The organism is Streptomyces sp. NPDC043896 (assembly GCF_056435605.1).
On the sequence record NZ_JBWKEE010000024.1, the window covers coordinates 89410 to 138981 of the forward strand.

The 49572-nt window shown below is 72.6% G+C and carries 59 protein-coding genes (1 of these 59 only partly in view); 23 read left to right on the plus strand and 36 right to left on the minus strand.

What is annotated here, in order from left to right; all coding sequences use genetic code 11:
- The 18 genes from AC069X_RS29655 to AC069X_RS29740 form a co-directional block, all read right to left on the minus strand.
- A protein-coding gene (locus tag AC069X_RS29655) for a hypothetical protein (protein ID WP_478733263.1) crosses the window boundary here: on the minus strand, positions 1 to 41 show its start. It extends 589 nt beyond the left edge of the window; the window shows 41 of its 630 coding nt (coding positions 1-41); the start codon lies at positions 39 to 41; the stop codon falls past the left edge of the window.
- Positions 38 to 1300, minus strand: coding sequence for a DNA cytosine methyltransferase (locus AC069X_RS29660; RefSeq protein WP_478733265.1), 1263 nt, complete (start codon positions 1298 to 1300; stop codon positions 38 to 40). The genes AC069X_RS29655 and AC069X_RS29660 overlap by 4 nt, the downstream gene beginning before the upstream one ends.
- On the minus strand, positions 1297 to 1512 hold the full coding sequence (locus tag AC069X_RS29665) for a hypothetical protein (protein WP_478733266.1): 216 nt from the start codon (positions 1510 to 1512) through the stop codon (positions 1297 to 1299). The genes AC069X_RS29660 and AC069X_RS29665 overlap by 4 nt, the downstream gene beginning before the upstream one ends.
- On the minus strand, positions 1509 to 1880 hold the full coding sequence (locus AC069X_RS29670; RefSeq protein WP_478733268.1) for a hypothetical protein: 372 nt from the start codon (positions 1878 to 1880) through the stop codon (positions 1509 to 1511). The genes AC069X_RS29665 and AC069X_RS29670 overlap by 4 nt, the downstream gene beginning before the upstream one ends.
- Positions 1880 to 2593 carry an exonuclease domain-containing protein gene (locus AC069X_RS29675; RefSeq protein ID WP_478733270.1) on the minus strand — a complete coding sequence of 238 codons (714 nt, stop codon included), beginning with the start codon at positions 2591 to 2593 and terminating at the stop codon, positions 1880 to 1882. The genes AC069X_RS29670 and AC069X_RS29675 overlap by 1 nt, the downstream gene beginning before the upstream one ends.
- A complete protein-coding gene (locus AC069X_RS29680; RefSeq protein WP_478733272.1) occupies positions 2590 to 3633 on the minus strand; it encodes a recombination directionality factor in 1044 nt (347 codons plus the stop codon). The genes AC069X_RS29675 and AC069X_RS29680 overlap by 4 nt, the downstream gene beginning before the upstream one ends.
- Before the next feature lies 1 nt (position 3634).
- A complete protein-coding gene (locus AC069X_RS29685; protein WP_478733274.1) occupies positions 3635 to 4465 on the minus strand; it encodes a hypothetical protein in 831 nt (276 codons plus the stop codon).
- Positions 4462 to 4887 carry a hypothetical protein gene (locus tag AC069X_RS29690; protein WP_478733276.1) on the minus strand — a complete coding sequence of 142 codons (426 nt, stop codon included), beginning with the start codon at positions 4885 to 4887 and terminating at the stop codon, positions 4462 to 4464. The genes AC069X_RS29685 and AC069X_RS29690 overlap by 4 nt, the downstream gene beginning before the upstream one ends.
- Positions 4884 to 5111 carry a hypothetical protein gene (locus AC069X_RS29695; RefSeq protein WP_478733277.1) on the minus strand — a complete coding sequence of 76 codons (228 nt, stop codon included), beginning with the start codon at positions 5109 to 5111 and terminating at the stop codon, positions 4884 to 4886. Before AC069X_RS29695 ends, AC069X_RS29690 begins: the two co-directional genes overlap by 4 nt.
- Positions 5108 to 5380, minus strand: coding sequence for a hypothetical protein (locus AC069X_RS29700; protein ID WP_478733279.1), 273 nt, complete (start codon positions 5378 to 5380; stop codon positions 5108 to 5110). Before AC069X_RS29700 ends, AC069X_RS29695 begins: the two co-directional genes overlap by 4 nt.
- Positions 5377 to 5727, minus strand: coding sequence for a hypothetical protein (locus AC069X_RS29705; RefSeq protein WP_478733281.1), 351 nt, complete (start codon positions 5725 to 5727; stop codon positions 5377 to 5379). Before AC069X_RS29705 ends, AC069X_RS29700 begins: the two co-directional genes overlap by 4 nt.
- Positions 5724 to 6140, minus strand: a complete 417-nt coding sequence (locus AC069X_RS29710; protein ID WP_478733283.1) for a hypothetical protein — start codon at positions 6138 to 6140, stop codon at positions 5724 to 5726. Before AC069X_RS29710 ends, AC069X_RS29705 begins: the two co-directional genes overlap by 4 nt.
- Entirely contained in the window at positions 6133 to 6342 is a 210-nt protein-coding gene (locus AC069X_RS29715) for a hypothetical protein (RefSeq protein ID WP_478733285.1), read from the minus strand. Before AC069X_RS29715 ends, AC069X_RS29710 begins: the two co-directional genes overlap by 8 nt.
- The gene (locus AC069X_RS29720; protein WP_478733287.1) at positions 6335 to 6814 is read right to left on the minus strand and encodes a hypothetical protein; all 480 of its coding nucleotides are present in this window, start codon (positions 6812 to 6814) and stop codon (positions 6335 to 6337) included. Before AC069X_RS29720 ends, AC069X_RS29715 begins: the two co-directional genes overlap by 8 nt.
- The gene (locus AC069X_RS29725) at positions 6811 to 7026 is read right to left on the minus strand and encodes a hypothetical protein (RefSeq protein ID WP_478733289.1); all 216 of its coding nucleotides are present in this window, start codon (positions 7024 to 7026) and stop codon (positions 6811 to 6813) included. Before AC069X_RS29725 ends, AC069X_RS29720 begins: the two co-directional genes overlap by 4 nt.
- Complete coding sequence (locus tag AC069X_RS29730) at positions 7023 to 7292, minus strand: hypothetical protein (protein WP_478733291.1); 270 nt, start codon at positions 7290 to 7292, stop codon at positions 7023 to 7025. The genes AC069X_RS29725 and AC069X_RS29730 overlap by 4 nt, the downstream gene beginning before the upstream one ends.
- Before the next feature lie 82 nt (positions 7293 to 7374).
- Positions 7375 to 7596 carry a hypothetical protein gene (locus tag AC069X_RS29735; RefSeq protein ID WP_478733293.1) on the minus strand — a complete coding sequence of 74 codons (222 nt, stop codon included), beginning with the start codon at positions 7594 to 7596 and terminating at the stop codon, positions 7375 to 7377.
- Between the two features lie 8 nt (positions 7597 to 7604).
- Positions 7605 to 7883 (minus strand): XRE family transcriptional regulator, encoded by a 279-nt coding sequence (locus tag AC069X_RS29740; protein ID WP_478733295.1) that lies wholly within the window; start codon positions 7881 to 7883, stop codon positions 7605 to 7607.
- Positions 7884 to 8151: 268 nt separating this feature from the next.
- Between AC069X_RS29740 and AC069X_RS29745 the strand changes: the two genes are divergently transcribed.
- From AC069X_RS29745 to AC069X_RS29755, 3 genes are all read left to right on the plus strand, one after another.
- The gene (locus AC069X_RS29745) at positions 8152 to 8523 is read left to right on the plus strand and encodes a helix-turn-helix domain-containing protein (RefSeq protein WP_478733297.1); all 372 of its coding nucleotides are present in this window, start codon (positions 8152 to 8154) and stop codon (positions 8521 to 8523) included.
- A gap of 203 nt (positions 8524 to 8726) precedes the next feature.
- Positions 8727 to 8984, plus strand: a complete 258-nt coding sequence (locus AC069X_RS29750) for a hypothetical protein (protein ID WP_478733298.1) — start codon at positions 8727 to 8729, stop codon at positions 8982 to 8984.
- Between the two features lie 239 nt (positions 8985 to 9223).
- Positions 9224 to 10486 carry a tyrosine-type recombinase/integrase gene (locus AC069X_RS29755; RefSeq protein ID WP_478733300.1) on the plus strand — a complete coding sequence of 421 codons (1263 nt, stop codon included), beginning with the start codon at positions 9224 to 9226 and terminating at the stop codon, positions 10484 to 10486.
- A gap of 1568 nt (positions 10487 to 12054) precedes the next feature.
- Here the strand turns inward: AC069X_RS29755 and AC069X_RS29760 are convergent.
- Positions 12055 to 12129: a 50S ribosomal protein bL37 gene (locus AC069X_RS29760; protein WP_099895366.1), complete on the minus strand. Its 75-nt coding sequence runs from the start codon at positions 12127 to 12129 to the stop codon at positions 12055 to 12057.
- Between the two features lie 102 nt (positions 12130 to 12231).
- Between AC069X_RS29760 and AC069X_RS29765 the strand changes: the two genes are divergently transcribed.
- Positions 12232 to 12873 (plus strand): TRADD-N-associated membrane domain-containing protein, encoded by a 642-nt coding sequence (locus AC069X_RS29765; protein ID WP_478733301.1) that lies wholly within the window; start codon positions 12232 to 12234, stop codon positions 12871 to 12873.
- A gap of 7 nt (positions 12874 to 12880) precedes the next feature.
- Positions 12881 to 13114 (plus strand): DUF2277 domain-containing protein, encoded by a 234-nt coding sequence (locus AC069X_RS29770; protein ID WP_478733303.1) that lies wholly within the window; start codon positions 12881 to 12883, stop codon positions 13112 to 13114.
- Positions 13115 to 13118: 4 nt separating this feature from the next.
- On the opposite strand, the gene AC069X_RS29775 is transcribed toward AC069X_RS29770, so the two are convergent.
- From AC069X_RS29775 to AC069X_RS29790, 4 genes are all read right to left on the minus strand, one after another.
- Positions 13119 to 13613 carry a hypothetical protein gene (locus AC069X_RS29775; protein ID WP_478733305.1) on the minus strand — a complete coding sequence of 165 codons (495 nt, stop codon included), beginning with the start codon at positions 13611 to 13613 and terminating at the stop codon, positions 13119 to 13121.
- A 351-nt stretch (positions 13614 to 13964) separates the two neighbouring features.
- Complete coding sequence (locus AC069X_RS29780; protein ID WP_478733307.1) at positions 13965 to 14576, minus strand: DedA family protein; 612 nt, start codon at positions 14574 to 14576, stop codon at positions 13965 to 13967.
- Positions 14577 to 14679: 103 nt separating this feature from the next.
- Positions 14680 to 16335 (minus strand): alkaline phosphatase D family protein, encoded by a 1656-nt coding sequence (locus AC069X_RS29785; protein WP_478733309.1) that lies wholly within the window; start codon positions 16333 to 16335, stop codon positions 14680 to 14682.
- 197 nt (positions 16336 to 16532) lie between these two features.
- The gene (locus tag AC069X_RS29790) at positions 16533 to 17207 is read right to left on the minus strand and encodes an HNH endonuclease family protein (RefSeq protein WP_478733311.1); all 675 of its coding nucleotides are present in this window, start codon (positions 17205 to 17207) and stop codon (positions 16533 to 16535) included.
- A 527-nt stretch (positions 17208 to 17734) separates the two neighbouring features.
- Here AC069X_RS29790 and AC069X_RS29795 point away from each other — a divergent pair.
- Positions 17735 to 18316 (plus strand): TMEM165/GDT1 family protein, encoded by a 582-nt coding sequence (locus AC069X_RS29795; RefSeq protein ID WP_478733313.1) that lies wholly within the window; start codon positions 17735 to 17737, stop codon positions 18314 to 18316.
- Between the two features lie 107 nt (positions 18317 to 18423).
- On the opposite strand, the gene AC069X_RS29800 is transcribed toward AC069X_RS29795, so the two are convergent.
- Positions 18424 to 19113 carry an HAD-IA family hydrolase gene (locus AC069X_RS29800; RefSeq protein ID WP_478733315.1) on the minus strand — a complete coding sequence of 230 codons (690 nt, stop codon included), beginning with the start codon at positions 19111 to 19113 and terminating at the stop codon, positions 18424 to 18426.
- A gap of 132 nt (positions 19114 to 19245) precedes the next feature.
- Complete coding sequence (locus AC069X_RS29805) at positions 19246 to 20985, minus strand: peptidoglycan-binding domain-containing protein (RefSeq protein ID WP_478733317.1); 1740 nt, start codon at positions 20983 to 20985, stop codon at positions 19246 to 19248.
- A gap of 101 nt (positions 20986 to 21086) precedes the next feature.
- On the opposite strand from AC069X_RS29805, the gene AC069X_RS29810 reads away from it, so the two are divergent.
- The gene (locus tag AC069X_RS29810; RefSeq protein WP_478733373.1) at positions 21087 to 23162 is read left to right on the plus strand and encodes an MDR family MFS transporter; all 2076 of its coding nucleotides are present in this window, start codon (positions 21087 to 21089) and stop codon (positions 23160 to 23162) included.
- 7 nt (positions 23163 to 23169) lie between these two features.
- Here the strand turns inward: AC069X_RS29810 and AC069X_RS29815 are convergent, their stop codons facing one another.
- Positions 23170 to 23721 carry a GNAT family N-acetyltransferase gene (locus AC069X_RS29815; protein WP_478733319.1) on the minus strand — a complete coding sequence of 184 codons (552 nt, stop codon included), beginning with the start codon at positions 23719 to 23721 and terminating at the stop codon, positions 23170 to 23172.
- A gap of 106 nt (positions 23722 to 23827) precedes the next feature.
- Between AC069X_RS29815 and AC069X_RS29820 the strand changes: the two genes are divergently transcribed.
- A complete protein-coding gene (locus AC069X_RS29820; RefSeq protein ID WP_478733321.1) occupies positions 23828 to 24223 on the plus strand; it encodes a nuclear transport factor 2 family protein in 396 nt (131 codons plus the stop codon).
- A gap of 205 nt (positions 24224 to 24428) precedes the next feature.
- On the opposite strand, the gene AC069X_RS29825 is transcribed toward AC069X_RS29820, so the two are convergent.
- Entirely contained in the window at positions 24429 to 24794 is a 366-nt protein-coding gene (locus AC069X_RS29825) for an antibiotic biosynthesis monooxygenase family protein (RefSeq protein WP_478733323.1), read from the minus strand.
- Here AC069X_RS29825 and AC069X_RS29830 point away from each other — a divergent pair, their 5' ends adjacent.
- From AC069X_RS29830 to AC069X_RS29870, 9 genes are all read left to right on the plus strand, one after another.
- Positions 24795 to 26540, plus strand: coding sequence for a recombinase family protein (locus AC069X_RS29830; RefSeq protein ID WP_478733325.1), 1746 nt, complete (start codon positions 24795 to 24797; stop codon positions 26538 to 26540). It begins immediately after the preceding gene.
- Between the two features lie 209 nt (positions 26541 to 26749).
- Positions 26750 to 27328: a recombinase family protein gene (locus AC069X_RS29835; RefSeq protein ID WP_478733327.1), complete on the plus strand. Its 579-nt coding sequence runs from the start codon at positions 26750 to 26752 to the stop codon at positions 27326 to 27328.
- Positions 27329 to 27719: 391 nt separating this feature from the next.
- Positions 27720 to 27962: a hypothetical protein gene (locus AC069X_RS29840; RefSeq protein WP_478733329.1), complete on the plus strand. Its 243-nt coding sequence runs from the start codon at positions 27720 to 27722 to the stop codon at positions 27960 to 27962.
- A gap of 10 nt (positions 27963 to 27972) precedes the next feature.
- On the plus strand, positions 27973 to 28491 hold the full coding sequence (locus tag AC069X_RS29845) for a DUF6879 family protein (RefSeq protein ID WP_478733331.1): 519 nt from the start codon (positions 27973 to 27975) through the stop codon (positions 28489 to 28491).
- Positions 28492 to 28503: 12 nt separating this feature from the next.
- Positions 28504 to 29352 (plus strand): helix-turn-helix domain-containing protein, encoded by an 849-nt coding sequence (locus AC069X_RS29850; protein ID WP_478733333.1) that lies wholly within the window; start codon positions 28504 to 28506, stop codon positions 29350 to 29352.
- An 88-nt stretch (positions 29353 to 29440) separates the two neighbouring features.
- On the plus strand, positions 29441 to 29641 hold the full coding sequence (locus tag AC069X_RS29855) for a hypothetical protein (RefSeq protein ID WP_478733335.1): 201 nt from the start codon (positions 29441 to 29443) through the stop codon (positions 29639 to 29641).
- Complete coding sequence (locus AC069X_RS29860) at positions 29638 to 29886, plus strand: DUF7848 domain-containing protein (protein WP_478733337.1); 249 nt, start codon at positions 29638 to 29640, stop codon at positions 29884 to 29886. Before AC069X_RS29855 ends, AC069X_RS29860 begins: the two co-directional genes overlap by 4 nt.
- 29 nt (positions 29887 to 29915) lie before the next feature.
- Positions 29916 to 30110: a hypothetical protein gene (locus AC069X_RS29865; protein ID WP_478733339.1), complete on the plus strand. Its 195-nt coding sequence runs from the start codon at positions 29916 to 29918 to the stop codon at positions 30108 to 30110.
- Between the two features lie 211 nt (positions 30111 to 30321).
- A complete protein-coding gene (locus AC069X_RS29870) occupies positions 30322 to 32337 on the plus strand; it encodes a phosphatase PAP2 family protein (RefSeq protein ID WP_478733341.1) in 2016 nt (671 codons plus the stop codon).
- Positions 32338 to 32442: 105 nt separating this feature from the next.
- Here the strand turns inward: AC069X_RS29870 and AC069X_RS29875 are convergent, their stop codons facing one another.
- A complete protein-coding gene (locus tag AC069X_RS29875; RefSeq protein WP_478733343.1) occupies positions 32443 to 33378 on the minus strand; it encodes a GlxA family transcriptional regulator in 936 nt (311 codons plus the stop codon).
- A 110-nt stretch (positions 33379 to 33488) separates the two neighbouring features.
- Here AC069X_RS29875 and AC069X_RS29880 point away from each other — a divergent pair, with 110 nt between their 5' ends.
- Positions 33489 to 34010, plus strand: a complete 522-nt coding sequence (locus tag AC069X_RS29880) for a PaaI family thioesterase (protein WP_478733345.1) — start codon at positions 33489 to 33491, stop codon at positions 34008 to 34010.
- A gap of 322 nt (positions 34011 to 34332) precedes the next feature.
- Here the strand turns inward: AC069X_RS29880 and AC069X_RS29885 are convergent, their stop codons facing one another.
- A complete protein-coding gene (locus tag AC069X_RS29885; RefSeq protein WP_478733347.1) occupies positions 34333 to 35577 on the minus strand; it encodes a cytochrome P450 in 1245 nt (414 codons plus the stop codon).
- Positions 35578 to 35843: 266 nt separating this feature from the next.
- Here AC069X_RS29885 and AC069X_RS29890 point away from each other — a divergent pair, with 266 nt between their 5' ends.
- Positions 35844 to 37013 carry a steroid 3-ketoacyl-CoA thiolase gene (locus AC069X_RS29890; protein WP_401243621.1) on the plus strand — a complete coding sequence of 390 codons (1170 nt, stop codon included), beginning with the start codon at positions 35844 to 35846 and terminating at the stop codon, positions 37011 to 37013.
- A gap of 116 nt (positions 37014 to 37129) precedes the next feature.
- Here the strand turns inward: AC069X_RS29890 and AC069X_RS29895 are convergent, their stop codons facing one another.
- From AC069X_RS29895 to AC069X_RS29925, 7 genes are all read right to left on the minus strand, one after another.
- Positions 37130 to 37534 (minus strand): aggregation-promoting factor C-terminal-like domain-containing protein, encoded by a 405-nt coding sequence (locus AC069X_RS29895; RefSeq protein ID WP_478733350.1) that lies wholly within the window; start codon positions 37532 to 37534, stop codon positions 37130 to 37132.
- Positions 37535 to 37852: 318 nt separating this feature from the next.
- Entirely contained in the window at positions 37853 to 38728 is an 876-nt protein-coding gene (locus AC069X_RS29900) for an ECF transporter S component (RefSeq protein ID WP_478733352.1), read from the minus strand.
- Positions 38725 to 40698 carry an ABC transporter ATP-binding protein gene (locus AC069X_RS29905; protein WP_478733354.1) on the minus strand — a complete coding sequence of 658 codons (1974 nt, stop codon included), beginning with the start codon at positions 40696 to 40698 and terminating at the stop codon, positions 38725 to 38727. The genes AC069X_RS29900 and AC069X_RS29905 overlap by 4 nt, the downstream gene beginning before the upstream one ends.
- Positions 40695 to 41903, minus strand: coding sequence for an energy-coupling factor transporter transmembrane component T family protein (locus AC069X_RS29910; RefSeq protein WP_478733375.1), 1209 nt, complete (start codon positions 41901 to 41903; stop codon positions 40695 to 40697). The genes AC069X_RS29905 and AC069X_RS29910 overlap by 4 nt, the downstream gene beginning before the upstream one ends.
- Positions 41900 to 42607, minus strand: a complete 708-nt coding sequence (locus AC069X_RS29915) for an SCO2322 family protein (protein WP_478733377.1) — start codon at positions 42605 to 42607, stop codon at positions 41900 to 41902. The genes AC069X_RS29910 and AC069X_RS29915 overlap by 4 nt, the downstream gene beginning before the upstream one ends.
- Entirely contained in the window at positions 42607 to 43848 is a 1242-nt protein-coding gene (locus AC069X_RS29920; protein WP_478733356.1) for a prenyltransferase/squalene oxidase repeat-containing protein, read from the minus strand. Before AC069X_RS29920 ends, AC069X_RS29915 begins: the two co-directional genes overlap by 1 nt.
- 411 nt (positions 43849 to 44259) lie before the next feature.
- The gene (locus AC069X_RS29925) at positions 44260 to 45369 is read right to left on the minus strand and encodes an MBL fold metallo-hydrolase (RefSeq protein ID WP_478733358.1); all 1110 of its coding nucleotides are present in this window, start codon (positions 45367 to 45369) and stop codon (positions 44260 to 44262) included.
- Positions 45370 to 45582: 213 nt separating this feature from the next.
- Between AC069X_RS29925 and AC069X_RS29930 the strand changes: the two genes are divergently transcribed.
- From AC069X_RS29930 to AC069X_RS29945, 4 genes are all read left to right on the plus strand, one after another.
- Positions 45583 to 47034 (plus strand): aldehyde dehydrogenase, encoded by a 1452-nt coding sequence (locus AC069X_RS29930; protein WP_478733360.1) that lies wholly within the window; start codon positions 45583 to 45585, stop codon positions 47032 to 47034.
- Positions 47034 to 47276 (plus strand): ferredoxin, encoded by a 243-nt coding sequence (locus AC069X_RS29935; protein WP_478733362.1) that lies wholly within the window; start codon positions 47034 to 47036, stop codon positions 47274 to 47276. Before AC069X_RS29930 ends, AC069X_RS29935 begins: the two co-directional genes overlap by 1 nt.
- Before the next feature lie 695 nt (positions 47277 to 47971).
- Positions 47972 to 48493, plus strand: coding sequence for a GNAT family N-acetyltransferase (locus AC069X_RS29940; RefSeq protein WP_478733364.1), 522 nt, complete (start codon positions 47972 to 47974; stop codon positions 48491 to 48493).
- Positions 48493 to 49092, plus strand: a complete 600-nt coding sequence (locus AC069X_RS29945) for a DJ-1/PfpI family protein (RefSeq protein WP_478733366.1) — start codon at positions 48493 to 48495, stop codon at positions 49090 to 49092. The genes AC069X_RS29940 and AC069X_RS29945 overlap by 1 nt, the downstream gene beginning before the upstream one ends.
- The last annotated feature ends 480 nt before the right edge of the window (positions 49093 to 49572 follow it).

Sequence of the window (49572 nt, forward strand, 5' to 3'; positions counted from 1 at the left end):
GTGAGCGGCATCCCGGTCGCGGGGGTCACGGTGAGGCTCATGCGAGTACCGCCTTCACGCGCTCGCCGAGCCAGCGGGCAGCGTTCACGCTCACCGCGTTGCCGACGCCGAGGATCTGCTCCTCCTGGCTGGCATCCGGCAGAACGTAGTCCGCGGGGAACCGCTGAGCCGAGGCGAGTTCGCGCGGTGACAGCATCCGCAGCGTGCAGTCCTCGACCGTCGGAGCCGTACGGACCAGGCTGTGGTGAGGCTTGCACGCCACCGTCGTCAGCGGCTCGTCGGCCGTGCGCACCGCGCCCTTGCGCCCGTTGGGGACGATGAGGGCGTGGTGCTTGCCCTGTGCGGACACGGCAGGCACCGCGTCGGTTACGGCGACCGGCACCGTGTTCCGGCGCAGCACCGCCACGTGCGGGGCGTGCCCGAACTTCTCCAGACCGGTGGCGACCCGGGCCCGGGTGGACTCGGCGTACGGTGTGAACCGCTTCCGGTCGGGGCGGCCGTCACCGATCCGCTGGCCGGGCTTGCTCCAGTCGATGACCTCAGAGATCGGCCGGACGGTCGGGTCGAGGATGAGGTGCCCGCACGCCGAGTTCGGGCAGCGGTAGTCGTACTGGACACCCCACTTGCCGATCTTCCGGCGGCGCGGGTTGCGCCACACCTGCCGGGCCCGGACCGGGCCACAGGCCGGGCAGAGCGCCTCGGGGCGGACCTCCAGGTCCGGCAGCGGGATCCCCTTGCGGGTGAACACGATGTAGATCCGGTCCCGGTGCTGCGGCGCCAGGAGGTTGTCCGCGTCGCCGAGGTGCGCGGACGAGGCGCACACGATCTGGAAGTGGTAGCCGAGGATCGCCATCCCGCTCAGCCACCAGTCGAACAGTTCCCAGTCGGTAGCGAACTCGACGACGTTCTCGCACAGCACCGCGTCATACCGGTGGACCTCGGTGGCCGCGATGATGTCGAGCGCGGTCGCCCGCGTCCGCTCGAACGCCGCTGGCGCGTCGGCGCCCAGCATCAACTGGCCGCGGGTGCGGCGCCGTCCACCGGCGGGGCTGATCTCGGTGCAGATCGGTGAGCCCCACAGGATGCGGGTGCGCGGCAGGCTGCGCTTGTCGAAGGCGTTGATGTCCTCGACGAGGTGCTCGGCGTCCGGGTGGTTGGCGGCGTGCGCGGCGACTTGGACGCGACTGTGGTTCATCACGAGCCGGATCCAGAAGCCTGCCTCGGCGAGGCCGGTAGACGAGCCGCCGAGCCCGCAGAACAGGTCTGTGACGTCGGGGGCGTGGTCGTGGCGGAAGATCACTGAGCCACCCCCTTGCGGGCGGCGGCGCGGGCGCGCTGCCCGGCGGCCTCGGCGACGCGGCAGGGCTGGCACAGCGGCTCCTTGCGGTAGCGGTGCTGCTTCGCCCCGTTCACGGTGCCGTGCGCGATGGGCTTGCGCTGGCTTCCGCCAGCCGGGCGCTTGAGACCGATGGCCTTGATGAGCTGGTCGAGGTCGTTGTCGGTGAGGCTCATGCGGCCACCGCCGGGCGCTCCGAGATGCCGTCGTTGGCGGCCTGGAGCATCGCGAGCCGTTCCTCCAGCGCTCGCGCGGCCGCCCGAGCCTGGTGGAGGTCGCGGCGCAGCGCGGCGGACTGGGCGTCGTCGATGACGCCGGCGCGGAGCTGGTCGATCAGCCGGGCGCGCTGCTCCAGCTCCCGCCGGAGGAATGCGACCTGGTCGTCCGTCCCGCCGTGCCCGGACCGCATGAGCTTGACGACGGCGGCCTCGGCGGCCTCCAGCTTCACTTCCAGGTCGCGGATCTTCACGGCCTGGCCCGCGATCACACCGGAGGCCTTGGCCTGGTCGCCACGGAATCGGCGGATGAGGTCTTGTGCACGCATCACTGCTCTCCGTCCTGCTGGTGGGGGATGAGGGGCCACTCGCCGCGTACCACGGCCTGCGGGTCCTTCCGGCGGAAGTACTCCTGCAAGCCGGCCGCCTGCTCGGCAGCCCATCCGGCCTGCACCGCGTGCAGCTCCGGCAGCGCGTACCCGGCGATCTGCGGGTAGCGGGTTCCGATACGCCAGGCGACCCGGCACGCCGCGATCGCGTCCGCGTCAGCGGTGTGCGCGTCGCCGATCGGGACCTCGTAGTGCGCGGCGAGGTCGACGAGCTTGCGGGAGCCCTTGCGGTAGCGGTCGACGGCCTTGTCGATCACGTAGGGGTCCACGACCGCCAGCCCGCCGAGGCCGGCTGGGAGCGGGTCCAGGCCGTACCGTCGGGCCTCCCGGTCGAGGAGGGTCAGGTCGTAGCGGGCGTTCATCGCGACGATCGGGATCCCGGCGGTGATGGCTTGCCCGAGCGCGGCGAGCACGTCGGCGACGACCTCGGCGGCGGGCTTGCCCTCGGCGCGGGCCCGTGCGGTGCTGATGCCGTGGACCTGCTCCGCCTGTTCGGGGATGTCGATGCCGGGGTCGGCCAGCCACGTGGCGGACGCGGTGGGCTGGCCGCCGCCGCACTGCACCACGCAGGCGGTGACGATGCGGTCGGTCTCGACGTCGATTCCGGTGGTCTCCAGGTCGAAGCCAGCCAGGCGGCCCAGGTGCCAGTTCATCGGTGGGCCCCCGATCCAGGAGTGGCGACCGCCGGCCAGTCCGCGGGCTCGTCCTCGACGACCTCGACCGGGTAGACGCCGTCCTCGTCCGGACCAGCCGGCAGCGCCGCCCGGGCGGCCTCCTCGTCCTTCTCCGAGGCGATGGCCATCAGCTGCTTCGACAGGTCGTCGCTGCCCTTCGGGTCGACGTGCCCCGCCGTCCGGGCCTGCCGCCACACGTCTCGGACGTCGTCGGAGTTGAGCGCGGCAGCGGCCAGCGCCAGGTAGTCGGGGCGCGGCGCCTCGATCGCGGCGACCGCCCGGGACCCGGTCGGGTCCAGCGCGAGCGAGGTGGAGATCGGACCGGCAAGGGCCTGCCGCGGGGTGATCCCCCGGACCTCCACCACCACCACGGGGAAGTGCTTCGTCATTCCGCCAGCCACCCGGGTACGGGGCTCAATCCGCAGCGTCACGGGGACCAGGCCCTTCCCACCGGTCCCGGACAGAACCATGTCGACGGTGCCCGCCATCTCGTTGGCGGCGTAGAAGGAGTGCGTCTCCGCACGCCACACGCCCACGTCCGGCATGTCCGGGAGGACGACGTTCAGCCGCGAGGTCGCCGCGCAGACCTGGTCCTTGGTGCTGAGATTCTGGCGAAGCAGGTGCCAGTCCTCGCCGTGTTCGGCGAGGCAGAGGCACGGCCTGCGGGTGAGCTGTTCGGTCTGCCCGTCGCAGCGGCGCGCGCAACCGCCCTTGTTCCACATCTCGTTGTGCTGCGACAGCGGGTCGCCGGGCGGGAGGAGGGCGTCGATCTGCTCAGCATTGGTGATGACGCGGAACTGCGGGGCCCCGTTGCCCTGGGGCTGCCAGCGCTCGACGGTGCCGCCCCAGGCGTCGGCTGCGGCCTGGACGTAGTGCTCGGCGTGCGAGGTGATGACCCAGGTCTTGGACTTCTTGGGGATGGGTCGCCGCTTGGGGTTCTCGTTCGGGACGGACCAGCCGGTGCGCAGGCGGCCGAGTTCACGCGCTTGCCGCTGGAGGGTGGAGATGCGACCGCCCATATCAGGCCGCCTTTCGAGGAGTGGGCACCACGGCCGGGGCCGGGAGCGCGGGGTACGAGGAGGGCGCGGCATGCAGCCAGCGGGCGGCTTCGAGGGCGCCGCGGAACGCGCGGTGCGCGGCCCGATCGGCGGGCATCTCGACGAGGGCGTGCGAGCGAGCACGGAGGTTGAGGACGCCGGCCCGCTCGATGGCAGGCATCGGGGCGTCGGTGTCGTCGGGGAGGAGGACGGTCTCCGCGAACCGGAGCGCGGCGAGTTGGAGCGTGTTCTCCGGGTAGACGCTCTTGGCGGGGCGGGTGGCGGACGTCTTGAAGTCGATGAGCCACAGCTCCAGCCGGCCGCCGGGGCCGGTCGGCAGCCAGATCATCAGGTCCGCCGTCCCGGCGTAGCCGAGGCGCCGGTGGAACACCGTGATCTCGGTGGCCTCGATGTGCTGGTCGAGGTCGACACCCCACCTGGTTAGCCACAGCTTCAGCTGAGCCAGGTACGGGGCGACCTCGGGGTCGGCGGGGACGGGGGCGCCGAGGATGTGCAGCTCGGCGGCCTTGTGGATGCGGTCGCCGAGGTCGGCGGCGCGCTCCTTGGCCTCGCGGTGGAGCGCCTTCAGCTCCTTGGTGAGGCCCGGTCGGTCCGTGAGGACCCGGTGCACAACGGCCTTCCAGTTGTCGAGGACGTACTCGACGGTGACCTTGACGCCCCAGGGGACGAGCGCGAACGACTTGTTGACGGCGGTGTCGATGACGTTGGTGACGGAGACGAGGGCCGGGCCCCCGGCGGGGTCGCTGTAGTAGCGACCCCGCTCGGTGTCCCGCGCCAGGCGCGGATTCGTCATCGGCTGGCCTCCAGCGCGTAGATCGGCGTGTAGGAGACGCGGCCCGGCTCGCGCCGCTCGCGCAGGTAGCCGTGTACGGCCAGGGCCTGGAGCGCGTGCCGGGTGAAGTGGATCGGCGGCTTCGGGCTGATCACCTGGGTCACCCACTGGTGGGCCTTCCCGGTGGTCCACTCGCCGCCGGTGTTGATGATGTGGTCGGCGAGCTGGAGTGCCCGCTCGTCGAGGCCGGGCGTCCGGCCGCCGAGGAGGCCGGCGAGCTTGGCCCGCGCCTCGTCGTCGAGGAGCAATGCCACCGGGCGACCGTCCTCGCTCATGGCGCACACGACCATCTCGGTCTCGCCGCACTCGCGGTCCGGCTCGATCGAGCAGTCGAAACGCCGGACGACCAGCGGCTCCGACGGGATCTGCGGGGTTGTGGTCATGCGGCGGCCCTCCCCGTGGCCGGGGTGGGCAGGTAGGCGCGACGGCCGTCCGTGTCGACCACGACCAGCGCCCCGCGTACCGCGAGCCCACGAAGGTCCTTCCGCGCCGTGTTCCGGCCCGACGACGGCCACGGCGAGCCCGCGAGGAGCACCTCCGCGTCGTGCGTCGTCACCGGCCCCGGCGCGGACTGGAGCGCGGCGAGCAGCCACTCCCGGCGCGTCATCGGGTCCCTCCCAAATCGGCATTCAGCAGCGCGGCGAGGTAGTCGGCGAGCGCCGTCGACCGCACCTCGACAACCGGGTCCGGGCAGCAGTCGTAGACGCTGCCGTCGTCCGGGTTGTGGTCCTCGTCGGGGCAGAACGGGGCGATGCCGGTCGGGCCGTCGGTGCCGGCCGTGCTGAAGCAGGTCCGCCAGACGGGGTTCGGGCCTCCGCTGGTCGGACAGGCCAGCCAGGCGCGGGCGGCCGCACGGGCCTTGTCGAGGGCGCTCACGCCGCCTCCCCGCGATGCTGCGGCACCGACGTCGGGGCCACCGCCAGCAGCCGGCGGGCGAGCCGCCCGGCTGCCGGGCCGTACAGCGGCACCTTCGACGAGGCGCGCTCGACGAGCAGCCGCTCCAGCTCCTCCCGGTCGAGGCACTCCGGGGCGCCCTCCGGCCGGGCCGCCGGGTCGGCGACCTCGTGGAGGAGGTCCCACAGGGCGCCGTCCGGGTCGAGGAGGGCGTCGATGACGTCGCCGACGACGAGCGAGGTGAACGCGCCGAGGTCGAGGCGAGCGCCGGCGGGGATGCGCTCGACGCCGATGAGGATGGGCCCGGTCACGGGCGGCTGCTGGGTCACTGGTCCTCCAACACGCGGGAGATGAGGGTCAAGGGGCCGGAGGAGCGGACGACCGAGCGGGCGTCCTCGAACCAGGGCTGAAGCGGCGGGGCGTCCGGGTGCCGACGGGCGGCCTCGGTCTCGTACGTCCGGCCGTCGACCCAGGCGATGTGGCGGAACTCGGTGGCCTCGGCCACAGAGCGCCAGGTGTCGCCGTACCGGTCCCGGTACTCGCGGCCGTCGATGAACGGGGCCCCGGCGGCGTCGAGGAGCTGGAGCCGGAACGCCCGCCGCATGCGCATGCGGGCGATGATCTGGCGGTCGGTCGGCGCGGCCCAGCGGTGCCAGCCGGCGGGCTGCTTCCACCGCTGGAAGTGCTCGCGCTCGGGGATCCCGCAGTGCCGGCAGCCGGACGGGGTGATCTCGTCAGCCACGGGACCCGCCCCTCGTGTGGATGCAGTCGGACGGGCGCAGCGCGCAGCGACGGCACCGGGTGTGCGGGGTGCTCGTCCACGACGGGACGACGCGGACCGGGTCGGCCTGGTGCGGCGTCTCCTGCTCGGCGTCGCAGCCGGGGCAGGAGTCCTGCATGAGCACGTACTCGTGAGCGCAGAGCACCCGGACGCGGTCAGCCACGGGGCACCTCCGGCCGGTCGAACTGCGAGGCGCAGTCCCCGTTGTGCCCGGCGGGGCCGGAACAGGCGGTCACCCAGCCGTACGGGTGCCCGACCTCGCGGTTGCACGTCTGGTAGTCCGGCAGGTCCCGGCCGAGGCGGTACGCGTGCGGCTCGGGTCCCTCCCGACGGACCGCCATAGCGGCGGCCATCTCGGCCTGGAAGGCGCAGTTCGAGCACGACCGCCCGTACCGGTACGCGGCGCTGCACGTGCGGCACGTCTGGTACTCGGCGGGCGTGAGGGCCTCCAGCTCGGCCACCCGGGCCCGCAGGCGGACCAGCTCGGCCGCCGACTCCGGCGACTGAAGCAGCTGCGCCGACCCGAGGGCGAAAACGATCGTCGCCGCGAAGTCGTACGCGGAGTCCGCCGTCAGCAGCGCCGCGTTCGCGACCTTCAGCGCCGCTAGCTCCTCCGGCGTGGGCGAGGACGTCATGCCGCACCACCGAGCGGCGACACCGTGAAGATTGCGACGAGTCGGTCTCCCTCGAAGACCGAGCCGCAGCCGACGCCGACCTCCACAGCGGTAGCGTCCAGTTCGGTGCGCCGCAGGTAGCGGATGATCTGCTCGCTCAGGGCCGTCGGGGTGACCGTCAGGGGCTCCAGCGGAATCGGGAAGCCGAAGTCGACTCGGAGGAGGTTGCTCATGCGGCACGCTCCACTCGGGTCAGCGGGCCGACGAACTCGGTCAGTTCGTCCTCGCGGGCCCACACCATCCGGGGGCACGACGCCGGGTTGACCTGCTCCGGCACGAAGAGCCGGCCGTCCTGGCCGTCCTCGACGAGCTTCCAGACGAAGCCGCGCGGGTCCGTGTACAGCTCGACCGACGGGGCCGGGAGCGGTACGGGGATGCGGGAGGTGATGCCGGACTGGCCCGGGAGGCCGGTCGGCGTAGGGGTACCGTGGTGGTTCATGGTGTTCCTCGATTCGATGTGGTTGAGGAATGCCGGGGTCGTTCCGGATGGCCGTCCGGGCGGCCCCGCTTTTCTCGTTGGGTCAGGCGGCGTTCGGCGTCTCGGTCGCGATCCACATCTGGACCCGCTTCAGGTCGAAGCGCCGACCCCGGAACGGGACGGGCTCCACGGGGCAGCCGCGCTGCACCCACTGGTTGACCGTCCAGTTCGAGACGCCGTAGAAGGCCATGAGCTGCTCGGTGTTCAGCAGCGGCACCAGCCCGGCCGGCCGGAGAGTCTCGGTACGAGAGGCGAGGTTCGCCATCAGGGGCTTTACCTTTCTACTGTGTCAGTTGAAACTGAGGGCATGAGGAAGAGCTGCTGGAGCGGTTCATTCAGGGCGGTCGCGATGAGCCACGCGGTCCGCAGTCGGCACTCTTCGGCCGCCGATGCGCCGCGCCCTGTGATCTTGGCGACGGTGGCGGCGCTGATGCCGCGCCCCGCGAGGTCGATCGCCCTGGTGGCCTCCGCTAGTCGCTGGCCGGACATCCGGCGACGCTTCATCGCGTCGCGGATTGGCTGGCCGCCGGCCTTGCGGAGCAGGTGGGTCATGGGTGCCTCTGTGCCGTAGGTGGGCGATGAAGCGTTGCGCTTCGCCGTTGACACATTTCTACAGTGTCAGTTGAACCGGTGTCAATGAGTTTCGGTGAGCGTCGGTGAGGTTTCCGCGCGCCGGAAATGGGTATCGCAAGGGCGTTCGAATCTGATTGCATATGCCAGTGCGCCGGAGCGTGATGGGGAGGTCGCGCGCCGCGCTCAATCGCGCCAATGCTTCTACTTTCACTTGCAAAAGTAGAAGAGCAGAGGGCACCCTTACCTCGTGGAGCACGAGGGGCAAACCAGTGGCGAGGATCTCGCGCAGCTGATTCAGCGGCTGAAGGACACCTATGGCGTGTCCGACTCCGAGATCGCGCGCGCCATCAACGCCGCCCCTGCGACCGTCAACGCCTGGGTGCACCGTAAGCGTGGCGGCACGAAGGGTCCACGTCGAGCCCTCCTGGAGAAGCTTGCCGAGGCCTACCCGAAGTTCAGCCGCGAAGAGATTTTCGCGGCCGCCGGCCGCCGCGCCCCGGGTGCCCTCTCCGGTGACGTTGAGGAAGAGCTGCGCAACACCTTTGCCGAACTCACTCCGGAGCAGCAGAAGTTGGCGCTCATCCAGATGCGCGCCTGGGCGGCCTCCAACTCGGGCTGAAGGTCGAACCCCGCGCCGGTACAACCGTTTGGAGCCTTCACGGGTCTAACGCAAACGGGCTCGATCACTCCATGTGAAGATCCGTGTGTTTTTCGTACGCAGAGTGGTCGCATATTCACCTATCGGCGAGTACATTTCTGTCACACGGCCGACGCCCTCCCCCGCGGCTGACAACCCGTCCGCCTGCCCACGGGGAAATCAGCATGTGCATCCGCATCCGTTTCACCAGCGCGCCCGCCAGCACCTACCGCCACTACGACGCGGTCACGAACACCATCACCATCCCCACGACCGTTCCGGCCCAACTGCGGCTGTGGGCGCTGCGGCTGATCCTCTCGAAGATGGCCGTCAAGCAGCCTCCCAGTGGTGCAATCTGCCACTGCGGGGCACCGATCCATCTCCTGCCCCGCGTACCCGTCCAGCGGAAGAGCGAGGAGAAGGTGATGCGTCGTGGCGCATGAAATCCAGCAGATGGCGAGCCGTACGTGCGGCTGTTGTGACTGCCTGATCGACCTACCCGAAGAGCGGTACGGGAGTCGGCCCCCACGGGAAGGCTGCTCTGGCAGCTGGCGGGTTCGATACCGGGCCGGCGGACGTCAGCGGTGGCGGAGCTTCTCGACCCGAGCCGAAGCGCAGCAGTTTGGCGCCGACCAGGGGGTGCACGGTGGCGTCTAAGAAGCAGGCAACCAACCCCAGGCAGATGCGCAGCAAGACGTGCGGCTGCGAGCTGTGCCTGAAGGAGTTCCCCCCGGGGAAGTACAAGGAGCGCGCCCCCCGCCGCGACTGCCAGGGCAACTGGCAGGCCCGGTACCGGGACCCGAACGGTAAGCAGTGCGGGCCCCTGTTCCCGACTCAGAAGGAAGCTGCCGCGCACCTCGACAAGGTGCGCACCCAGGTACGCGAAGGCACGTACCAGGACCCGAAGCGCGGTGCTGTCACCATCGACGAGTGGTACGCGATCTGGTGGCCCACGGTCAAGAAGAAGTCCATCACGACGGAGAACCGGAAGCTGTCCGCGTGGACGGTCCACGTACAGCCGAAGTGGGGCCGGCGCAAGCTCAACTCGATCACCTGGGTGCAGGTGCAGGACTGGATCACCAACGACGTCAAGGGCCACGCCACCCAGAAGAAGACGCTGGAGCTGCTGCGCCACATGATGGTGGCCGCGCTCCGGGACCGGCGGATCAGCGTGAACCCCTGCCTCGACATCGAGGTGTCCCCGGCCCCGGCCAAGCACCCGGACGACCTCATCCCGCCGACAGCCGCGCAGTGCGATCTGATCCGCGAGCACCTCACGGCGTACTACCATCCCCTCATGGTGTTCGCCCAGGAGACCGGAATGCGTTGGGGCGAGTACACCGGCCTGCGAGCCTGCAACGTCGACCTCAACCGCTGCACGGTGAAGGTGAAGGAAGTTCTCATCGACGACAAGGGCGTGATCCGGCGCAAGATGGCGCCCAAGTCGAAGGCCGGGTTCCGGACCGTTCCCCTCACGCCAGCCGCGGTTGAGGCGGTGAAGACGATGATGGAGAAGCACCAGCCGGCGACGACCGAGTCCTCCATCGAGGACGGCATGCACCCGGAGGAGCTGATCTTCCGGGGCCCGCTGGCGGGGCGGACGAGGAAGAGGAAGGACGGCACTCCGGCCGACCTGGACTCGGTGCTGACCCGGCCCAACTTCCGTCGCCACTGGTTGCCGGCCATCAAGGCCGCGGGCCTGGCCCGGATCGTGAAGAACCCAGAGACCGGCCGGAACGAGTACTGGCCCCGAGTCCACGACCTTCGGCACACCTTCGCCACCCGCCTGAAGGACGCTGGCGTTCCCGAGAAGGACGTGCAGGTCATCATGGGCCACGAGCGGGGTGGCCGCGTGACGTGGCTGTACCAGCACGCCGGGCCCGAGCTGGTGGAGGAAGTGCGAGCCGCGCTGGTCAGCGGCCGGACGCTTCGGGCGGTGTCCTGATGGCTCGACGCCACACGACGCCACATCGACGCCACAACACCCCCTCACTGAGCCTCACTGAGACTCACGGAAACCGCGAGATGGGGGTTGTGGAGCCGTGAAAACCCGCTCACTGAGCCTCATCGAGGCTCACTCAGGCTCACGCAGCGTTTACGGGTTCTTACAAAGCAGATGTCGGCGGTTCGAAACCGTCCGCGCCCACCAGCACGAAGGCCCCCAACCGATCACGGTTGGGGGCCTTCGGCATTCCCGTCTGACTAGACGTGGTCGGTCAGAGCGGGCCGCGGCACCGCCTGACCAGCCGGGTCCATGTGCCCGATGGTCTCGCGCTGGGTGTTCTGGACGACGTGGGTGTACACGTCTGCGAGTGCCCGAGGATCTCCACGGGGGGCCGCAGCTCGCGGGTACCAGCCGAATGCGGCCGAGGAGCACACGCCTCGTCCGGTCAAACCCTGGGCTCGGCACTGTTGTCTGACCGCCGACACTGACGCGGCACAGCAAGCTTCAAGGGGGCCCATGGTCGTTCAGGAGCAAGCTTCCACACCGACGAGAGTGAGTCGGCGCCGCGTCATCGGAGGTCTCGCTGTTGGCGCCCTCCTGGCAGGCCAATCCGCTGCGCTCGTCGTTCTGCATCGGCAGATATCCGAGCTCCAGTCGCGGGCGGCTATCGGCGGGCCGCCGGGCCCCGCAGGTCCGCAAGGCAGCCCACGCCCATTGCACCCAACTCGCACAGAGGGCATGGCCTGACGGTCCGAATGGGGATCCATTCATGAATGAGCTGACGGGTTCGTACACGCTGGTCCAGCGCGAGCGCTCCGCCCAGGGAATGGCCCTGCGCCGCACGGGCCTCCGATCCGTGTGCCCCGCTGTGCTTCCGTGTGCGCCTTCCCGGCCTGTATGGCTGGCGAGACGCTGCCACTGTCCCTGTGACGGCGTGGGAAGGAGTGCGAGGGAGTGACCCAGCCGAAGTGTGGAGCTGCCAAGAAGGGCGGTGGTCGGTGTACGAGACCAGCCATCGTGGGAAGCGGCCAGTGCTACCAGCATCAGGGCGAGTGGACAGCCCGCGGGGTGGCAGACCGCAAGGCGGGGGAAGCAAAGGCGAAGAAGCAGGCGCTTCGGAAGAAGAAGTGGTCCTGGTGGTAACCGACCGCTGACATCCGTAGCCGACATCAACGTGGGTGGACCATGGCACTCGCGAGTAGCCGATGACAGGTTCCGAATCCTGCACTCAGCCCGTGACAGGTTGCCCTGGGCGAGCCTGCACAGCAGACGTCGGCGGTTCGGAACCGTTCGTGCCCATCGGTGCGAAGGCCTCCAACCGGTCACGGTTGAGGGCCTTTCGTCTGTCCGGTGGGAAGGGGGGTGGTGTTGGAGCTGCACGAGGTCGCGGGGTTTGTGGGACCGGCGCACTCTTCTGAGCCACCCCCCCCGTGGCCGCGTCGTACCGTGATGCGGTGCCAGGCCGGCCCAACGGGACGACGCTAGCCCGGGGCACTGACAGTGCCGTGGCCGGCATGGGACCCCCCGCCGGGTCGGCGGGGGGTCCCATGCGTGTCCAGGGGTGCGGTTCAGGCGTTGGGGCGCTTTCCGTGGTTGGCCTTCTTCTTCTTGCGGGCGCGCTTCTTGTTTCCTCGCTTGGCCATGGTGCGACTCCCTCGGGGGTCCCTGGTGCCGGACAAATCGGGCGTTCGTCAGTCTAGGGTCCGGGCTGGTTTCCCGCGCGGCGGGGCGGGGATCTGGAGGGTGTGGCAGGGGGAGCGGAGTGGGTCTGGGTCCTCGGGCTCGGGGTGGCGGGGCTCGGGCTGCTCGTGGTCGGGCTGCTGGGCCAGGCGCGGTTCGAGCGGGAGCGGGACGCCGAGCGGGAGCGGCTGCTCGCACGGATGGGGGAGCGTTCGCGGGGGGCGGGGGACCCGCGGCTGGTGGACGCCGGGGCGCACCAGGGGGCTTCGGCCGAGCTGGGTGACCGGCACGACGACTTCACGCCGATCCTCGTCGAGTACTACGCGTACGGGCTGACGCAGGCGCGCAGCAGCTTCGCGACCAGCCAGCGGTTCGCCGGGGTCGGCGCGGCGGTGCTGCTCTTCGGGGTCGGGCTCGCGGTGTGGAAGGCCGAGAGCGCGGGGGACGCGTATCTCGGGGTCGTCACCAGTTCCGTCGGCTTGGTCGTCACCCTCGTCGGGCAGCTCTTCCACCGGCGCGCGGACCTCGCCCTGCGGCACATGGCCGCCCAGACCGCTTCCCTGCGCGAGGACCGGCGGGCCGCCGAGAGCACCCAGCAGGCCATAGGGCTCCTGGAGGACGTCGCCGACCCGGAGCTGAGGGGCAGGCTCCAGGCCGGGCTCATCATGAAGCTTTCCGGGTCCGAGCTGCCGCCGGCCGCGCCATAGTGGAGGTATGTGCCGCTCCATTAAGACCCTGCGCCCGCCCGCCATCCCCGAGAAGGCCACCGAGGAGGAGATCCGCGCGGCCGCGCTCCAGTACGTACGGAAGGTGTCCGGCTTCCGCGTGCCGGCCGCGCACAACCAGGAGGTGTTCGAGGCCGCCGTGGACGCCGTCGCGGAGGCGACCGCCGCTCTGCTCGACGGGGTGCAGGTGCGGGGGCGGACCGCCGCCTCCGCCTCCGTCTGACCCGTCAGCCGGTGTGGGCCCAGCGGCGGCGCAGCAGCCAGATGCCGGTGCCGAGCGCGCCGGCCGCGAGGGTGCCGCCCAGGGCGATCTGGGTCCGGCTCATCGAGTCGACGCTGCCGCCGATGCCGCCGCGGGCGGCGCCCGGGCTGACCTGGAAGGTGACCGTGACGCGGCGGCCGCTGCCGCCGCACTCGAAGGAGACGGGGTAGGAGCCGGCGGTGGCGTCCCGGTAGACGGTGGCGGAGCCGGAGAAGCTGTACGCGCGGCTGCCGGGGGAGAGGTAGACGTCGCCGAAGGCGCGGGAGGTCGCCCTGGCGGAGGAGCTGTCGCAGCCGTCCACGGTGAGGCTGACCCGGCCGCCGGGGGCGACGGTGCCGGGAGAGACGGTGGCGGAGGGGGCGGCGGAGGCGAGTGTGGCGGGTGCGACGGCCGCGACGACGAGTGTCGCGGCCGCGATCCCGGTCAGCCGGCGCCGGTTGCGCGTGCGCGTGGGGGACATGAGGGAACTCCTCGGGCTCGTCGAAACGGCGCGGCCAGGGGCAGGTGCGGGGAATGACGCGGGTGTGGTTGCGCCGTGTTCTGGACGCTAGAAGCCCGGGCGGTCCGTGGCGATCGCTGCCGGGTGAACGGGTGACCGGCGTGCTCCCTCCGGGGGGTGCGGGGGGAGCGGGGAGTACGGGCGAGGCCGCCGCGCGGCGCCCCGCCTCGGGGACGGGCTCGGCCGCCGGGCACAGCGGCGTGACGCCCCCGGGCGCGCCGAGGCCTCCGGCGGTGCGGTGGCCCTCCGGCCCCGGCCCGCGTGCGGGGCGCGGGTGGCGGGTGGCCGGTTGCGGGGTGGGCCGGGGGCGGGTCAGGCCGGGGTGGGGTCGGGGGTGGGGCGGCGGATGAAGTAGGCCGCCAGGGAGCCCGCCGCGAAGAGGGCGACCAGGGAGACCGCGGTGCCGAGCCAGGCCGTGCCCAGCCACTGGGTGCCGAACCAGCCCAGCGACACGCTGTAGCTCGCCCAGCTCAGGCCCGCCAGTACCGACCACGGCAGGAACTCCGTCGGCTTGCGCCGCGTCCGCCCCGCGCCCAGCGAGACCACCGAACGGCCGGCCGGGGCGAAGCGGGCGAGGACGATCAGCGCGCCGCCGCCCCGCGCCAGGGCGGTGCCCAGGCGGTCCTGCGCGCGGGTCAGACGGCGCGAGCGGGCCACGGCCCGGTCCAGGCGGGCGCCGCCGCGCCGGGCCAGCCGGTACGCCGTCATGTCACCCAGTACCGAGGAGGTGGCGGCGACCACCAGCAGCAGCCGGATGTCCGGGACCTGCGCGGGCGAACCCGCTGCCGCCGCCGCGGCCGCCGCGGCGCTGATCACCAGCACGCCGCTCGGCAGCACCGGCAGGAACACGTCGAGCAGCACCGACACCGCCACGGCGGCGTAGATCCACGGGCTCGCCGTCAACGACCCCAGAGCCTCAAGCACAGCGGGACTCCCCAGTCCGGAGCGCCGCGTCGTCGCGGGGAGCGGCAGGGGCGGCTGACAGCCATACAGCGTACGCCCGGCGCCCGTCCGGCGGCGGCCCGGCCTACTGCGCCGCGGTGAGTTCCCGGTCCAGCACCGTCACCAGCCGGGCCCCCGGCCGGCCCGACCGGGCCTGGTCCAGCCGCAGCCGGGCGCTCCGGCCCGCCAGGGCCAGCGTCATGAGCTGGTTGCCGAACCACGGGCCGCCCGTACGCCGCCAGCTCACCGGCGGCCGGCCCGTCCGGCCGTGCCGGGAGAAGCCGCGCCCCAGCCACCGGCCCAGCCGCGACCAGCCCAGCCGGAACCCCCACTTCACCACCATGTGGATGGAGTTGTGCACCGGGGAACAGGTCAGCTGGAACACCCGGGCCGTGCTCGGTATTCGGGGCTCGGCCACGTACGCGTGGTGCACGTCCCCGGAGAGGACGCAGACCGTCGCCGGAGCCTTCGGGCCCGTCCCCACCTCCTCGATCAGGTCGCTCAGCGCGGCGAACGACGCCGGGAACGCGGCCCAGTGCTCCAGGTCGCTGCGCCGCCGCAGGTCCTCCCCGATCCGCGCCCACCGCGGCCCGCGCTCACCCCGGCACAGCGCGGCGTTCCACACCTCCGCGTCGTGGATCAGCGGCGGCATCAGCCACGGCAGGGAGGACCCGATCAGCAGGTGGTCGTACCCCCCGTGCCCCTCCAGCGCGTTCTCCCGGAGCCAGTGCTGCTCCGCCGGATCGAGCATGGCCCGGCCGTCCTCGGCGAGGACCCGGGCCGCCCGGGTGTCCACCATCAGCAGCCGGGACCGGCCGAAGTCCCGCCGGTAGCTCCAGCGCGCCGAGGCGGGGTCGGCGTCCGCCGCGGCCGCGAAGGCGCGCAGCGCGTCGGTGCCGTCGGGGGTGGCCCGTACGGCCGCGTAGAGCTCGTCCGCCGCGAGTTCGGCGGGGGAGAGGTTCCCCAGGTGCTGGTGGACCCAGTACGACATCAGCCCGCTGAGCACTCGCTCCGGCCACCACGGGGTCGCCCGCATCTCCGCCAGCCAGGCGGCGCTGGTGTTCCAGTCGTCTATGACGTCGTGGTCGTCGAACATGTGCAGGCTGGGGACGGTGGAGAGGAGCCAGCGGATCTCGGGGTCGAGCCAGGACTCGTAGTACAGCCGGGTGTACTCCTCGTAGTCTCCGACCTGTGCGCCCGGGGGTTCCCGGAGGTCGCGGCGGGCCGCGAGCCATGCCCGGGTCTCGGCCGAGAGGTGGTCGGCGTAGACCTGGTCGCCGAGCAGCAGCAGGACGTCCGGCCGGACCTCCCCCGGGTCGTGGGCCAGCCGCGCCGCGAGGGTGTCGAGGGCGTCGGCCCCGTGCGGCCCGCGCCGGCCTGCGGGCGGGGCCGCCTGCCGGCACGAGCCGAAGGTGACGCGGAGGCCGGGCGCGGGCCGGCCGCCGCCGACCGGCGGGGTGGTGATCGTGCTCGGCGGGAAGCCGTCACCGCCCGCCGGCCAGACGAGGACGCCGTCGAGCCGTACCTCGTAGGCCGTGGTCGTGCCCGGCGTCAGGCCGGTGACCGGCACCAGTGCGTAGTGGTGGCCGGCGATCTGGAAGGTGCGGACGCTGCCGCCGGACCCGTCGGCGCATCGCACCTCGGCCGTGCACGGACGGTCCGCCTCGACCCATATCGTGGCGGTGTCACCCGTGTCCCAGTCGACGTAGCGCAGCAGTGGTCCAAGACGCAGCCCGGCCATCCAACTCCCCCTCCTCGGCAGCCTTTCGATCACGGTACGGGGCGGGGCCGGGGTCGGCCTCCCCCTGGCGGGGGATAGCGGGGGTGAAAACCCCCGGCAGTTCCCGCAGGAGTGCCGGGAGGCGTGCCGGGGGAGGGGCGGATGAGGGGCGGACGAGGCCGGTGGGGGGCCGTCGGCGGGCCGGTAGGAGGTGTCCGTCAGCAGCCGTTCAGGACGTTCACGAGGGCGGTCTTCTCCCCGGAGTCCATGCTCAGGCCCCAGTACTGCTTCACCTGGACCCACATGCGCGCGTACGTGCAGCGGTACGCGGTGCGCGGCGGCAGCCACTTGCCGGGGTCGAGGTCGCCCTTGGCCTGGTTGACGTTGTCGGTGACGGCGATGAGCTGCGGGCGCGTCAGGTCGTTGGCGAACTGCTGGCGCTTGGTGGTGGTCCAGGTGCTGGCACCCGAGCGCCAGGCCTCGGCGAGCGGGACCATGTGGTCGATGTCGATGTCGGAGGCCGCCGTCCAGGTGGCGCCGTCGTACTCCGAGTACCAGCTGCCGCTCACGGAGGCGCAGGCGGAGTCGGTCACGACGTTCACGCCGTCCCGCTTGAGGACCGTCTCGCGGGTGTTGCAGGTGCCGGAGACCGTGCTCCAGTGCGGGAACTGGGAGCGGCTGTAGCCGGTGAGGGTGCCCTCGGCGGCCGGGGTGACCGTGGCCAGGTAGGAGCGGGCCTCGGCGGCGGTGATGGGGGTGGGCGGGGAGGCCAGGGCGGCCGGGGCGTTCACGAGCGCCGTGAGGGAGGCGAGGGCGACGGCGGAGGCGAGGACGCCTGCGCGTCCGGCGCGACGCGCGTAGAAGGAGGGCGTGCGGGTGGATATGAGGGCCATGGGGGCTCCCTGGTGCGGGGGGTGGTGGCCGTGCGAACCCCGGCGGGGCGCGGCCATGGTGGCGGCGCCAGGTGTCTCGGGGACGGGCACCAGGTGACAGATTGCCGACATGGGCACGTCACATCAAGACAATCAATGGCCTGTAATCAAGGGGAAGTTGAGATTCCGGCCGCCGGGGTCGGGTGGAGTGGGTCCAACCTCACATACCGGACGCGCACGGCCCGCCGGTGCCGTCGCGTACCCTGGACGGAGCAGAAGGGGAGTAGCTCTTCGCCGGACCGTCGACATACTGCTGGGTCACCCAGCCGGCGCCCGGAGGCAGGCCGCGTCAGCGGCCGGCCAGCGAGACCTTCGGCCGCAGTGCCCTGTCCATGTGACGCGGCACGCGTGACGCATGTCGACGACATGCCGTGACGTGTGACGTTTCACGCTCTCAGGGCGCCGCCGAGCCGAAGCGACCCCTGAAACACCCCAGGTCTCTCGGTACGACGGCGCCCTGCCCGACGACCGATCGAGGTTCCCACCCCGTGTTCAGCTTCACCGTCCTCGCGATCGCCTTCGGCGTCGTCTTCCTCGCCGAACTCCCCGACAAGACGGCCCTCGCGGGCCTGATGCTCGGCACCCGCTACCGCGCCTCCTACGTCTTCGCGGGCGTGGCCGCCGCCTTCGCCGTGCACGTCGCGCTCGCCATCGCCGCCGGCAGCGTGCTCACGCTGCTCCCGCACCGGCTCGTCCAGGCCGTCGTCGGCCTCCTCTTCCTCGCGGGCGCGGCCATGCTCCTCCTGAAGAAGCACGATGACGACGAAGAGGTCAAGCCGCCCGCCGACCAGTCCTTCTGGAAGGTCTCGGGAGCCGGCTTCATGCTGATCCTGGTCGCCGAGTTCGGTGACCTGACGCAGATCATGACGGCCAACCTCGCGGCGCGGTACGACGACCCGCTCTCCGTCGGCCTCGGCGCGGTGCTGGCGCTCTGGGCGGTCGCGGGCATCGGCATCCTGGGCGGGCGCACGCTCATGAAGTACGTGCCGCTGCGGCTGATCACCAAGATCGCGGCGGGCGTCATGGTGGCGCTGGCCGGCTTCTCCCTGTACGAGGCGATCGCGGGCTGAGCGCCGGTCCCCCTGCGCGGGGGCGGGCGCGGACGGGCGGCCCCCGCGGGCCCGGGAGGCCTGCCCGGCCGGTGCTCCGGCCCGGCCGCCCGCCCGGGTGCGGTGGCTCAGGCGGGCGGGGTGAGGGTGAGGGTGAGGGTGCCGTCGGCGGCGGCTTCCACGCGGACCGAGGTCAGGTCGGGGACGTGGGCCGTCGGGCCGTGGGCGGCGGCGCGGGGGCCTATGCCGATCACGCGCATGCCGGCCGCGAGGCCCGCCGCGATGCCGGCCCCGGAGTCCTCGAAGACCACGCAGTCGGCCGGATCCACACCCAGCTCGGCGGCGCCCTTGAGGAAGCCCTCGGGGTCCGGCTTGCTGGCCCCGACGGACTCGGCGGTGACCCGAACCCGCGGCATCGGGAGCGCGGCGGCCGTGATGCGGGCCTCGGCCAGGGCGGCGTCCGCCGAGGTGACCAGGGCGTGCGGCAGCCCGGCGAGCGAGGCCATGAACCCGGGCGCCCCCGCGACGGGCACCACGCCGTCCGTGTCGGCGGTCTCGCGGGCCAGCATCACCGCGTTCTCGGCGTGGTTGAGCTCCATGGGGCGGTCGGGAAGCAGGATCGCCATCGTGGCGTAGCCCTGCCGGCCGTGGACCACCTTGAGGGCCTCATGCGGGTCCAGCCCGTGCGACACCGCCCACTCGCGCCAGCAGCGTTCGACCACCGCGTCGGAGTTGACGATGGTCCCGTCCATGTCCAGGAGCAGTGCCCTGGCGGTGAGGACGGCGGGGGCGGTGGTCGTGGTGGTGCTGGCCGGCATCGGCGGGGCTCCAGACGGGCGGTTAAAGAGAACAAGCGGTTCCGTCCACCGGTCAGGGAGTGCGGACGGAACCACTTTGTTCCTTCACGATACAAAACCCGGCGGGGTGCGCGCCACCGCCGGCCGCGTGACCTATCCCTCCAGGGCGCGGCGCGTCGCCGGGCCGTAGACGCCGAAGTCGTCGTCGTACACCCCGTACTCGATCTGGAAGTCCGCCACCGCCCGCTCCACGCCGCGGCCGTACCGGCCGTCGAAGCGGCCCCGGTACAGCCCCTGGTCCGACAGCAGCCGCTGGAGCTTCTCCACCTCGGGTCCCGAATCGCCGGGACGCAGCGTCGTGGGCTTCACCGCCGGCCGGGGCGGAGTGGGGCTCGGGCTCCGGCTCGCGCTCGCGGACGGGGTCGGGGACGCCGAGGCCGAGCGCGAGGGGCTCGGGGAGGCGGACGGGGACGCGGAACGGGAGGCACCGGCCGACGGGGACGACGAGGCCGCGGCGGAAGGGCTCGCCGTCGGGCCGGTCGGCGCCTCCGACGGCCCGACCGGGGCCAGCTCGGTGACGGGCGTCGACGGCTTGGGGTCGCCCAGCGCGGCGTCGTCCTCGTCGGAGCCCGTGAACAGGACCAGGGCCAGCGCCACCGCCCCTACGGCCACCGCCGCGCCCACCCCGGCCAGCAGCGGCAGCCGCCGGGGCCGCGGCCGCCCGGCGGGGCCCGCGTCGGGCCACTGCGGGGGGACGGCCCGCAGCTGCACCGTCTGCTCCGCCGGTGCCGGTACGGGTATCCCGTACGCGGGAGTGTGCGGGCCCTCGGCCGGGTCCGGCCCGGCCGGGACGGGCGGCAGCACCGTGGTCGGGGCGTCGCCGCCGTGCGGGCCGGCGGGCCACGGAGCCCCGGACGCCGGCCCGGGCTGCGCCGCGAGGGCGTCCGCGGGGACGTCCGGCTGAGCGGGGTCCGGGCCGGGGCCGGGCGGCGCCGCGGCCTCCTGCGGAACACCGGCCGGGACCGTCGCCGGGTCCCCGCACGGCGGGGTCACCAGAGCTCCGCCGGGCGCCGCCGGGAGGCCCGGCCCGGGCTCCCCCGCCTCCGCGGTGCCGGGCATCCCGGGCTGCGCCGGACCCGCGTCCCCGCCCGGCGGACCCGCCGGAACGCCTGCCGCGTCCACCGGAAGGCCGGGCTGGGGCTCCCACGTCGCCGGCTGCGCGGCCCAGGCTTCCGGCTGGGCCGGTGCGCCGGGCTGGAGCGGGGCCGCCGGGGCTTCGGCGGGGGATCCCGGGAGGCCCGGCTGCGCCGTCCAAGGGCCCGGCTGTGCGGGCGTGCCGGGGTGGGGCGGGGCCGCCGCCGTGTCCGGTCGGGCCGTCGGAGCGCCGGACGGCGTGGTCGACGCGTCCGGCTGCGCGGCCCAGGCTTCCGGCTGGGCCGGTGCGCCGGGCCGGAGCGGGGGCGCCGGGGCTTCGGCGGGGGGCGTCGGGAGGCCCGGCTGGGGCCCCCACGCCGCCGGCTGCGCCGTCCAGGGGTCCGGCTGGGCGGGCGCCCCGGGGTGGAGCGGGGCCGCGGCCGCGTCCGGCGTCGCCGGAGTGCCGGGCGCAGCCGTCGAGGGCTCCGGGTGTGCCGCCCAGGCGGCGCCCGGCTGGGCGGGCTGCGGCGCTTCCGCCCCCGCGTCCGGGCCCGGTGGCGGGTCCGAGGGGAAGGGGGTGCCGGGGGTGGGGCCCGGGTGGGCCAGGGCGCCCAGGACCGGCTGGGGTGCCGGCGGGGTCTGCTCGGTCTCCGGCATGGCCACGTACGGGCGAATCCGCAGCGGGTTGAAACCCACCCCCCGCGCGCATTCGCAGCCGACGCCCACGGCGCCGCATTCCGGACAGCGCTCTGCGCTCACTGGTACCCCTCCCCTGGACACTGCCAGCGATTATGCAGACCCCACAAGCCCCACCCAACCCTTCCGGGAGGCCATAACCGGACACACCACTCAGGATGGAGATGTTGATCCGGCCTGAGGAGGAGCCGATGGCTCAGGATGTGACCGCGTCGGCCGTTGACCCGAAGCCCGGTGCCGAGCACGCCTCGCGCGAGGTGCTCGTCTCCATCGGGGCCCTGCTGCTGGGCCTGCTGATCGCAGCACTCGACCAGACCATCGTCTCCACCGCCCTCCCCACGATCGTCAGCGATCTCGGCGGCATGGAGCACCTGTCCTGGGTGGTCACCGCCTACATGCTGGCCTCGACCGCCGCCACGCCCCTGTGGGGCAAGCTCGGCGACCAGTACGGCCGCAAGAAGCTCTTCCAGGCCGCCATCGTCATCTTCCTGATCGGGTCCGCGCTCTGCGGCCTCGCCCAGGACATGTCCCAGCTCATCGGCTACCGCGCCCTGCAGGGCCTCGGCGGCGGCGGGCTGATGGTGCTGTCGATGGCGATCGTCGGGGACATCGTGCCGCCCCGCGAGCGCGGCAGGTACCAGGGCCTCTTCGGCGCCGTCTTCGGCGCGACCAGCGTCCTCGGGCCCCTGCTGGGCGGCCTGTTCGTGGACCACCTCTCCTGGCGCTGGGTCTTCTACATCAACCTCCCCATCGGTCTCGTCGCGCTCGTCGTCATCGCGGCCGCCCTGCACATCCCGGCCCGCTCCTCCCGCCACACCATCGACTACCTCGGAACCTTCCTCATCGCCTCCGTGGCTACCTGCCTCGTCCTCGTCGCCTCCCTCGGCGGCACCTGGGGCTGGGGCTCGGCCCGGATCATCGGGCTGGCCGTCCTCGGCGCCGTCCTCCTCGTGGCCTTCCTCTTCGTCGAGCGGCGGGCCGCCGAGCCGGTCCTGCCGCTGGGCCTGTTCCGCATCCGCACCTTCACCCTCTGCTCGGTGATCAGCTTCGTCGTCGGCTTCGCGATGTTCGGCGCGATGGTCTACCTGCCGACCTTCCTCCAGGTCGTACGCGGAGTCTCGCCGACGATGTCGGGCGTCCACATGCTGCCGATGGTGTTCGGCCTGCTGATCGCCTCCACCGTTTCGGGGCAGATCGTCAGCCGCACCGGCCGCTGGAAGGTCTTCCCGATCGTCGGCACCGCCGTCACCGCCCTGGGCCTGCTGCTCCTGCACCAGCTGGAGCGCACCAGCTCCGACTGGGAGACGAGCGTCTACTTCTTCGTCTTCGGCACCGGCCTCGGCCTGGTCATGCAGGTGCTCGTCCTCGTCGTGCAGAACGCCGTCAGCTACGCCGACCTCGGGGTCGCCACCTCCGGCGCCACCTTCTTCCGCTCCATCGGCGCCTCCTTCGGCGTCGCCATCTTCGGCACGGTCTTCACCAACCGGCTCGGCGACAAGCTGTCCGCCACCCTCGCCGGAATCCCGCTGCCGCCCGCCGCGACCCCCGCGCAGCTGGAGGCCGACCCCCGGGCCATCGGCGCGCTCCCGCCCGAGGTGCGCCCCCGGGTGCTGGACGCCTACTCCTCCGCCATCACCGACGTCTTCCTCTACGCGGTGCCCGTGGTCCTGGTCGCCTTCCTCATCTCCTGGTTCCTGAAGGAGGACAAGCTCCGCGGCTCCGTCACCGCGCCCGACGTGTCGGAGACCCTCGCTTCCAACCCCGTCCACCGCTCCTCGCACGAGGAGGTCGCCCGCGCGCTGTCCGTGCTGGGCAGCCGCGAGGGCCGCCGCCACGTCTACGAGAAGATCACCGCGAAGGCGGGCTACGACCTGCTGCCCGCCGCCAGCTGGCTGCTGCTGCGGATCAACAAGTACGGCTGGGTCGAACCGGCCGTGCTCGCGGAACGCACCGCCGTCCCGATCAAGGCCATCACAGACGCCGCCCGCCAGACCGAGGAACGCGGGCTCGCCACCCGCGAGGGACTCCAGCTCACCCTCACCGGCAAGGGCCGGGAGGTGGCCGCCCGGCTGGCGCAGGCGCGGCAGGAGTCCCTGGCCGAGCTGCTCGGCGACTGGTGGGGCCCCGACCGCCCCACCGACCTCATCAAGCTGGTCGAGGAACTCAACCGGGAGCTCTGCGGATCCGACGCCGAGGAGCCCTACGACGCCCCGCCGCGCCGGGACCACTCCGCCACCTAAAGGACGGCTAGGAGACGGCCTGGGAGACGGCCGGGGGCAGGGGCTTCTCGAACCAGTGCTGGGCGTACGGCCCGGAGTTGTACGCCGGTATCTCCCGGTACCCCTGCCGCGCGTACAGGGCGCGCGCCTCGACCAGGTCCGTACGGGTGTCCAGGCGCATCCGCGTGGCGCCGAGTCCGCGGGCGGCCTCCTCCAGGGCGGTGAGCAGCGCGGCCCCGCCGCCCGTGCCGCGGGCGCGCGGGTCCACGTACACCCTGGTGAGCTCGGTGGTCTCCGGGTCGAGCAGGAGTATGCCGCCGCACGCCAGGGGCCGCCCGTCGAGGCGGCCGACCACGAACAGGCCGGTCGGCGCTTCGAGTCCGTCGGCCGGGAAGTCCAGCATCCCCTGGTCGATCTCGGCCTCGGTGACGGACCGCTCCCAGTACCGGCCGGCGACCTCCGCGTAGTAGGCCCGGCGCAGTGCCGTGGAGGCCGGTGTGTCGAAGGGCTCCGCGACCACCTCCCACCTGCTGCTCAGGGAGGTCGCGGACGGTGTCGTGATGATCGGTTTCCTGTTCATGGCGCCATTGTGGAGCCCCTCCCCGAGCTCCCGCGTGGAATATCCACAGGGGCGGGCCGATGATGAGGAAAGGCGTAAATCGCACAAACGGAGGGTGTGAACCGTCATGTCGGAGCATCCGGACTGTGCCCTGATCCGCCGCGGCTACGAGGCCTTCGGCAAGGGCGACATGGACACCCTGGGCACGCTGATGACGGCCGACGTCATCCACCACGTGCCCGGCAACAGCGTGCTCTCGGGGCACCACAAGGGAAGGGAAGCCGTCCTCGACCTCTACCGCCGCCTCGGGGAGGAGACCAACGGCACCTACCGCGTCCGCCTGGAGAACGTCATGGTGGACGGCCGGGGCCACGCGATGTCCGTGCACGTCGCCATGGGCGACCGCGGCGACCGGGGCATCGAGATCCACGAAGGCCTCTTCTTCACCATCGTCGGCGGGAAGATCACCGACATCGACCAGTGCACCCAGGACATCGACGAGAGCGACGCCTTCTGGGCCTGACCCGCCCGTCCCGATGCCCGTGGGTGCCCGGCCTGGCCTGACCTGCCCCGACACCGGCCTGGCCTGACCTGCCCCGACACCGTCCGGGCCTGACCCGTCCCGATCCGAGGCGGCCCGGCCGAGGCCGGACAGACAGAGGGACCCGGGGCGCCGCGCGCCCCGGGTCCCTCCGCACACCTCGCGCCGTCAGGCGTCGTCGAAGGCCTCAGGCCTTCTTCGGCGCCGCCTGCTGCACGACCTCGAACGACCACACCTGCGACCCGGAAGCCGCCGGCTTCGGCCGCTCCCCACCGGCCCCACCGGCCCCACCGGCCCCGCCGGCCCCGCCCGCGCCGCCACCCTGGTGCGCCGCCTTCATCGGACCCTCCATCCACGCCTGGAAGTCCTCCTCCGACCGCCAGCGGGTGTAGACGAGGTACTGGTCCGTGCCCTCGATCGGCCGCAGCAGCTCGAACCACTCGAACCCGTCCGAACCCTCCACGGCGCCCGCCCGCGAGGCGAACCGCTGCTCCAGCAGCTCCCGCTGCTCGTCCGGAACCGTCAGCGCGTTGATCTTTACGATGCTAGGCACATGGCACCTCTCAGGAAATACAGGCCGGGCACTGCACCTAGCCTTGATCGCGTGCGTGCAGTCTCCTATATCCGCCAGTCAAAGCGTCGTGAGGACGACTCCCAGGCCTCACCGATGGCGCAGCGCGACCGGTGCGCCTCGCTCATCAGCTCGAAGGGGTGGACCGACGAGGGCCACTTCGAGGACGTCGGCAAGTCCGGATGGGACCCGAGCATCCACCGCCCGGGGTTCGAGGAGATGATGACAGCCGTGCGCGGCGGGCACGTGGACGCCGTGGTCGTCTTCTCGCTGTCCCGCCTGACCCGCCGTGGCGCACTGGAAGCGATGCGGATCATCGAGGAACTGGAATCGCACGGCGTCCGGCTCGTCAGCGTGGAAGAGCCGTACCTCGACACGTCCACTCCCGTCGGTGTCGGCATCCTCGCCATCATCGCGGGTCTGGCACAGCAGGAATCCGACATGAAGTCGGCCTACGTCTCCGCGACCAAGGACACGCTCCGCCGGGCCGGCAGCCACGTCTCCGGCCTCGCCCCGTACGGCTTCACGACCGAGCGCGGGACCAGCGGCAAACTGTCCGTCATCCGGCTCGTACCGGATCCCGTGGAAGCCCCGTACGTCCGGGACATGGCCAAGTGGGCGGCAGACGGACTGTCCGCCTCGCAGATAGCCAAGCGCCTCAATGAAGACGGCGTGCCCACCAAAGTCGAGACCCTGGGGGAAGCCGGGGCGAAGCGGCTCGCTGCGCGGCGTGCTCGAGCGGTTTCCGAAGCCGTGGACCGGCCCGCCTGGGTGTCCTCGACCGTGCTGCGCATCCTCCGGGACCCCCGCCTCGCCGGGTACGCCATCGAATGGCAGGGCCGTGTCCTGCCGACCAAGGACGCCGACGGCAACCCGGTCCCGGGGAAGGCGGGCAAGCGCGTCATGCTCCGTGACGAAGACGGGCAGCCCGTCCGGACTCATGAGCCGCTGATCTCCGCCGATGAGTGGTGGCGGCTCCAGGACGTTCTGGACGGCCGTACGCAGACCGTGGTGCGCGCCGGTCGACGGGTCGCCACGCTCCTCGCAGGCCACGGGATGTTGTTCTGCGACGTGTGCGGGTCCGTCATGGTCTCCGACCGGCGGGACGGGAAGCTCTACTACAAGTGCAACCGGGCCGGGGGAGTCGTGGCCGGACACGGCGGTCTCGTCATCGGCCAGGACGCGACGGACGACGCGGTCGCCGGGCGGGTGTGGGCCCGACTCACCACGATGGATCCGGAGGACCCGGACGACCTCGCGTGGCTGGCCGAGGCCTCACGCCGCTTCGCCCGCCAGCGCAATACATCGCAGCGGGATGCGGAACGGGCGGCCGTGCGGGCCGAGCTGGAGCACGTACGGGAGTCCCGGCGCATCCTGCACGCCGACCGTCTTGCCGGCGTGTACGGGGACAGGACCGGCACTCAGATGTTCACGGAGTCCATGGCACGGCTGTCGGCCCATGAAGAGCGGACGGCCGAACGCCTCGCGGAGCTGGACGCGATGGAAGGCCAGACGATCCGTATCCCCGGCGAATGGACCGGTGTGGACGGAGACCCGATCGGGGAGGGCTCCGCCTGGGCGCGCTGGGACCTGAAGAGGAAGAGGGAGTTCCTCACGCTGTTCATCGACTCCGTGAGGATCGCCAAGTCGGTGGGCAGGGGGCGCAACGCGAACACCCCGGCTCGGGTGATCGTGCGCTGGGCCGAGTTGTCGCAGGTGAACGGATGACTCCCGCGCCGGAGTGATGTGACCCGCCCGCATGCCGCGTAGGCGGGTGGGTGTCGCAGAGGGTGACCAACTGCGGCCGTCTCGGAAACGATGGTTTGTGAGACGGTCCGGAGAGGGTGCTCCGGGCCGTTGGATCGTGTTCCAAAACCCGTCTCACAACTTCCTGAGATCTCTTGATGTTTTGAGACGGGTTCTGCGACGATCGGTGTATGACGACGACCGCAGGGCATCTGATCGGGTACGCCCGAGTGTCGACCGACGACCAGGAAGCGCGGTCTCAGCACGACGCGCTGACGGTGGCCGGCTGCGCCCGGATCTTCACGGACAAGGCGAGTGGCAAGAACACCGACCGCCCGGAGTTGACGGCCGCGCTGGACTACCTGCGCCCCGGCGACACCCTGTGCGTCTGGAAGCTGGACCGGTTCGCCCGGTCGCTGATCGATCTCGTGACCCTCGTGGACTTGCTGGCTGCCCGGGGTGTCGGCTTCAAGGTACTGACGGGAGCGTTGGCGAGCATTGACCCGAACACCCCGGACGGGCGGCTCATGCTTCAGGTCGTGGGCGCCATGGCGGAGTTCGAGCGCAGCCTGATCAAGGACCGCACCCGGGCCGGACTGGACGCTGCCAGGGCGCAGGGGCGTACGGGTGGACGTCCGGCCGTCATGGACGCGGACAAGCTTGCTGTGGCCAAGGCCCGTCGGGCCGAGGGGGAGAGCGTCACGGCCGTCGCCAAGGCCCTCGGGGTGTCGCGCGCCACCCTTTACCGGGCTCTGGGTGGCGCAACCTGAGAGGGTCGGCCCGACAGGTGCGGTGTTGCGGTGGTTCTTTGTATTTTTCCTAATGCATATAGAAACTCTTAAGGGAAACGAGATCCTTCAAAGATCCACCGGAACACCGCAGGAGGGGCGGGGCGGCGTCAAAGTTCAGGCGGCGTCGCCCGCAGCGATCCCGGCCCTAGATCCGCGTACGCGAGCTGGGTGTGGTCCCGTTTTTTGGCGGATCTACTTCCTGACCTGCGAGTGCACGTTCCCGCAGGTGCGAGAACGGCATGTGTGGCGTCCCTCCGAGGGCGCTGAAACCCCACTGAAATCACCTTGTCCGATTGCCCTCTTGCGCGCTCGGGGCGGGAGCGCAACGCTCGTGCACGTTGGTGCAACCCACTCGACGGCGGGAGCGACCATGACCTTAAAGTTCCTCGGCATCATCCCCAACTCGCCGACTGACGAGTCTCCGACGATCTGGCTCCACGAGGAGACCGGCGACCTTCTGATCCAGTCGTACAAGGCGACCGAGGACGAAGTGAAGGAGTGCCAGGAGATCGGTTCGATTCCGGGCCACTCCACGGAGGTTCCGGCCCACGAGGCGATCGTCAGGCTTCCGGCGGTCATGCTGAAGTACATCCCGCGCCCCGAAGACGACTGAGAGGCACGCAGTGCAGCCACCCGCACGTCAAGCCCTGGCGCGAGCGCAGCACTCGGCGGTGCACCTCGAACTGCGCGACAGCTACACGCTGGACGACCCCGGGTTCATCGCGTGGCAGCGGGGCGAGCGCCTCGACCCTGCCGACCGGACCTCGTGGTGGGGTGGCTGGCACGACGCGGTGAGGGAGGCGACCGGCCGAGGGGTCGTCGTTCGGCGGCTCCGGATCGTGTCGGAACCCGTCAGCGCCTATGTGCGGTACGAGTACGACTGCACGTTCACCAACATCGCGGCGGGCGAGTCGGTCCGGTGGCTGCCGCGCCGGCGGACCACGGACCTGGCCCTGCCGGGTACCGATTTCTGGCTGTTCGACGGAGCCCAGGCGCTGTTCCACCACTTCACCGGGGACGGGCAGCTCGACCAGGACGGACGGGAGTACGCGGACGACCCCGAGCGCGTGAAGCTGTGCGCCGCCGCCTTCGAAACCGCCTGGCAGCGCGCCGCCCCCCACGACGAGTACCGGCCGCGCTGAGGGGTCGTCGCCATGGCCGTATCCCCCTCATCCAGCGCCCAGCAGGCCCGGCAGGCCCTCGCGAAACGTCTCACGGACCTCTGCCGGGATGCGGGGCTGACCGGCATCGACTTGGCGCAGCGTTGCGGGTGGAGCCGGTCCAAGTCGTCCCGGATCATGAACGCCAAGACGCCCCCTTCGGCCGATGACATCCGGGCGTGGTGCCGTGCGTGTGGCGCCGAGGAGCAGACAGAGGACCTGATCGCCTCTCTGCGGTCCGCCGAGGGCATGTGGGTCAACTGGCGGCGCATGGAGCGTGCCGGGCTCAGGCAGGCCCAGGAGGCCCGTCTCCCGCTCTTCGAGCGCACCCGACGCTTCCGCGCCTATTCCTCGTGGTTCGTCCCCGGCCTGATCCAGACGGCCGGCTACACGGAAGCCGTCCTGCGTGCCGTCCAACGACGCCGGGTCGACGTGGACGACGTCGCCGACGCCGTAGCCGCCCGTATGGAGCGTCAGCGCGTGCTCCACGAGGGCGCCCGGCAGTTCGCGTTCCTCGTGGAGGAGTCGGTCCTGCGGAACGGACTCGGCGGGCCGGAGGTGCAGGAGGAACAGCTCCGCCATCTCCTCACGGTCGGCGCGCTGCCCAGCGTCAGTCTGGGTGTGGTCCCCACACGTACCGAGCGCTCCCGCATGCCCGTGGAAGGGTTCTGGATCTTCGACACGGCGCAGGTGAACGTGGAGCTGGTCTCCGGGTACCTCACGCTGACCCAACCCAGCGAAGTCGCCGCGTACGGGGACGCGTTCACCGAACTGGCGGGCATGGCCGTCCACGGGGCGAGGGCTCGGGCGCTGATCATGAGCGCCATCCAGACGCTCCGATGACAGCCGTGCAACCTCGTGCAATCGGCTGGGGGATGCCGCTCCGTCGTTCCTAGCGTGGTCCTGCACGGACGACAGGAGGAGCGGCCCCGTGAAGGCGATCACTTACGCGCGACCCCCGGTGGAACTACCGCTGCGCACGGCCCCGGAGCCCGCGCCGGCGGCCGGATGCGTGGTCTGCGCCGCCCTGGCCGCGCAGCGCCGGGAGGCCCGGCTCCTGAACGACCACTCCACGGCCAGCGACTGCAACGTGGAACTGCGCAACCACCCGCACTCCGAGGGGGCGGCATGACCGTCCGGGCGGTGCTCCGGTACGTCTCGTACGTGATGCACCGCCACCCCTCGGCGGAGACGACGGCCACCGCGCGCTGTCTCAACCCCGACTGCCGGTGGACGGCCGCCCCGACCGGGAACGCGGACGTGTGCACCGACCTGTGCATCCAGCACACCGGCCGCACCGGGCACATGACGTTCCTGCGGGAGTTCTCCGAAGTTGCCGTGGTGGAGCCCGTCGCCCGTCCGGTGACCGGCGCGTGAGGGGGCGCTCCCGCCTCACCGTGCGGGTGGTGAGGGGCGGCTCCGCCGGCCCGGTGCGGGTCTTCCGGGCGGGCGAGCCCGTACGGACGCTGGTGCGCGACCCGGTCGAGGTGGCCCGCTTCCGGCGTGAGGGCTACTGGGACGGCTTCGGGGACGTCTTCCCGCCCTGTGCCTGCCTGCGCTGCCTGCGGGCCGTGTGGAGCCTGGACGCACAGCGGCCGTGACGGCTCGTAAGGTGGAGCGGCCACGGCGGATCGCTCCAGGCCAGGCCCCTATGTGAGTCCGTTGACAGATTTGTTGATCTTCACGATGCTCATGCCCGCCATCCTAAAGATCCCGACCGGGATATCGTCGTCCAGATGATGAACCGGGGCACGACGCGCGGCAGCCGGACGGAGCAGCGGTTGCGGTCGGCAGGGCGGGAGGCGGCGGGGCGTGGCTGACGCGGCGGAGCACGGTGGTGCCGACGGACACGTCGGGGTCATAGGCGGTGGCGGCAGGCTCGCGGCGGTACGGCTGCTGCTGTGGGCGCTCGCGGCCGTGCTCGGCGTCCGGCAGGCGGCCGCCGTGCTGCGGGTGCCGCCCGGCGACTGGCTCAGCGGCGTCCACCTCCCCGGCGGCCTGCCCGGCTCCCTCTACGGCACCGGCCAGTTCACCGGAACCCCCTTCGCCGGGCTCGTCCTCAAACCGCTGACCGCCCTCGCCGCCCCCTCCCTGGAGGTGGCCTGGACCTGCGTGACGCTGCTCCTCGTCGGCGGCGTCGGACTCGTCGCCGCCCGGGCGCTCCCCGACCCCGTGCCCCGCCGCACCGCGCTGCTCGCCGCGCCCGTGCTGGTCGCGCTGATGACGGTCTCCCTGCCCGTCCGCGAAGCCGCCTCCCCCGGGCAGACCGCCGTCCTGCCCGTGCTGCTGGTGCTCCTCGCCCTCTTCCGGGCCCCCGGCGGACGCCCCGCCGGCTTCCTCGTCGGCCTCGCCGCCGCCCTCCAGCCCGCCCTGCTGCTCTTCGCCCCGCTGCTGTGGTTCACCGGCCGCCGCCCGGCAGCCAAGGCCGCCGCCGTGACCTTCGCCGCCGCCACCGCGCTGTCCTGGGCCGCGCTGCCGCGCGACTCGTGGACGTACTGGGCCGGGCACCTCGCCGGCACCGGCCTCGGCGGCGCCCCCGACGGCCTCGCCAACCAGTCCCTGCACGGCGCCCTGCTCCGTCTCGGCCTCGACGGCCCCGCCGAGATCGCGCTGTTCGCGGCCCTCGCCGCCGCCGTCGCCTGGACCGGCCTGCGCCGCGCCGTCCGCTACGCCCGCGACGGACAGCTCCTGCTCGCCGCCGCCGTCACCGGCTGCGTCGCGGTGGCCGTGTCCCCGGCCGGCTGGCGCCACCAGCTGCTGTGGGTGCTGCTCGCCGTGGCCGGCAAGGTGGGCGAGCGCGCCGCCGACCGCCGGGTGTGGCCCGTCGCCGTGGTGCTGGCCATGACCCTGCCGAGTGCCGTGCTGCTGCCCAACCTGGCCGTCCTGGCCCCCGTACGCGACAACGTGCCGCTGCTCGCGGCCCTGGCGGCGGCCTGCGCCGTGCCGTTCCTGCCGCGCACCTCCCCGTACTGGCGCGAGCCCGTGCCCACCGTCCACGCGGAGCCCGCGCCCTCCCGCCGGCGCCGGGTCCCGCTGCTGCCGTTCTGGCGGCGGGTCACCTCGCGCCCCAACCTCCTGCTGGAACTGCTGCTGATACGGGTCGGCTACTCGATCTACTCGCACATTCGCGCCGCGGCCCCCACGAGCCGTTCCCTCGCCGAGGGCAACGGCAGCCAGATCCTGGGCATCGAGCGGGTGCTCGGCATCGACATCGAACACGCCGTCAACCAGGCCGTGGTGAACACGCCCTGGCTGGAGGCCTTCTTCAACTTCTACTACACCTCCTTCCACTTCGTCGTCCCGCTCGGCATACTCGCCGTCCTCTACTGGCGCCGCCCCGGCGACTACCGCTGGGCCCGCGCCTCCCTCGGGCTGGCCACCGTCCTGGCGCTGGCCGGGTTCTGGCTGTACCCGCTCGCGCCGCCGCGCCTCATGCCCGGACTCGGCTTCGTCGACACCGTGCACGGGGTCCAGGACCTGGCGAACCCCTCGTACGGGGCGATGACCGCGATCTCCAACCAGTACGCCGCGATGCCCTCGCTGCACTTCGGCTGGTCCCTGTGGTGCGGGACCGTGATCGTGCTCCTCGCGCCCAAGGGCTGGCAGAAGCTGCTCGGCGTCCTCCACCCGCTGATCACGGTGTGCGCGATCGTGGCCACCGCCAACCACTGGGTGCTCGACGCGGTCGGCGGCGCGGCCGTCGTCGCGGCCGGCTTCGCCCTGGTCCACGTACTGTCCGGGCCGCGCGCGCTCAAGTCCGCCCTCCCCGTGCAGCGCCGGGCCGCCGGCGACCCGGTACGCGCCCCCGCCCGCTCGGGGCGGCCGTAGGGGGTGTCCGCCGGACAGCACCCGGCGCGGGTCCACGTCCGCACGCGGCGCGCGGGCCTACGTCCGCACCCGGCGCGGGGGCCTACGTCCGCACCCGGCGCGGGCCTACGTCCGCACGCGGCGCAGCAGCGCGCGCAGCGGGCCGGGGCTCTCGTACCCGACCCGCCGGGCGACCGCGGCGAGCGGCAGGCCCGTGGTGCGCAGCAGGTGCTCGGCCTGCTCGACCCGCAGGTCCTGCACCAGGCGGATGGGGGAGCAGCCGAGGGCGCGGGCCATGGTGCGCTGGAGGGTGCGCTCGCTGACGCCCAGGTCGCGGGCCGCGTCGGCGATCGACAGGGGCTCTTCGATGCGGGCGCGCACCCACCGCTCGAAGGCGGCGACGAGCGGCTCGTGCCGGGCCGTGGCGCCGGGGATCACGTACGCGGCCTGCGAGGCCCGGTCGTCGACCACCAGGTAGCGCCGGACCAGGTCGGCGAGGGCCGGGCTGCGCGTGCCGACGACGGCCAGCGCCAGGTCGAGATGGCTGAACGCGGCGCCCGCCGTGGTGACCCCGTCCGAGGTCGTCACCATCCGGCTCTCCTCCAGCGTCACCCGGGGGTAGCGCTCGCGGAACACCGGCGCCAGCCACCAGCTGGTCGTCGCCCGCAGCCCGTCGAGCACCCCGGACTCGGCCAGCAGGAAGGTGCCGGTGCAGGAGGAGGCGAGCGGGGTGCCCCGTTCGCGCGCCTCGGCCAGGATCCGGCGGGCCGGGCGCTGCCCGGGCGCGGCGACGGCCTCCAGCAGCGCGGAGGGGCGGCGTTCCATCAGGGCGGGCAGGACGAGCAGCCCGGCGTCCTCCGCCTCGCGGGCCGGCTCGGTGTCGATGCGGTGGCCCAGCCCGCTGCGGACGCGCCGGCGGACGCCGATCGTGTGGATGCCGAAGGCGGGCGGCGTGGCGCCGGGGAGCTCCCGGCGCAGGGCGTTGGCGGTGTGCAGCACGTCCAGGACGGCCGAGATCCCGGAGTCGAAGACCCCGTCGAGGGCCAGTACGGCGACTTTCACGGGCCCACCGTAGCCGGTCGCGGGGCCCGCCCGGATGGTGTCGGATTCGGTGCGGAAGACGCCGGATCCGACACTCCCGGAGGGAAGGCGCGCTGCCTAGGGTCGATGGCATGACCACGTACCGCACCACCGCCCCCGAGGCCCTGCGCAGCCGCACCCACACCTGGCAGCCGCGGCCCGCGACCACCCCGGAGATCCTGGGCATGAGCGGCCTGGAGATCCTCCGGGCCGCGCTGGACGGGACTTTGCCGGCCGCCTCGATGATGAGCACCCTGGGCTTCCGGCTCACCGAGGTCGGGGAGGGCTCCGTCGTGTTCGAGGGGGACCCCGGCGACCACCTGCTCAACCCCATGGGCACGGTCCACGGAGGCTTCCTGGCGACCCTGCTGGACTCGGCGCTCGGTTCGGCGGTGATGACGCGGCTCCCGGCGGGCACCGCCTACACCACCGTGCAGCTGGGGGTCCACATGATCCGCCCGGTGTCGGCGGACACCCCCGCCCTGCGCTGTGAGGGCACCGCCCTGCACGTCGGCCGCACCACGGCCACCGCCGAGGCGCGGGTCGTCGGCACGCACGACGGCAAGCTCTACGCCCACGGGACGACCACCTGCGCGGTCCTGCGGCCCGCCTGACGGACCGGCGCGCACGGCCGGGACGGCCGTACGCCGGCCCCGGAACGGCCCGAGCGGCAGCCGGTACGGCCCGAGCGGCAGCCGGTATGGCCCGAGCGGCAGCCGGTACGGCCGTACCGGACGCGGAATGGCCGAAGGAACGCCGGGGCTTGGTGTCCCCGGCGCCCCTTCGGTGGATCGTCGCGTCCTGTCAGGATCGGCCAGGTCCCGCGATCCCGCCACTCGGGCGATCACCGCTCCGACGGACGGCAGGGGCCGGGGCGTGGGTGTGCGGCCCCTGCCGTCCTGGTTCACGGGCCGGCTCGCGCCGGCCCGGAGTCCGTCAACCCACGCTGACCCGCAGCTCCTTGATGCCGTTCAGCCAGGCCGCGCGCAGCCGGCGCGGGCCGTCCGAGGCGGCCCGCAGGTCGGGCAGGGCGTCGGCCAGGGCGTTGAAGATCAGGTCGATCTCCAGGATGGCCAGGGACTTGCCGAGGCAGAAGTGCGGGCCTCCGCCGCCGAAGCCGAGGTGCGGGTTGGGGTCGCGGGTGATGTCGAAGACGTCCGGGTCCTCGAAGACCTCGGGGTCGTGGTTGGCGGAGGAGTAGAAGAGCCCCACCCGGTCGCCGGCCTTGATCTTCTGGCCGCCCAGCTCGGTGTCGCGGGTGGCGGTCCGCTGGAAGGACACGACGGGCGTGGCCCAGCGCACGATCTCCTCCGCGGCGGTGGCCGGCCGGGTCGCCTTGTACAGCTCCCACTGGTCGGGGTGGGTGAGGAAGGCGTGCATGCCGTGGCTGATGGCGTTGCGCGTGGTCTCGTTGCCCGCGACGGCCAGCAGCAGCACGAAGAGGCCGAACTCGTCGGAGCGCAGGTTGCCCTCGCCCTCCGCCGCCACCAGTTGCGTGACGATGTCCTTGGCCGGGCACTCCTTGCGCTCGGCGGCCAGGTTCATGGCGTAGCCGATGAGTTCGACGGCGGCGTTGGAACCGACCTCCTCGGTGATCGCGTACTCCGGGTCGTCGTAGGCGATCATCTTGTTCGACCAGTCGAAGATCCGGGAGCGGTCCTCCTGCGGTACGCCGATCAGCTCGGCGATGGCCTGGAGCGGGAGTTCGCAGGCCACTTGGGTGACGAAGTCGAAGGAGCCGTCCGCCGAGGCCTCCCGGGCCTCCTCCACGATCTTCCGGGCCCGGTCGCGCAGGGCCCGTTCCAGGGTGCGGATGGCGCGGGGGGTGAAGCCGCGCTGCACGATCTGGCGTACGCGGGTGTGCTCGGGCGGATCCATGTTCAGCATGATCAGGCGCTGGGCATCTATCTGTTCGCGCTGGATGTGCTCGTTGAAGCGGATGATCGCCGTATTGGTGGTGGAGGAGAAGAGCTCCGGGTGCGTGGAGACGTACTTGACGTCCGCGTGCCGGGTGACGGCCCAGTAGCCCTCGTCGTCGAATCCGGTGACGCCCCGCCGCTGCGGGCACCACCACACGGGCGCGGTCTGCCGCAGCCGAGCGAACTCCGGGAAGGGGACCCGGTCCTGGAGGAGGTCGGGGTCGGTGGCGTCGAAGCCTTCGGGCAGCGCGGGACAGGGCATCGGGCGACTCCAAGGTCTGACGAGGGTCTGACGGCCCATCAGAAGTTGGCTTGAAGGTAGTAACGAGTTCTAGAACTCACAAGGGCCCGCGCGCCAACTGTTGCGTGTGGAATCCGTGTAAGCCGCGTGCAAGACCCTTGCGTGCCGGGCGTCGAGGTCATAAGACTGCGGGGGAGAACTAGAACGCGTACTAGTTCGCGCGGGGCAGCCGCCGGGACGGCCCGCCACGCCGGCGCTGTGCAGATTGTGCAGGAGAGGACGAGCTCATGGCCGCGGAACCCGTCATCGTCGAAGCCGTACGCACCCCCATCGGGAAACGCGGGGGATCCCTGGCCAACCTCCATCCCGCCTACCTGCTCGGCGAGACCTACCGCGAGCTCCTGGCCCGAACCGGAATCCAGCCCGACTGCGTCGAACAGATCGTCGGCGGCACCGTCACCCACGCGGGCGAGCAGTCCATGAACCCCGCCCGCAACGCCTGGCTCGCCATGGGCCTCCCGTACGAGACCGCCGCGACCACCGTCGACTGCCAGTGCGGCAGCTCCCAGCAGGCCAATCACATGGTCGCCAACATGATCTCCGGCGGGGTCGTCGACATCGGCATCGCCTGCGGCGTCGAGGCCATGAGCCGCGTCCCGCTCGGCTCCGGCTCCAAGCACGGGCCCGGCAAGCCCTTCCCGGACGAGTGGAACGTCGACCTCCCGAACCAGTTCGAGGCCGCCGAGCGGATCGCCCGCCACCGGGGCCTGACCCGCGAGGACGTCGACCGGCTCGGCGTGCTCTCGCAGGAGCGGGCCGCCACCGCCTGGGCCGAGGAGCGCTTCAAGCGCGAGACCTTCGCCGTCCAGGTGCCCACCACCGAGGAGGAGCAGGCGGCGGGCCAGGGCATGTGGCGGCTGGTCGACCGGGACGAGGGACTGCGCGACACCAGCATGGAGGGCCTGGCCCGGCTCAAGCCGGTCATGCCGACGGCCGTCCACACCGCCGGCAACTCCTCCCAGATATCCGACGGCGCCGCCGCCGTGATGTGGGCCTCGCGCAAGATGGCCCGCGCGCTCAAGCTCAAGCCGCGCGCCCGGATCGTCGCCCAGGCGCTGGTCGGCTCCGACCCGCACTTCCACCTGGACGGCCCGATCGACGCGACCCGGGCCGTACTGGGCAAGGCCGGGATGTCCCTCAAGGACATCGACCTCGTCGAGATCAACGAGGCCTTCGCCTCCGTCGTCCTCAGCTGGGCCCAGGTCTTCGGCCAGGACCTGGAGAAGGTCAACGTCAACGGCGGCGGCATCGCCCTCGGCCACCCCGTCGGCGCCACCGGCGCCCGGCTGATCACCACCGCGCTGCACGAGCTGGAGCGGCGCGACAAGGAGTTCGCGCTGATCACCATGTGCGCCGGTGGCGCGCTGGCGACCGGCACCATCATCCAGCGCCTGTGACGAGGGCTCCGGGCGCCCGCTGAACCCCGTGGGACGGGATGCGGAAGGCCCCGGTGGCCGGACCTGGGGAGGCCGGCCACCGGGGCCTTCGTACGCCGTGCTGCCGCACTGGTGGCTTAGTACCAGTGGTTGGCCTGCCAGAAGTTCCAGGCCTCGACGGGGCTGCCGTAGCGCTCGTTCATGTAGTCCAGGCCCCACTTGATCTGGGTGGCCGGGTTGGTCTTCCAGTCGGAGCCCGCGGAGGACATCTTCGACGCGGGCAGGGCCTGGACCAAACCGTAGGCGCCGGAGGAGGAGTTGACCGCGGTGTAGTCCCAGCCGCTCTCACGGGTGACGATCTTGTCGAAGGCGGCGAACTGGGCCGGGTCCTTGATCATCTGCTGGGCGATCGCCTTCGCGCCCGCCGGAGCGGCCTGCGCGGGAACCGCGGCGAGCAGGGAACCCGCGACACCCAGAGCGAGGACGGAACCGGCGAGGGCCTTCTTCGAAGCGGCGATGCGGCGGATGACGGCGTTGGACACGGAGGAACCTTCCGACGGGGACAAGGACGGTCGCGGCATGCCGAAGACATGCGTGAGCCACTCACGCGAAGGAGAGGGGATCGTCCGGCGGGGGGCGGTGCGCCCCGGCCGCCTCGGCGACAACACCAGTTAGCCAGCCCGGCGCCGCCCTGGCAACGCCCCCCGCCTACGAACCACCCCCGCACACCGGGACCTTGGACCCGGCCCCCAGCCCGTGCGGCAACAGGCCGGCGGGTCTACTAACCCGGACCGGATGTGACCTGGGTCCTGTGGGCCGCCTCACCGCCCCACACCCCCGAAGTCACCCCCCGTAACCACTCACACCCTCTGAGGTGGGTGTCCCCCGTCACTCCCGACCCCCGAATCGAAGGAAACCGGGGCATCGAACGCGGCTTTCCGAGTCGCCCGGCGCAGCGCCTTCAGCAGCGTGCCGCCGAGCGCGAGCGTCAGTACGACCGTCAGCGCGGCCCGCCCCAGGTCCCAGCCCACCGAGGTCGCCAGGCAGTACGCGACGAAGCGCGCGAGGTTCTGCGGCACCGGGTCGCCGGGGTGGAAGGAGATGCCCTGGCCCATGCCCTGCAGGATCACCCAGCCCTGGAGGTTCATGACCGTGCCGTACGCGAAGGAGCCCAGGAACCCGTACGCCGCGAGCATCGCCAGCTCGGCCCGCCCCCGGATCAGCTGCGGCCCCGGCAGCAGCCCCGCGCCCAGCGAGAACCAGCCCAGCGCCAGCATCTGGAACGGCATCCACGGCCCGACCCCGCCCGTGAGCAGGGCGGACGCGAACATCGTGACGGAGCCGAGGACGAAGCCGAAGCCGGGACCGAGGACGCGGCCGCTCAGCACCATCAGGAAGAACATGGGCTCCAGGCCGGCCGTGCCCGCGCCCAGCGGCCGCAGCGCCGCCCCCACGGCGGCGAGCACCCCGAGCATCGCGACGGCCTTGGAGTCCATGCCGTTGTCGGCGATGGTCGCGACGACCACGGCGACGAGGAGGGGGAGCAGCGCGGCGAAGAGCCACGGGGCGTCCTGGGAGTGGGCCAGCCCGGACTGGCGGTCGGCGAGCAGGGGCCAGCCGAAGGCTGCGATGCCGATGAGGGTGACCAGGACCAGGGCCGCGGCGGCGCGCGGGCCGATGCGTACGGGTCGTACGGGTCGCACGGGGCGGGTGGCGCGGGTGGCGCGGGTGGTCACGGGGTCGCCTCCAGGGCGGCGGCCACCTGGGACACCGTGAGCCAGTGGCCGGGGGCCAGGATCTTCGCCACCTGGGGCGCGAAGGCGGGGGAGGACACCACGACCTCGGCCGTCGGCCCGTCCGCGACGATCTCCCCGCCCGCCAGGATCACCACCCGGTGCGCCAGCTCGGCGGCCAGCTCCACGTCGTGTGTCGCGAGGACGATGGCGTGGCCGTCGGCGGCGAGGCCGCGCAGCGTCTCCACCAGGCGGGCCTTGGCGGCGTAGTCCAGACCGCGGGTCGGCTCGTCGAGGAGCAGCAGGGCGGGACGGGCGGTCAGGACCAGGGCGAGGGCGAGGGTCAGACGCTGGCCCTCGGACAGGTCCCGGGGGTGCGTGCCGTCCGGTACGTCGGGCAGCAGGGCGCTGACCAGCGCACGGCAGGTCCCGGCGGGCGCCCCGGCGTCGGCGTCCGCGGCGGCGCACTCGGCCGCGACGGTGTCGGCGTAGAGGAGGTCGCGCGGCTCCTGCGGGACCAGACCGACCCGGCGGACCATCTCCGGCGGCGGAGTGCGGTGCGGGGCGCGGCCGCCGACGCTCACCTGGCCGGTGGAGGGGGCGAGGGTGCCGGTGAGGGCGGCGAGGAGGGTGGACTTGCCCGCGCCGTTGCGTCCCATGAGGGCGACGGTCTCGCCGGGGGCGACGTGGAGGGTGACGTCGTGGAGGACCTCGGCGCGGGCGCGGCGGACGCCGAGACCGACGGCGGCGGCTACGGGGGCTCCGGCGGCGGGGGCGGGGGTGCCGGGCGTGGCGTCGCCCGGGCCGCGGCGGGACCTGCCGGCCAGGCGGGCCAGCCGGTCGAGGACGCGGCCTGCGGGTGCGGGGGCCGCTGCGCGGGGCTGGTCCCCTGCCCGCCCTTCGCCCGTTCCCCGGGGCTCGGCCCCGGACCCCGATACCGTGCGCTCCGCGCCCGGTGCGCTCAAGCGCCGCGCGGGCCGCAATGTCGCTGCGCGGAATCCGGCCCCGCCGGCGTTCGAGGCGCGGGGGTCTGGGGGCGGAGCCCCCAGAAGGGGTCCGGGCACAGCCCGGGGTGCGGGCGAAGGGCGGGCAGGGGAGTCGCCCCGCGCAGCGGCAGCCCCGTCCGCCGGCCCCGCCGGGGCCGGCGGCGGGGACAGGGGGGACAGGCGGTCGCGGAGAGGGGCGGACAGCCGACGGGCGTCGCGGACCGAGAGGGGGAGCGGGGACCAGCCCGCCAGGCGGCCCAGGGAGACCACCGGGGGGTGGACCGGGGAGACGGCCATGATGTCGGACGGGATGCCGAGGACCGGGGCCGCGCCCGGGGACGGCAGCAGGAGCACGCGGTCGGCGTACTGGACGACCCGTTCCAGGCGGTGCTCCGCCATCAGGACGGTCGTGCCCAGGTCGTGGACCAGGCGTTGCAGCACCGCCAGGACCTCCTCCGCCGCCGCCGGGTCCAGGGCGGAGGTCGGCTCGTCCAGGACCAGGACCTTCGGGTGCGTCGTCAGGACCGAGCCGATCGCCACCCGCTGCTGCTGGCCGCCCGACAGGGTCGCGATCGGCCGGTCGCGGAGCTCGTTCAGGCCCAGCAGGTCGAGGGTCTCCTCCACCCGGCGCCGCATCACCGCGGGCGGCAGGCCCAGCGACTCCATGCCGTACGCCAGCTCGTCCTCGACCACGTCCGTCACGAAGTGGGCCAGGGGGTCCTGCCCGACCGTGCCCACCACGTCCGCCAGTTCGCGCGGCATGTGCGTGCGGGTGTCGCGGCCGGCCACCGTCACCCGCCCGCTCAGCGTGCCGCCCGTGAAGTGCGGGACCAGCCCCGACACCGCCCCCAGCAGGGTCGACTTGCCGACCCCCGACGGGCCGACGAGGAGGGTCAGCTCCCCTTCCGGGAGGGTGAAGTCCGCGTCCCGGAGGGAGGGCCGCGCGGCGCCGTCGTACGTCACCGACACCTGCTCGAAACGGATCAACGGGAGGACTCCTCGGAAGGGACGGGGGCCACGAAGGCCGGAAGCAGGCCGATCAGGACCGCCGCCGCGGGCCACAGCGGCAGCGCGGGCGCGACCAGCGGGACCACGCCCGGCCGCAGCCCCTCCGGGTCCACCGAACCCGCGTACACGAGCAGGGCCGCCACCGCCGCCCCCGAACCGGCGACCAGCCACGCCCGCACCCCCCACCGGTCCGGCCGGTACCGGGTGCGGATGCTGCGCCGCCCGCCCAGCCGCAGACCCGCCAGGGCCAGCACCAAGCCGATGCCGAGCACGGGCAGCCCGTACGCGGCGCCCTCCGCCGCGAGCAGCCCGTACGTACCGGCGCACATGCCGAGCAGCCCGCCGAGGGTGAGCGCGTTGGTGGTGTGCCGCACGGCCGGCGGCACCTGCGCGGTGCGCCCGTACCCGCGCGCGTCCATCGACGCGGCGACGGCCACCGAGCGCTCCAGCGCCCCCTCCAGTACCGGCAGCCCGATCTGGAGGACGGCCTTCACCCCGCCCGTGGGGCGCCCGCGCAGCCGGCGGGCGGTCCGCAGCCGGGCCACGTCGGCGACCATGTTCGGCGCGAACGTCATCGCGACGACCACCGCCACCCCCGCCTCGTACAGCGCGGCGGGCAGCGACTTCAGCAGCCGCGCCGGGTTGGCCAGCGCGTTCGCGGCGCCGACGCAGATCAGCAGCGTGGCCAGCTTCGCCCCGTCGTAGAAGGCGAAGACCAGCTGTTCCGCGCTGACCCGGCCACCGAACCGGATGCCCTGCGCCCACGCCGGCAGCGGGACCTCCGGCAGGGTGAAGAGGGTGTGCGTGCCGGGGATGGGGGAGCCCAGCAGCATGGAGAAGACCAGCCGCAGCCCGATGACGAACAGCCCGAGCTTGACGAAGGCACCGTAGGAACGCGCCCACGGGGCCTCCGTCCGGCGTGCCGCCACCACGTACCCGGCGACGCCGGCGATCAGGCCGAGGAGCAGCGGGTTGGTGGTCCGGGAAGCGGCGGTGGCGAGCCCGAGGGCCCACAGCCACCAGGCCCCCGCGTGCAGGGCGTTCCCCCGCCGGGCCGCGGGCGCCCGCCAGCGCCCTTCCTTCTCGTACGACGGCCCGTGCGGGGGGCCGGACCGCCCGGCCGCACCGGCCCGGGCCGGGGATGCGCCGACGGGTGCCGCGCCGTGGGTGGTGCGCGCCGTCATCGCCTGCGGCGGCGGGACTGCCACACGGCGGCGGAACCCAGGGCGAGGACCGCCGCGATGCCGAGGAACAGGCCCGCCGAGGGGCCGGAGGAACCCCCGTCCGAGGAGGCCGCGCCTGAGGAGGCCGTCGCCGTCGCCGGGGCGGCGGGGGCCGACTGCTTCGGCTCCGCGTCCGGGAGGGGTTCCCCGCAGCCCGTCCGCGGGTAGCCGGAGATACCGCACAGCAGCGCCGCGCCGTTGTAGCGCAGCGGCTTCGCCACCTCGGCCAGCGCCTCGGCGGCCGTCGCCTGCGGGGCCACCTGCGCGCAGGCCGTACGGGCCGTGCCCTGCGGCGGGGTCTCGCCGGCGGGGGCGTCCTCGGGCGTCCCGAAGTCGATGACCAGGGCCACCCGCTTCCTGCCGTCCACCGGGGCGGTGCCCCCGCAGACGGCCTCGAAGTCGGCGGCCGCACGAGGCTGGGCAGCCTCGTCGCCGGCGTCCTTGCTCACCGCGAAGCGGAACCCGAGCGTGCTGCCGTCCGCGGGGCGGGCCGTGGAGGGGCCCTGGGTGGCGTACGCCCAGCGGCCGCCCGCGCCGTCCCAGAACGACCAGTAGCGGTAGCTCGCCGCCACGGCCGGGGACGCCGCGAACAGGGTCAGGAGCAGGCCCAGGGCGGCCAGGACGCCGGGGAGAGCACCGGCGAGCGCGCGCGGACGGCGGCGGATCACAGGTCGTTCTTCTTCCGGCGGCCGCTCAGCAGGATGCCGATGCCCATGCCGGCCGCGGCGCCCGCGCCGACGATCCACCAGACGTTCTGGTTGCCGGAGCCCGGCTTCTCCTCGCCCTCCACCTTCTGCGGTTCGGCGTCGGGCGCGACCGGGGCCGGGCCCGTGGCGTTCAGCGCCGCCACCAGGTCGACGCCGCCGAAGGCCTTCGGGTCGGTGCCCGTCGCGTGGGCGGTCAGGACCAGGGTGGCCAGCGCGGCCGGGTTGCGGTTGGCCCACGGGGCGGAGTTCTTCTGGAGCCACTCCAGGGCGCCCGCCGCCGCCTGCCGGTGCCCGGCCGCGGCCAGGGCGATCACCGCGTCGGCGGTGTTGCCGGTGTCGGCGGTGGGCTGGTCGGCGCCCGGGGTGACGGCCGTCAGGTGGCCGTCCTTCTTCAGCGCCTCGGCCAGGTAGCCGGCCGCGCCCTGGGCCGCGCCCGCCGGGTCGGCGGAGCCTGCCGGGCAGGCCAGCGCGGCGGCCGGGGTGTCGGTGGCGGCCGGGTCGACCAGGATGCCCTTGCCCAGGCCCGCCAGGGCGGCGGCGGCTGTGGCGTCGGCGTTCGCTGCGAGCTTGCCGTCGGCCGGCTGGTACCCGAAGGCGCCCCGGTCGGAGGCCGGCTCGGCCGAGCAGCCCAGCTGGAAGGAGAGCAGGCCGTCGTACGCGGACTTCCCCGCCTTCGACTTCACCTCGGCCGGCTTCTCGCCCGCCGCGGCCAGTGCGCTGATCACGATGGAGGTCGAGTTGCCCTCGCTGGGCGAGCCCGGGACGTAGGCCCAGCCGCCGTCCTCGTTCTGTACGGACTTCAGCCAGTCCGTGGCCTTCTTGACCGCCGCGTCCTTGCCGCCGAGGGCCTTGAGGGCCTGCACGGCGATGGCCGTCGCGTTGGTGTCGTACATCGTCTTGTCGTCGCAGGCCGCGCCCGCGTCCGCCCGGAAGGAGGCGAAGCCGCCGCCCGCGCACTGCTGGCCGGTGAGCCAGTCGACGGCCTGCGGGGCGGGCTTCAGGCCCGCCGTCTTCTGGGCGAGCAGCGCGAGGGACTGGCGCCACACCCCGTCGTACGTCGGGTCGGCCTTGCCGAACAGGCCCGACGGGACGACCGGCGGCGCGGAGGGCGACGGCGTGTCGGCGAGGGCGGCGGGGGCGGCGCCCACGCAGAGCACGGCGGATGCGGCGAGCGCGGCGGCGCTGCGGCGGACGTTCATGGCGGGGCGGGTGCCTCTCGTACGGGGGGCGGGAGACAGGCACGCGCAGGCACCGGGCTCCGGCTCCGGTTACCTCGACGGTGCCGGCCGCCGGAGGACCCGGCGGCACGAGCCGCGCACCTCCGGTACGGGGCAGTCCGGCTCGCCGTCCCGCGTGCTGCGGGCCGGGTCACGGTTGCGGGTCAGCGCCGGATTCGCACCGGCTTCCCCCCATACGGAAGTGTGGACGACGGGCTTACTGTACCGGCCCGTAGCTCCCCGGCCCGGTGGCACGGGGGGCCGTACGGGAGCACCCGGCCCCGGCACGGGAGCACCCGGGCCGGGAGGACTCCGTTCCCGGGCCGGGCCCCCGGGGCCGGTCCCCGGTCCCCGGGCCCCCGGGCCGGGCCCCCGGGCCCCCGGGCGCCGGGTCTACAGTGCCCGGTACGCCACCGGGTCCGTGCCCGGGACCGCCTCCGCCCGGCCCTGCTTCACCAGCCGCCGCAGGTGTGCCTCCGCCTCCGAGACGGCGATGTTCCGGGAGCCGTACGGGATCTGCGCCCAGGGCCGGTTCCACTCCATCCGCTCCGCGAGTCCCCAGGGAGTCAGCGGTTCGCCCAGCAGCTCCCACAGCCCGGTCAGCCGCTGCTCGTGGTGCTCCAGCAGCTCCCGTACGCGGGCGGGCGCGTCGGTGAAGGCGTGCTGGTGGGCCGGGAGCACCTCGGCGGGCGCGAGGCGGCCGACGCGTTCGAGGGAGTCGAGGTAGTCCCCGAGGGGGTCGGTGACCCGGGTGTCCTCGGGGGCCTCGTAGAGGCCGATGTGCGGGGAGATCCCGGGGAGCAGGTGGTCGCCGGAGAAGAGCCGGCCGTTGCCGGGGAGGCCGGCCGGGTGGCGCTCCTCCAGGTGGAGGCAGACGTGCCCGGGGGTGTGGCCCGGGGTCCAGACCGCCCGCAGCCGCCGTCCGGCGAGGGGGAGCAGTTCGCCGGGCGCGATCTCCCTGTCGGGGACGGCGGCACCGAGTCCCGGCAGGGTGCGGACGCGGCCGCTCGCCCGGGCGGCGCGGAGGGGGGCGACGTGCTCCTCGGGTGCCCCGGCGGCGGCCAGCTTCTCGCTCATGTAGTCGAACCAGTGGCCCGGCTCGGCGGAGCGGGTCCGTACGACGACCTCGGTGTCGGCGGCGTGCATGGCGATCCACGCGCCCGACGCCTCCCGTACCTGCCCGGACAGGCCGTGGTGGTCGGGGTGGTGGTGGGTGAGGACGACCCCGTGCACGTCGGCGACGGCGATGCCGAGCGCGCCGAGTCCGGCGGTGAGGGTGTCCCAGGAGGCGGGGTCGTCCCAGCCGGTGTCGATCAGGACGGGGCCGCGGTCGGTGTCGAGGACGTGGACGAGGGTGTGGCCGAGGGGGTTGTCCGGGATGGGGACCTGGATGGCGTGGACGCCCCCGCCGTGGTCGGTGACCTGGGGGGCGGGGGTCGGGGCGGGCGTAGGGGTCGGGGTGGGGGTTGCGGTCGGGGCGGGGGTCGGGCTGGGGTCCGGCATGGAGGCTCCCGGCTGGCTCGGGCTGATGAGAACGTGTTCCAGTGGTAGCCCAAGTCGACCATCTATCGGGGTTCCTGACTAGTCGTGAGATCTTCGTGGACTCTGGTCGAGCGGTCGGCTTCGATGGCGTCCTGACCGTGGACTCCTCGAACTAGAACTGGTATCAGTTCTGCGACATCGGTGAGATCGTGCGCAGCCCTGGAGGCATCGGACATGACCGAGCTCGTGGAACACGGCCAACTGTTCATCGGCGGGGAATGGACCGATCCGCTGGGCACCGGCACCATCCGGATCGTCTCCCCCCACACCGAACAGGTCATCGGCAGCGTCCCGCACGCCTCCGAGGCCGATGTGGACCGCGCCGTCGCCGTCGCCCGCAAGGCCTTCGACGAGGGCCCCTGGCCCCGCCTGTCCCTGGAGGAACGGATCGCCGTCGTCTCCCGGATCAAGGACGCCATCGCCGTCCGCCACGAGGAGATCGCCCGCTCCATCAGCTCCCAGAACGGCTCCCCGTACTCCTGGAGCGTCCTCGCCCAGGCGCTCGGCGCGATGATGGTCTACGACTCCGCCATCAAGGTCGCCGCCGCCTACCCCTACGAGGAGCGCCGCCAGGGCGCGCTGGGCCCGATCCTCGTACGCCGCGAACCCGTCGGGGTCGTCGCCGCCGTCATCCCGTGGAACGTCCCGCAGTTCGTGGCCGCCGCGAAGCTCGCGCCCGCGCTGCTCACCGGCTCCTCGGTCGTCCTCAAGCCGTCCCCCGAAGCCCCGCTGGACTCCTTCATCCTGGCCGACATCGCACGGGAGGCCGGGCTGCCGGAAGGCGTACTGTCCATCCTGCCCGCCGACCGCGAGGTCAGCGAGTACCTGGTCGGGCACCCCGGCGTCGACAAGGTCGCCTTCACCGGCTCCGTCGCCGCCGGCAAGCGGGTCATGGAGGTCGCCGCCCGCAACCTGACCCGGGTCACCCTCGAACTCGGCGGCAAGTCCGCCGCCGTGATCCTGCCGGACGCGGACCTGGCGAGCACCGTCGCCGGGATCGTCCCCGCCGCCTGGATGAACAACGGCCAGGCGTGCGTGGCCCAGACCCGCATCCTCGCCCCGCGCAGCCGGTACGCGGAGATCGCCGAAGCCCTCGCGGCGGCGGCCGGGGCCCTCGTGGTCGGTGACCCGCTGGACCCGGCGACACAGCTCGGACCGCTCGTCGCGAAGCGGCAGCAGCAGAGGTCGCTCGACTACATCCGGATCGGGCAGGAGGAGGGCGCCAAGGTCCTGGCGGGCGGCGGCCGCCCGGCGGGACTGGAGCGGGGCTGGTACGTGGAACCCACCCTGTTCGGGGACGTCGACAACTCGATGCGGATCGCCCGCGAGGAGATCTTCGGCCCGGTCGTGTGCCTGATCCCGTACGGGGACGAGGCCGAGGCCGTACGGGTCGCCAACGACTCGGAGTTCGGCCTGAGCGGCAGCGTCTGGACTGCGGACGTGGAGCACGGCGTCGACTTCGCGCGCCGGGTCCGCACCGGGACCTTCAACGTGAACACCTTCAGCCTGGACATGCTGGGGCCGTTCGGCGGCTACAAGAACAGTGGCGTGGGGCGGGAGTTCGGGCCGGAGGGGCTGAGCGAGTACCTGGAGCACAAGATGATCCACCTCCCGGCGGGTGCGTGATGGGGGATCGCGGTGACCGCTGGCAGGTCGAGGTCGACCGGGGGGTCTGCATCGGCTCGGGCATGTGCGTGAACCAGGCCCCTGACGCCTTCGCCCTCGACTCGGCCCGCCAGTCGCACCCCCGCTCCCCGGAGACGGACGCCAACGAACCCACCCTCGCAGCCGCCGAGGGCTGCCCGGTGGAGGCCATCCTCATCACCCTGTCGGCCACGGGCGAGGCGGTGTTCCCGCCGGAGGAGTGAGGGGGTGGGCGGCGTGGGTGGGACGGGCCGGGGGTCCGGGGGGCGGTAGCCCCTTGGGCGGGGTCGGGGAGGTGCTGGGGGTTTCCCGTCAGTCCCATCGTCGTTCCGTGTCGTGCCGGCCTGTCAAGGGCGCTCCTTCGTCGCGTCACTTCGTGATCGCCTTCGGCGACCCTTGACAGGCCGTCCCGCCCCGGAAAGCCGAAAGACTGCCGGGAAACCCCCAGAAGAACGGTCACGGGGCAAAAGCAGGAGGGGCGGGTCTCTCAGGGACCAGGCGAGGGACTGGGCGTCGCCCTGCCGGGCATCCGGGCCCTCAACAGTCGAGACCCGGGGCCGCAGGAGCTCTACCTGCACGGAAGGACGACAGGAGCATCCTGCGGACCACCCAGACGCGACAGATCGCTACGCGCTCCTCATTGATGGGCGTCCGGGGACCGTCCGGGGCTGATACCTGCACCAAAGGTTGATCAGAGCGGCGGGGGAAGCGGTCAGGCGCACCAAATCGCTACGCGCTCCTCATTGATCGGCGTCCGGCGACCGTCCGGGGCTGATGCCCGCACCAGAGGACGGTCAGGACAGCACGGGAAGCGGTCAGGCGCGGCCGATCGCGACGTACTTCCCGCATCTCGGGGTCTGTCGGTTGTCCGGGGTCAATCCCATTGCCATGATCACGTCTGTGGCGAAACGATACGGCCATGGAGCGGCCGAGAGAGATCATCGAGTGTGACGGGTTCACCCTGCGGCGTTGGCGGGAGGAGCGCGACTTCGACGCCCTGCTCCGCCTGAGCGAGGAGTCGCTCGACCACTTGAGTCCGTGGATGCCTTGGGCGCGGGCCCACACCCCGCAGCACACCCGGGACTTCCTGTCCGGCTGCGAGCTGAACTGGCGCAGCGGTGAGGCGTACAACTACGCGATCACCGTGCAAGGCGAGCCCGTGGGGAGTCTGTCGCTCTACCTCGCCGACGAGCCCCGGGGGCGCGCCCTGGGGTACTGGCTGCACCCGCGTGCCACCGGCCGGGGCATGGCCACCCGGGCGGCGGCGGCCGTGGTCGGTGAGGCCTTCGCCCTGCCGGGCGTGGAGTACGTGGAGATCGCGCACGACCCGGCCAATACCGCCAGCGCGGCCGTCCCCGAACGTCTGGGGTTCGCCCTGGTGTCGCAGGACGACACGGACGTCATCTGGCGGCAGTACGCGCACGGACAAGGAGAGTCGTGATGCAGGTAGCCGTGGTGACCTTCGACGGTTTCAACGAACTCGACAGTTTCATCGCGTCGGCGCTGATCAACAAGTCGGGTCTGGAGGCCTTCATCACGACGCCCACGCCCGTGGTCACGTCGATGAACGGCGTGCAGGTGAGCGGCCAGCGACCCATGGACTTCGTGACCGAGGCCGATGTCGTCCTGATCGGCAGCGGTGTGAAGACACGTGACGTGGTGGCCGATGACAGGCTGCTCTCCATGCTGCCGCTCGACCCTTCGCGCCAGCTGATCGGTTCGCAGTGCTCGGGCGCCCTCGTCCTCGCGAAGCTCGGCCTCCTGGGCGACATGCCCGCCTGCACCGACATGACGAGCCGTCCCTTCGTCGAGGCCTGCGGCGTCACCGTCCTGGACGCCTCCTTCCACGCAGAGGGGAACATCGCCACCGCAGGCGGCTGCCTGGCCTCCCAGTACCTCGCCACCTGGGTGATCACCCGCACCCTCGGCGAGGAGGCCGCGCGCGCCGTCATCGACTACGCCGGCCCGGTGGGTGAGAAGCGCGAGACCGTCGAGCGTTCCCTCCACGCCGTCCGCTCCGGCGACCCCGCCGTGCTCTGAGGGTCACAGCAGGGGTGCGTATCGATCTGACGCGCCCACCCGCAACCCGGTCCGCTCTGGTCGCCATGTGGTGCGGGTACCAGCCCAAGGCGGCCGCCAGACGCCGAGATCAGAGGAGCGCGTAGCGATCTGTCGCGCCTGACCGCTTCCTGCGCTGCTCTGGTCGTCCTCTGCTGCAGGTATCAGCCCCGGACGGCCGCCGGACGCTTGGCCGGGAGGAGCGCGTAGCGATCTGCTGCGCCTGGGTGCTCCGCAGGTCGCTCTGATCGACCTTTCCCGCAGGTAGCCGCGCCCCCGGCCCTGGCAGCAGGCATCTGGGAGCCCGGATGCCCGGCCGACCGGCCCCCGGCCCCTCGCCTGATCCCTGAGAGACCCGCCCCTCCCCCTCTTGCCCCGTGACCGTTCTTTTGGGGGTTTCCCGGCAGTCTTTCGGCTTTCCGGGGCGGGACGGCCTGTCAAGGGTCGCCGAAGGCGATCACG

Bases quoted from the DNA above. Each gene is read 5' to 3' on its own strand.
- AC069X_RS29665 (WP_478733266.1), bottom strand. From the start codon at position 1,512: ATGAGCCTCACCGACAACGACCTCGACCAGCTCATCAAGGCCATCGGT.
- AC069X_RS29670 (WP_478733268.1), bottom strand. From the start codon at position 1,880: ATGCGTGCACAAGACCTCATCCGCCGATTCCGTGGCGACCAGGCCAAG.
- AC069X_RS29675 (WP_478733270.1), bottom strand. From the start codon at position 2,593: ATGAACTGGCACCTGGGCCGCCTGGCTGGCTTCGACCTGGAGACCACC.
- AC069X_RS29680 (WP_478733272.1), bottom strand. From the start codon at position 3,633: ATGGGCGGTCGCATCTCCACCCTCCAGCGGCAAGCGCGTGAACTCGGC.
- AC069X_RS29685 (WP_478733274.1), bottom strand. From the start codon at position 4,465: ATGACGAATCCGCGCCTGGCGCGGGACACCGAGCGGGGTCGCTACTAC.
- AC069X_RS29690 (WP_478733276.1), bottom strand. From the start codon at position 4,887: ATGACCACAACCCCGCAGATCCCGTCGGAGCCGCTGGTCGTCCGGCGT.
- AC069X_RS29695 (WP_478733277.1), bottom strand. From the start codon at position 5,111: ATGACGCGCCGGGAGTGGCTGCTCGCCGCGCTCCAGTCCGCGCCGGGG.
- AC069X_RS29720 (WP_478733287.1), bottom strand. From the start codon at position 6,814: ATGACGTCCTCGCCCACGCCGGAGGAGCTAGCGGCGCTGAAGGTCGCG.
- AC069X_RS29725 (WP_478733289.1), bottom strand. From the start codon at position 7,026: ATGAGCAACCTCCTCCGAGTCGACTTCGGCTTCCCGATTCCGCTGGAG.
- AC069X_RS29730 (WP_478733291.1), bottom strand. From the start codon at position 7,292: ATGAACCACCACGGTACCCCTACGCCGACCGGCCTCCCGGGCCAGTCC.
- AC069X_RS29735 (WP_478733293.1), bottom strand. From the start codon at position 7,596: ATGGCGAACCTCGCCTCTCGTACCGAGACTCTCCGGCCGGCCGGGCTG.
- AC069X_RS29740 (WP_478733295.1), bottom strand. From the start codon at position 7,883: ATGACCCACCTGCTCCGCAAGGCCGGCGGCCAGCCAATCCGCGACGCG.
- AC069X_RS29750 (WP_478733298.1), top strand. From the start codon at position 8,727: ATGTGCATCCGCATCCGTTTCACCAGCGCGCCCGCCAGCACCTACCGC.
- AC069X_RS29755 (WP_478733300.1), top strand. From the start codon at position 9,224: ATGCGCAGCAAGACGTGCGGCTGCGAGCTGTGCCTGAAGGAGTTCCCC.
- AC069X_RS29770 (WP_478733303.1), top strand. From the start codon at position 12,881: ATGTGCCGCTCCATTAAGACCCTGCGCCCGCCCGCCATCCCCGAGAAG.
- AC069X_RS29775 (WP_478733305.1), bottom strand. From the start codon at position 13,613: ATGTCCCCCACGCGCACGCGCAACCGGCGCCGGCTGACCGGGATCGCG.
- AC069X_RS29785 (WP_478733309.1), bottom strand. From the start codon at position 16,335: ATGGCCGGGCTGCGTCTTGGACCACTGCTGCGCTACGTCGACTGGGAC.
- AC069X_RS29790 (WP_478733311.1), bottom strand. From the start codon at position 17,207: ATGGCCCTCATATCCACCCGCACGCCCTCCTTCTACGCGCGTCGCGCC.
- AC069X_RS29800 (WP_478733315.1), bottom strand. From the start codon at position 19,113: ATGCCGGCCAGCACCACCACGACCACCGCCCCCGCCGTCCTCACCGCC.
- AC069X_RS29810 (WP_478733373.1), top strand. From the start codon at position 21,087: ATGTTGATCCGGCCTGAGGAGGAGCCGATGGCTCAGGATGTGACCGCG.
- AC069X_RS29815 (WP_478733319.1), bottom strand. From the start codon at position 23,721: ATGAACAGGAAACCGATCATCACGACACCGTCCGCGACCTCCCTGAGC.
- AC069X_RS29820 (WP_478733321.1), top strand. From the start codon at position 23,828: ATGTCGGAGCATCCGGACTGTGCCCTGATCCGCCGCGGCTACGAGGCC.
- AC069X_RS29830 (WP_478733325.1), top strand. From the start codon at position 24,795: ATGGCACCTCTCAGGAAATACAGGCCGGGCACTGCACCTAGCCTTGAT.
- AC069X_RS29835 (WP_478733327.1), top strand. From the start codon at position 26,750: ATGACGACGACCGCAGGGCATCTGATCGGGTACGCCCGAGTGTCGACC.
- AC069X_RS29840 (WP_478733329.1), top strand. From the start codon at position 27,720: ATGACCTTAAAGTTCCTCGGCATCATCCCCAACTCGCCGACTGACGAG.
- AC069X_RS29850 (WP_478733333.1), top strand. From the start codon at position 28,504: ATGGCCGTATCCCCCTCATCCAGCGCCCAGCAGGCCCGGCAGGCCCTC.
- AC069X_RS29860 (WP_478733337.1), top strand. From the start codon at position 29,638: ATGACCGTCCGGGCGGTGCTCCGGTACGTCTCGTACGTGATGCACCGC.
- AC069X_RS29880 (WP_478733345.1), top strand. From the start codon at position 33,489: ATGACCACGTACCGCACCACCGCCCCCGAGGCCCTGCGCAGCCGCACC.
- AC069X_RS29885 (WP_478733347.1), bottom strand. From the start codon at position 35,577: ATGCCCTGTCCCGCGCTGCCCGAAGGCTTCGACGCCACCGACCCCGAC.
- AC069X_RS29890 (WP_401243621.1), top strand. From the start codon at position 35,844: ATGGCCGCGGAACCCGTCATCGTCGAAGCCGTACGCACCCCCATCGGG.
- AC069X_RS29910 (WP_478733375.1), bottom strand. From the start codon at position 41,903: ATGACGGCGCGCACCACCCACGGCGCGGCACCCGTCGGCGCATCCCCG.
- AC069X_RS29920 (WP_478733356.1), bottom strand. From the start codon at position 43,848: ATGAACGTCCGCCGCAGCGCCGCCGCGCTCGCCGCATCCGCCGTGCTC.
- AC069X_RS29925 (WP_478733358.1), bottom strand. From the start codon at position 45,369: ATGCCGGACCCCAGCCCGACCCCCGCCCCGACCGCAACCCCCACCCCG.
- AC069X_RS29930 (WP_478733360.1), top strand. From the start codon at position 45,583: ATGACCGAGCTCGTGGAACACGGCCAACTGTTCATCGGCGGGGAATGG.
- AC069X_RS29935 (WP_478733362.1), top strand. From the start codon at position 47,034: ATGGGGGATCGCGGTGACCGCTGGCAGGTCGAGGTCGACCGGGGGGTC.
- AC069X_RS29940 (WP_478733364.1), top strand. From the start codon at position 47,972: ATGGAGCGGCCGAGAGAGATCATCGAGTGTGACGGGTTCACCCTGCGG.
- AC069X_RS29945 (WP_478733366.1), top strand. From the start codon at position 48,493: ATGCAGGTAGCCGTGGTGACCTTCGACGGTTTCAACGAACTCGACAGT.